We start from the raw sequence: 57,671 nt of genomic DNA on the forward strand, positions 1-57,671 counted from the left end.
TACCGGCTAAAGCGTCTGACCTGTCATTTGCATCACTGACAGTAGGTTCAGGGGCAACTGCAGTTGTTTATACGCCGGAGCAGCAGCAGGCCGCTTTCGATCAGTACATCGACAACAACGATTACCTGAAAACACGTCGCGGCAAATATGCGGAGCGTAACGGTGGTTATTTCCCATGGCTGACTCGTGTTGACCTGACAGTTACCCAGGAATTCTACATCCGTGTTGGCAAAGAAGGCAAGAAAAATACAATCCAGCTGCGTGCGGATATCCTGAACTTCGGCAACCTGCTGAACAACAAGTGGGGTGTAGGTTACCTGACAACGACAGCTACTCCGCTTACGAACGCAAGCATCAGCGCTGCCGGTGTTCCGACATACCGCCTGAACACACAGGTTATTACCGAAGGAACAACGAACAAAACAATCCTGTTGCGTGACTCATTCGTGAAGAACGTGTCAATCGACAACGTATGGCAAGCACAGATCGGTCTGCGTTATATCTTTAACTAAGCCGGTTTTACGCCTTAACAAAGCCCCCGCCCCAAAGCGGGGGCTTTTGTTTTTAACAGAATCACCCCTATGAAAAAGCTCATCATTACCTTACTGGGCTGCTCGCTGGCAGGGCATGTGTCGGCGCAGGAAAACCGCTTTCAGACTAATGCTGTCATCAGTACCTTTCTGATGCCTGAGCGGCGAACAAAACCGGTGATACTGGCCCACCGTGGCGGTCCGGATGCCGGTGATACAGAAAACAGCCTGGAGACCTTCAGGAAGGCCATCAATGACGTGCCGGATGCTATTCTTGAAATGGATGTGCGGATGACAAAGGACAGCGTGCTGACCTTGCTTCACGACGATGAACTGGAACGTACCACAACCGGTACCGGCTCCCTGAACGCACAGACATGGCCGGTTTTGTCCCGGCTGCAACTGCGTGACCTGACTGGTAAGCCAACTACGCAGAAAATGCCGTTATTCGAAGAGGTGCTCAGGTGGAACAGGAACCGGGCAGTGTTGGCTCTGGACATCAAACCCGGCGTTGACCTCCGGAAAGCCATGGCGATGGTGGAAAAACACAAGGCGCTGAACAGCGTATTGGTGATCTGCTATACTGTAGAAAGTGCCGTTGCATTGCGGCAGACGTATCCGGATCTCTGGCTGGCACTGGGGGTTACGACAGCCGATGATCCGGCAAAATTCAGCAAGGCCGGACTACCGCTGCATCATCTGGTGGCCTTAACGCCCCGGCAGCTACAACCCAAAGCCTTTTATGAGGCCATGCATGCCGTCGGGATACCCTGCTCAGTAGGAACCTATGGGAAGGACAATGTCGATGAACAGCCCATGGAGAAAGCCGGAAGTGCGTATCGGCGTATCGTTGAACAAGGCGGCGATATTCTGACAACCGACCGCCCTGCTGCCGTTGACCGGCTATTTCGGTGAATCCTGTTCTTTGCCTTCGGCCGCCTTATTGAGCCGCAGTTGTCGTAAGGTATCCGTGGCCGTCTGATAACCAAGGATCATCAACCGGCCGATGTCCTCTGAATCGAAACGCTGGAGGTCGAGGTGGAGCGGTTCATGGGGGCGGACAACCGTCAGGTTAAAATCCCGTTGGCGCAGCTTTTCGCGTTCGGCAAACCGCTCTGCCCAGGCGATGTCGTTGTTGACCAGCTGATTGACGGTAATGTCTTTCACGCGGTCAATCAGGTTCAGCAGGTTGCGGTAATTGAACTTTTCGGTAAATATTTTCTTCGCATGGCAGGCTACACACATGATGTCGGTCACGCCGTCTTCGATGGCCACCCGCAGCGGGGCTACTTCGCGCAGGCCACCGTCGAGGAACGCTTTCCGGTGGTCGCCGCCGATCTGAGTGGCCGGCATGATAAACGGCAGCGAGCTGCTGGCGACCACATAGTCCAGAAAGTGATCATCCTGCGGACTGGCATACACCATGTCGCCTTCGATAATATCAACTGCCCCGACTTTGAGCTTGATAGGTGCCCGTTTGAGCCGTTCTGCGTCGAGGTGGGAGGTGACCAGGTGACGTAAGGGTTGATTGTCCAAAAGCCCGTCAAACCGGCTGAAAAGCGTGTTATAGCCCATCATCAGTCTGGATCGTTCTTCGGCAATAGCCTGCGGGCCGGTGATGTTGCGTATCCAGAACTCAAGCAGCGCCCTCCCGGCTTTAGGCCAGTCAATTTTGCCGGTTTCTTCAAACTGCCGGGTGGCTTCGTGGGTTAGAAAGGTGGCATTCAGACTGCCAACGGATATGCCATAAATAGCATCCGGGGTAAAACCGGACTCCAGAATCGCCATAACAGCACCGGTCTGGAAAGCACCTTTCAGAGAACCGCCACCAAGCACCAAGGCGCTGTTTTGGGGGGAGTTATGCTGAATGTGCGACCGGTGGGGTACCGGCGGATTGGGATTATCGATCATAGGGTTACGAAAGTCAGTCCGGTAATTTGCCGGATTTTGGGCAATAATCAAATTTTTGGTGGTATACTTGCCAGAAAATTACCGGAAATGCCACTATCAGTTGCCGACATACAAGCCCCGATCGAACACGAAATGCGCGAGTTTGAGCGCAAATTCCGGGACTTGATGAAAAGCGAGGTAATGCTGCTTGACCAGATTATGAATTACATCGTCAAGCGCAAAGGCAAGCAGCTTCGTCCGATGTTTGTCTTTCTGTCTGCGGGTGTCTGTGGCCAGATTACCGAATCGACCTATCGGGGAGCCGCCCTCATCGAACTGCTCCATACGGCCTCTCTGGTACACGACGATGTGGTGGATGATTCCAACTATCGCCGTGGGTTCTTCTCCATCAATGCCCTCTGGAAAAATAAGATTGCGGTGCTTGTCGGCGACTACCTGTTGTCGCGGGGGCTGCTGCTGTCGGTCGATAACAACGAATACGACCTGCTGCAGATTGGCTCACGGGCTGTTCGTGAACTGAGTGAGGGGGAGTTGCTCCAGATTGAAAAGGCGCGCCGCCTCGACATTACTGAAGAGGTCTATTACGAGATTATCCGGCAGAAGACGGCCTCGCTGATTTCGGCCTGCTGCGCGATGGGCGCCCGGTCGGCCAACGCGGCAGCTGAACAAATTGAACAAGCCCGGCTATTCGGGGAGAAAGTGGGCATCGCCTTCCAGATCAAAGACGATCTGTTTGACTACGGGACGGCCGAAGTCGGCAAACCGCTGGGCATCGATATCAAAGAGAAAAAAATGACGCTTCCGCTGATCTATGCCCTCAACAAGGCCAGTTCAGGCGATAAGCGGCGGGTGATTAATATTGTGAAAAATAAGAGCGACGATCCTAAAAAGGTGAACGAGGTTATCGCGTTTGTGAAAGGATCCGGCGGCATTGAATACGCAACGGCCGCCATGCAGCGGTTTGTAGAAGAGGCCAAAGCCCTTCTGCACGCCTTTCCGGCATCGGCCTACCGGACGTCGCTGGAACAACTGGTTCAGTACACGATAGAACGGAGTAAATAAAAGATAGCGTTAAACAATGGCCTGCCCTGCCGGAAAGCTCAAAACTTTCCGGCAGGGCAGGCCATTGTTTAACGACTCAATCCATCCCGTTTGGCGCGGTCGCGGACCCGCTGCGCCCGGGCCTTGCTGTCGGGGTGAGTTGACAGAAACGTCGGAACGCCCGCACCGCCGCTTTGTTTGGCCAGCTTTTCGAACGACGTGGCCAGCGCCATCACACTATAGCCGTTCTTTTTCATAAACTGATAGCTGTAATCATCGGCCTCGGTCTCCTGCTTCCGGCTGAAGGAGGAACCGACAACGTAATCGGCAAATGAAGCCAGTTCAGACCGTGACAATTTTCCCACTGCCCCCGACCGGGATGCCAGCACATTCCGGACGGCAGACCGTTGCAGGGCTTTTTTCATCGCGTCGCGGGTGTCGTGGTTAATCACGTGACCGATTTCGTGGCCCATAATCGCCAGCAGTTCGTTGTCGGTCATCACATCCATCAACCCCTTAAAGACCCGGACACTGCCGTCGGCGGTAGCAAACGCGTTCACATCTTTCACCATGTAAACTTTGTAATTAATCGGAATACCACTTACGGTTTTATGGCGGCGCACAATCCGGTTGAGGCGCTGGGTATACGGATCATTGGGGCCGGCAACGGGGTTCTGACTATCCATCTGCTGCACGGCCTGCCGCGATAACTGAGCGACCTGCGCATCGGTTAACAGGGCCGAACTCAGCCCGTCCATAAGGGCTTGCATTAAGCCCGGTTGCTGAGCCTGTACGGTCACGGTTAACCCGGTCAGCAAAAAGAAAAGCATTTTTATCGTTTTCATACGTTTCTCCGCGTTTTTACTTACCTGGCAAAAGCACCGGCGGAGGGCGCCGGTTTCGCCGGTTTATTTATGGACTCATTAATTGAGGAAAAGGTTTAATGCATGAGGGAATGGAATGGTTTGGTTACCTTTGTCCGAAACGTCAATAAACCTGCGGTATGTTTTCCGTAAAAAAGCTACTTTTCTTCGCATGTCTGTCGACCGCTGCGATGGCTCAACCTGTTAAAAAAGGCACAGTTCCTGAAGCCCCCGTATTCCCGAAACGACCGAAACTTGTGGTTGGCATTGTGGTTGACCAGATGCGTTATGACTACCTGTACCGGTATTATGACCGGTTTTCGAAAGGCGGATTCCGGCGCATGATGGATCAGGGATTCAACTGCCGTAACAATCACTATCACTACGCGGCCACGTATACGGGCCCCGGTCATACCCACATCTACACAGGCTCGGCGCCTGCACTGAGTGGTATTGTCGGAAACGATTTTTATGATCGTACCGCCGGCCGGATTATGTACTGTGCCGAAGATACAACCGTACAGACCGTTGGTAATACAGGGTCGGCCGGTAAAATGTCTCCTAAAAACCTGCTGGTGACCACCATCTGCGATCAGCTGAAGCTGGCAACCGACGGCCGTTCCAAAGTGTTTGGCGTGGCCCTCAAAGACCGTGGTGCTATTTTGCCCGCCGGTCATGCTGCTAACGGGGCATTCTGGTTCGACTCTAAAGACGGTAACTGGATCAGCAGTACCTACTACATGAAAGAACTGCCGAAATGGGTGCAGGAGCACAACAGCAAACGATTGCCGGACCAGTTCCTGAGCAAAAAATGGGAACCGCTTTTGCCGCTTGACCAGTACCTGGAAAGTTCGGCTGATGACGAACCATACGAGGCGCTGATGCCCGGCGAGCAGAAGTCAGTGTTTCCGCATGAGTTTGTCACCATGTCAGGTGGCAGCAAGTATGAAGGCTTACGGACGAGCCCGTATGGCGATGCGCTGACGAAGGAGTTTGCTTTAGCGGCCGTTAAAGGCGAAGAACTGGGTAAGGATGCCATTACCGATTTTCTGTGTGTCAGTTTTTCATCACCGGATTACATCGGCCACGCCTTCGGGACACATGCCGTGGAGACAGAGGACAACTATATCCGGCTCGACGGCCAGTTGGCCGATTTGTTTAACCAGCTGGATGCCAGTGTGGGCAAGGGCGAATGGGTCGCCTTTCTGTCGGCCGACCACGGTGTTGCCGACATTCCGGGTTTCCTGAAGACATACCATATTCCGGCCGATGTCAAATCGGGTGGTGAGGTGAGCGACGCGGCAAAGGCGGCTTTGCAGGAAGCATACGGTCCTGGTCAGTGGGTATTGTCCTACATAAATCAGCAGGTGTATTTGAACCACGCGTTGTTACAGGAGAAAAAAATTGCTGTTAACGACGCCTGTGATGTCGTTAAGCGGGCTTTGCTGAAACAGCGCGGTGTGCTGAATGTGGTGAACCTGAACAATCCGGCGGGTCAGCTGATGCCGTCTATTCAGATGGAAATGATCCGGAATGTATACCAGCCTAACCGGAGCGGCGATGTGTACATTGTCTTTAACGCCGGTTGGTTTGAAGGCCGTACACGCGGGACGACACATGGCACCATGTATGCCTATGATACCCACGTACCGCTGTTGTTCTACGGCTGGGGCATTAAACCAGGCCAGACACTCCGCCGGACGGCGATTGCCGATATCGCGCCAACCGTAGCCGCCCTGCTCGGTATTCTGGAGCCAAGCGGAACCATTGGCGCACCGATTGAAGAAGTATTGAAGTAAGCAGACCCCATAGCAGAAGCCGGTCATTGGTCAGCATATTCGCTGGCCAGTGACCGGCTTTCGGCATTTCTGAAAACAGAAACAGGGGGAAAACCGGTTAAATAAGTAATCACCAATCCAATTTACCATGATCGATTTGAATCAGGCGCTGCGCCTTGTTTATCTAAGACTACAGACATGGACAAAGCTCGGCATCTCTCATTTGCCGGATCTGTTCGTAGCGATACTTGTTATTTTTCTGGCCTATACTATTGCAGGCTATATCCGTCAGATTCTGTCTAAAAGCCTGACCCGTGTCAGCCATAACCCGGCACTGGTTGACCTGACGGCGCTGGTTGCCAGCACGGCCATTAAGGCATTAGGTTTTTTTATTGCTCTCGGGACACTGGGCCTTGATAAAACCGTGACATCCTTACTGGCTGGTGCGGGAGTCGTGGCCCTGGCCATTGGTTTTGCTTTTCAGGACCTCACCGCCAACTTTATTTCCGGAACAATGATTGCGATTCAGCGGCCGATCCAGGTAGGGGATGTGGTCGAAACCAACGGCTTTCAGGGGCGGGTAGTGGCCGTAAAGCTGCGGTCGGTCGTACTCGATAATTTTGCCGGTCAGAAGATTGAAATTCCCAGCAAGGATGTTTTTCAGAAACCGATTGTGAATTATACCCGGACCGGGCAGCGGCGGCTGGAAGTGTCGGCGGGCATTTCTTATCTCGACGATCTCGATAAAGCGCAGCAGGTGGCTAAAGCTGCGATTAGCGCCTTGCCCTTTGTGCTGAAAGATAAACCGGTGGATTTGTTCTATAAAGCCTTTGCCGGCGATTCGATTCAGTTTAAGCTCTGGTTCTGGCTCGATCATTCAGACACGAATACGACATATGCCATGAGCGAAGCCATCAAAGCACTGAAACGGGCTTTCGATGAGGAGGGTATTCTGCTGATGTTCCCGATTGGGACCTATGACCTGAAGAAACGAATTGCCGACGACCGTAACCTGAGTTAAAGGGCGAAAGACTGAAAGAGCGAAAGAGTGATTACGATGCGCAATACACTTTTTCGCTCTTTCAGTCTTTCGCTCATTGATTAGATATTAACCGACACAGACCGCTTCACATCGATACTGGTCGTTTTTAAGGTAATGCTTTTAGCCGTTACCTCGTTATCGCTGATCACTTCAACATGATAGGTACCGTCTTCCAGTTGACTCAGGTCAAATTTTGCTGAGAACGTACCGGATTTTTTGGTGATATACTGAGACGCCAGTACATTGTTTTGCTTGTCTTTAATGTTGATAACAAGGGCTTTACCGGCTTGCTTTTCAACGTTCACCCGCAAGGTCGACGGGCTGTAAGGCGACGCGTAAATGGCTGTACGATAAGAGTTTGATGTTGCTGTCGTGGCAGCTGAACGGTTGTCGTCAGCAGACGCAACTGTTGCAAAGCCCAGGCTCAGGGCGATCATCAGGGAAGTGGCAAACGTTTTCATGATTGTTCGTATTTGTTGTTGTTCTTTGTTGTTGTTGTCGTTCGACATGACAAAGGTGCACCCCGATTACGATACATGAATCCTCATTCTACACAAGCGGTCAGGATGGCCGGATGAAGCGGTTAAAATAGCCGATGAGCCGTGGCAGTGAGTGGGTGAGTGATTGGGTAATTGAGTGTGTAGCGCAGGGTAAAGGCTACACGGAGCGTCACTAAACCACTCATTCACCCAATCACTCACTCAATCAAATAACGAAGCTTACTTCCTTGAAACCAAAATAGTGAATCCGGTTGTCGGTGGCGATGGCGAGGCGGCCGGTTTCGTCGATGCCGACGATGTAGCCTCTAAAACGCTGCCAATAGCCCTGCTCATCTTCGCGCTCAAACCAGTGCTCTTCCTGATAGCGGAACAAACGTTGCAGATATGCCGTTTTAAGGTCAGCACGCTTCCCGGCCCGCAATTGCAGGTACCGTTGCTCAAGGCGTTCGGCAATGGTCGTCAGCAGGGAAGGCAGCGAATACCCATCCGGCATCGGAAACCGTTTTTGCAGCGAAGTAGCGCTCGGGTAAATAAATTGTACCTGGTTTACGTTAAGGCCAATACCGATTACCGAGCATGCAATACCGGCTCCCTGCAAGGTGTTTTCAATGAGAATACCCCCTGTTTTGGTATTTTCAACGTAGATATCATTCGGCCATTTGATGCGGAGAAGCCCTTCTGTGAAGGACTCGAGCGCATCGGTAATGCCGAGAGAAACGGCCATATTGAGCCAGAACTGTTCCGTTGCCGACAGAAAAGACGGGCGCAGAATAACCGACATTGTCAGGTTTTGTCCGCTTTCGGCCTGCCAGACATTCCCGCGCTGCCCCCGACCGGCCAATTGGGCGTCTGTAATGACAATCAGTCCTTCGGCCGGTTCGTCGCTGGCAATGATTTGGGCCGCCTCATCGTTGGTAGACTGACAGCTTGGCAGGTAATGAATTTTTTGGCCGACAAATAGCGTTTTGGGATGGATTTTGTACAAAATTTGTTTAGTTTAGTAAAGGTTCTGATATTAGGGTGAATCAGAGAGGACTCATCAGAAACTGCTGATCTCACCATCCGAACAAGGCCCGGCCACACCTGACTTGACCTTGCTGTCGGATTCATTGCAATTTTAACCGGATTACATGAGAATTAATAAAATCATTAAGACAACGGAAGAACAACAAGTAAGTTCAGAGACTCTTCGGGATTTAGTCGTGAAGGGTATGCAGGAGAAAAAAGCGATGGACATCGTCGTGATGGACCTGCGCCAGGTAAAAAACGCCATATGCGACTACTTCGTCATTTGTTCGGGTAACTCAGACACGCAGATCGACGCGATTGCCTCGTCGGTTGATGAAGAAGTTCATAAAAATACAGGCCAGAATCCGTGGCACCAGGAAGGCCGGACAAACCGGGAATGGATCCTGATCGATTATGTCGATGTAATTGCCCACGTTTTCCGGAAAGACCGCCGGACATTCTACGATCTGGAACAGCTGTGGGGCGATGCCGAAATTCACCACATCGAAGAACCGTTGTCCTTGCCGTCAATGGCCTGATCCAACCGTTTATCAGGGCGGCTTTCCACTAGTCAAATGGTAAATATAGCGGAAACATTAGCCTGATAATCGGTGTTACCAAGTGAAACCTCTTTGTACAACCTGTCGAAATGCCAGAAAATAACAATAGAAACCCGTTGTCATCTCGGGGGCCTCGCCGGCCGAATATTCAGGGATGGATTGTCGCGTTCTTGATTGCCGCTATCCTCGGTATTACCTTCATGAGCCGTTCCGGTTCTGTTCGCGAGACTACGTTCAAGCGATTTGAACGAATGGTTAAAGAACATGAAGTTGCCGAAGTAGTGCTGGTCAATGACAAGATAGCCGAAGTAACGCTAACCGACCAGGCATTACAAAGTCCTAAGTACAAAAATCTCTCTTCTGATAAACCGTACTTCGGAACAGGTTCTGGTCCTCACTATGTATTTCAGGTAGCCTCGGCTGAGTCGTTCAAGCAAGATCTGGACCGCATTCAGCAAGGCATTCCTGACAATGAAAAAGTTGAACTGAAATTTGAAACCCGCAGCGACTGGAGTGCTTTCTTCGGCTCGTGGGGAATCCTGATCGTTATGATTCTGGCCATGTATTTTCTGCTGGGCCGGATGTCGGGCGCAGGTGGACCGGGTGGTCAGATTTTTAATATCGGAAAATCAAAAGCAGCTCTTTTTGATGCTGAAAACCGGGTAAAGATCACATTTAACGATGTGGCTGGTCTGGACGAAGCGAAAGAAGAGATTAAAGAGATTGTTGATTACCTGAAAAATCCGTCGAAGTTTACCAAACTGGGGGCCAAAATTCCGAAAGGCGCCTTGTTGGTTGGCCCTCCGGGTACAGGTAAAACGTTACTGGCGAAAGCCGTAGCCGGTGAAGCCGGGGTGCCTTTCTTCTCTCTGTCTGGTTCTGACTTTGTGGAAATGTTTGTCGGGGTAGGTGCCGCACGGGTACGTGACCTCTTTAAACAGGCAAAAGAAAAAGCGCCTTGTATCATCTTTATTGATGAGATTGATGCCGTAGGGCGTTCACGGGGCCGTGGTTCTATGCCGGGAGCCAATGATGAACGCGAAAATACGCTGAACTCACTCCTCGTTGAGATGGATGGTTTTGCCACCGACTCGGGAATTATTATCCTGGCGGCTACCAACCGCCCTGATGTACTGGACTCCGCCTTGCTTCGCCCGGGTCGTTTCGACCGTCAGGTAAGCATTGACAAGCCGGATATCGTGGGACGTGAAGCCATTTTTAAAGTGCACCTGAAGCCGCTGAAACTGTCGGCTGATGTTGATCCGAAAGAACTGGCGGCGCAGACACCTGGTTTTGCGGGGGCTGAAATCGCTAACGTTTGTAACGAAGCTGCCCTGATTGCTGCCCGCCGTGACCGTGAGTCAATCGGGATGCAGGATTTTCAGGATGCGATGGACCGGGTAATCGGTGGTCTGGAGAAAAAGAACAAAATCATTTCTCCGGAAGAAAAAGAAATCGTGGCTTATCACGAAGCAGGTCACGCGGTGGCCGGCTGGTATCTGGAGCACGCTGATCCCCTCGTGAAGGTAACCATCGTACCACGCGGTGTAGCCGCGCTGGGTTACGCCCAGTATCTGCCACGGGAACAGTATCTGTACCGTACCGAGCAGTTGATGGACGAAATGTGTATGGCCCTCGGTGGTCGTGCTGCCGAAGATATTGTGTTTGGTAAAGTATCAACCGGCGCACTGAGTGATCTGGAGCGCATCACGAAACTGGCCTATAGCATGGTAACAATGTATGGCATGAACGATAAGATCGGCAACGTGTCTTTCTATGATTCGAAACAGTCGGATTACTCGTTCAATAAGCCATACTCGGAAGAAACAGCGAAGCACATCGACGAAGAAGTACGTAAGATTGTTGACGAGGCTTATCAGCGGACGATCAAACTGTTGTCCGACAAACGTGAAGCTCTGGAAACAATTGCCCAAAAGCTGCTGGAAAAAGAAATCCTGTATCAGAACGATCTGGAACGGCTGATTGGCAAGCGCCCGTTTGAGCGCGACACCGCTTATCAGGCGTATAAAAAACGCGGCGAAGAAGTAGCTGGCTCCGAAACAACGCCATCTCCAACTGAACCGGAAACGCTCCCTCAGGTTTAATCCGGACGGAACGAAAACGAAAAAGGCTTTGGACAACCGTCTAAAGCCTTTTTTTTTCTGTTTAACCTAGGGTGAACTCTATGCTTATCGATCTCAAACTTTTGTGCCGGTAGTTCCTCCTTTAGTCATAGAGATATCGACCGGCTTATTTTGTTGCCAGGCGCCACCGGTAAAGTCCGGCACGTCGATGGAATTCGATTTATGGCCGATCGACCAGGCGCTGAGCGGGCCGACTGAACTCCAGAGGGCGGCATCGTACACGTCCTGATCGAGGGGCAAACCATTTCGGAGACAATCGATTGTCCGCCAGTCCATCAGAAAATCCATTCCGCCGTGACCGCCCACCTTTTTGGCGATTTCGCCCATTCGTTTCACAATCGGCGGCATGTATTTTTCTTCCAGCGCTTTTACTTCTTTCTCACTCATCCATTCATGGCCGGTCGAATAGCGGGCAGGCTCAGGGTATTTCAGCGCCACGGCTTTGGTACCACTCACCAGCTGTATCCGCGAATAGGGCCGTGGCGACGATACATCGTACTGCACCATGATGGTTTTGCCTTTCTTCGTTTTAATGACCGACGTACTCATGTTGCCGTTAAAGTTGCGGCCGGCATAGGGCTTGTAAAAGTCGTCTTTCGCCGCGAGCTCCTTAGCCATATTGCCCAGCACAAAGTCATTACTTGACATGGAGTTGAGGTAGTCGAACTGATCGCCCCGGTTGATGTTCAGTACCTGGCAAACCGGTCCGAGGCCGTGAGTCGGGTAGAGGTTACCGGCCCGCTTCGACATTTCTTCGAGCTCCCACATCTGATAGAAGTGGTTTTTAGAGAACATGTAATCCTGCAGGTTATGAATGTAGGCTGCTTCGCAGTGTACTACTTCGCCGAAAAATCCCTGACGGGCCAGATTCAGGTTCAGCAGTTCGGTGAAGTCATAGCAGCAGTTTTCCACCATCATGCAGTGTTTTTTCGTTTTCTCCGAGGTTTCGACCAGCAGCCAGGCTTCTTCAATGGTTTTGGCAGCCGGGACCTCCACACACACGTGCTTGCCATGCGTCATCGAGAAAACGGCCATGGGTGTATGATACGCCCATGGGGTCAGAATATAGACCAGATCAAGGTCAGTCCGTTCGGCCAGTTTTTTCCAGATGTCGGTACTGCCAAAGTAAATGTCCGGCTTATGCCCGGAGGCTTCCACCAGTTTTTTTGCCTTGTTGACCTGTGTTTCGCGCAGATCACACAGGGCTTTTATTTCGACGCCTTCAATTTTGTTAAGCCGTTCTACGGCACCCATCCCGCGGTTACCGACGCCGATAAAACCGACACGGACGACGTCTAGCTTCGGGGCTGCATAACCACTCATATTAAAAAGACGGGGGGCTGACCGCCGGGCCTGCTCACCGATGGCATCCAGTTCATCCTGGTTACGGGCGAAGGCCGCAAACGGACTTGCCGCAACCAATCCCAGGCCGCTTAAGCCCGCCGTTTTTAAAAAGTTTCTCCGGTTGTTTTCCATATTGATTTACGTTGGAGGTAAGTAAGCTCAGAAAATACATTCGCTCAGAAACGCAGGCGTGTAACCCTTGTCAGTTGCCCAGGCAACGGCTTTCAGGATCCGGTCCCGGAAATCGGGCTGGTAAGCTTCGTAGAACGGGTAAAAATACTGCTCGTGGACCAGCAGATCCACAAAGGGCGGCAAGCCGGAGGGCAGGTCCGCGTAGCGGTCAAGGGCCGGGACAATATCCGCCAGCTCGGTTTTGTCAATGACAATACTGCTGCGGATAAAGGTGATGCCTTCCGCATTATCGTGCCAGACAAACCGCTTTTTCATGTGCCGGCGCTGGTCGGCCGTCAGATAGTACGACACCGCAGGCAGCTCGTCATCCACGTTGAAGTAGCCGAGCTGACCGGTATAGCCCGCATCCCGCAGCGCCCGTGAGCCGTCGACCGTCGATTCGCCCCAGTGTAATGTCGTTACCGGTCCCATCAGCGCGTCACCGGCAAACCGGCGTATTTCTGCCTGAACCAGGGCGCAATCACGGGCAACCTGCTCGTAGCCGGCCGTCCGGTATGGCATGTCGGGAAACTCGCCACGGGCATGAAAACTAAGCCGGAGCCAGTCGGCGTTGGCCTGCCACTCGGCCTTGAAACGGTCGGGAAACTGAGTCAGGTTAAACTGGTCGGTCTCGTAAAACAGGTTGAGGTGAATTTTTGTCTGGTAGTTATCGTGTACCTGTTTCAGAAAGCCCAGATACGGGTTATCGAACAACGACTGATAGCGGTCACCTTGCTGGTAAATGTCGCGCAGAAACCAGATGTTATCATCAATCGACAGCCGGTAGTGGCCCGCAAAGTTAGGTAGCCGGTAAACGGTAATGGCTTGTTCCTGACCGGTTGTATAGTCATGGAGGACCAGTTTATTAGCATAGTTGGTCAGCGGTATATTGGCCGAAAACGTACCCGCTTCATAGGTAGCGCTGATGCCATTGACGGTCAGGTAATGCGAAGCGGGGGCGGTTACCCGCACGTTGATGTGCAGCGATTCGTCCGTCAGAATGCCATCGCGGGCATGCAGCATATCACCGTCTATCGGAAAAATAAAGGCTAATTCGGCAGACATAAGGTTAAAAGTCAGGGGTAAACATAACGTCAAACGGCTTGATCGGGTCGGTTTTCTTCTGAATTTTGAAGTCGAGTACGTTCAGGTGCAGTTTGCGCCAGAGACTAAAATCAAGGTCGAACCGGCCCAGCATGGTGTTGAGCCGGTAAGGCATGTTTTCAGAAAGCCAGGCTTTCGCATACAGGCTTTTCAGTTCACCGGTTTCGTCCATGGCATCCACCAGCAGACTATGACACGGGTACGTCAGATCGTAAAATACATAATCTTCTTTCTTTTTGGTCACCATGGCATCATTCCACCGGTCACAGATAGCTTTGGCCCACAGAAAACGCATGGCCGAATAGTTGATAAGCCGTGCGGTTACGAGCATCGAAAACACAAAGCTGCTGTCTTTCCGGGTTGCTTTTGACAGGGCGTTAATCAGGGCTCCCTGCGCTTCTTCGGTATGTTGCCGGACGGCTTCGAAGTCGGCCAGATGGGCGGTGGTATTCGCCAGGTAATAAGGCTGAAACGGATTCGACCAGCTTTCGACCAGTGTTCCGCGGGGCAGGCTACCGGTATTCTTCCCTAGGCACTTTTCCAGAAAGGTGCCGGCCACTGCAAGATGATCAAAGGCAGACCGTAGTTCGGTGGCGATTGACGGATAAACGACCTGTGTATACTGTTGGGTAAAGGTCTGTTTGTCAGGGGGAGTGCCCTGCCATGCGCCGATGCAGCCATAGGCCATAAAAAGCCATGACGCGCTGACAAACGGTTCGACAGAATCGGTCCATACCGAGGTGATAAACCCACGGGTGTTGTGTTTGAGGCCGGTTTTCAGGCAGAGGTCAATGTTGGTATACGTGTAGTCTGACGACGGATAGATATGCCCCCAGCCCGATACGGCCGGCTGGATAAAAAAAGGCTTCTTAGCCTGTAAAACGGGGTTCAGGTAGGTATAAATGGCCGTTGTATCCGGCGTATACTCCCAGATGACCGGAATGACACCGGCCGGAAATTTGGGCAGTATATTGGGGTAGAACAGGTTCATGTCGGTCCAGGCCATGAGCGTTTTGCCGTAGGGCTTAAACGCCTCGCTGACAAACGTCAGCTGATCGACATAGTACGTTTCCGGATCAATTTTGTTGGCCGGGTCACCGGCGAGCCGCTTGGTTTCCCAGGTCTCGTCAAAACCTACGTGAATAAACGGGCTGCTGAACAAAGCCGTGTATTGCCTGATCCAGTTCGTAAGCAGTTCCTTAACGGCCGGGTCACGCGGGTCAAGCTCGTGGCCGTAGTGCCCGATGGCCATGGACGCAAACTTTTCGTTGCGGATAAGCTCGTGCAGGTGGCCGTAAAAATTCACAAACGGGATAACATCCATGTGCCGCTGGCGGGCGTAGGCGATGATGTCCCGGATCTGGGCTTTCGTGTAGGCGGCGCCGTAGTTGAGAGTCGGAAAGCCGTCAAGCTCAATGCTGACTTCGTTGTAAAAATAATACTGGTTTGTTTTGAAGCGGGCCAGAAAGTCGATCTGGCGCTTGATTTCATCGACGGTCAGCAAACCGCCGTGGGCAAAGTCCATCATTACGCCCCGATAGGCCAGTTTGGGACTGTCCTGAATCGAAACGAAAGGGAGCGAAGCCGAAGCGCCTTGCCCCTGGATCAACTGCCGGATGGTCTGAACGGCATAATAAAGGCCGGCCGACGTTTGTGCGTCAATGGTAATGCCTTTGGCGTTGATGGTCAGGCTGTATTTTTCGCGGGCGTTGCCGTTGGTCGCTTCGTCGGTCCCCGGCAGCTCCTGTCCGGCCGACCGGACTTTGTACCGTATAGCTGACGTTGTCGCGGTTGCCGCCTGTTTTACGGCAGCACCACTTTGGTTAGCGAGGAACTGTTTTAGCTCATTCAGGGCAAACAGTATGTCTTTCGTGGCATTGGGTGGTGTGTAGACCGTCAGTTGGCGGACCGGTACACTGCCCTGGCCATACTGAACGGTCTGCGGCTTCGGCAGCAAAACGGGTTGCTGTGCCCGGACCCCGAGCCAGCACAAGCAAAATGCTATCAAAAAAAGACCCTTTGTCATTGGAAAAAAAAGCTGTTTTACCACATAAGACACATAGGGCACATTAGAAAAATGTACACTATGCGTCTGTGAGGTAGCTGTTTGAACTGGTAAACTATTGCCTTCGCTATACAGAGCACCGCAATAATTCTATGTTTACTATGTGTCTATGTGGTTAACCAATTATTAATACGTGGCGCGGCCGCCCGACAGGTCGAAGGTAAAGCCGGTGGTAAAGCTGTTCTGAGGCGATACAATATAGGCAACCAGATTTGCCGCCTCATCGAGAGTACCACACCGCTTCATCGGAATTTTGTCGGTCATATACGTCACCTGTTGTTCGGGCATGGCATCGACGAGCGGTGTCCGGATCACAGCAGGGGCAAGAGCGTTGACCGTAATGCCGAATTCGGCGTATTCCTTACCCTGCACTTTGGCCATACCAATCACGGCGGCCTTCGACGCTGAGTAGGCCAGCATACCGGCATTACCTTCCTTACCGGCAATAGAGGCGATGTGCAGAATCCGGCCGTAGCGGCGTTCGATCATAAATGGCAGCACCGCTTTTGAGGTATAAAAACTGCTCATGAAGTTGACTTCGAATACCTTATGCAGATTTTCGCTCGTTACTTCATGGCTTTTTATGTTTGTGACGCCCGTAATCCCGACGCAGTTGACCAGGCTGTCGATCTGGCCGAAGTGCGCGTGAACCGCCTGAATGGCTTCAGCTACCCGTGCCTCATCGGTGATGTCGATAGCTACCAGATGTGCCTGCACCCCGTAACTGCCAAAGTGCTCGTTGAGGGCCTCGCCGTTGAAGTCGAGCAGGGCCACCTGTGCGCCGTCGGCCAGTAATTTCTTCGCTACGGCCAAACCGATCCCCGACGCTGCCCCGGTAATCAGCGCAACCTGTCCGCTAAAATCTCCCATTGAAAAGTGATGTTTTCTTGAATGAATAATGTAAAATGTAGAATGGATAATGTGGAGCTGTGACTGGCTGATACATTTATATAGTCAGTAACGTACCGGCTGGCGGATGCTCATTACACATTGTTCATTAATAATTATACATTTATTAATCAGTAAACCGCTTTTTCTACTGCACGGATACCGTATTTTTCGTCGTTAACGATATCGAGTACACGCTGGTTTAGTTCACGGATATAACTGATGGACGACGGATCAGGGATGTAGGCAGCTTTACGGGCAATACTGTTCCGCAGCACCCCGCGCGCCATCAGCAACTCCTTCTCGGCATAGTGGAACAGCTCCATGTTTTGCAGCGAGAAGAAAATCTGTGGCATGACGCGTTCAAACAGTTCAAAGGCTTTCGCATCTTCGCCCGATGTGCGGAGGGTAAAGATTTTTTGCAGGATATCCGCCACCGCAAGTCCGGGCATTACCCCACGGATCCCTACCGGTACGAGTTCGAGCATATACAGTCCGCCCCAGCCTTCAAAAAGCCCGATCCGGTCACCGGTTGCCTGGATGATGCTTTCAAACTTCGGTGCACAAAGCGGCTCTTCGAGTTTCAGGTATTTGAAGTTCGGGTTTTCGTCCATCAGCTCTTTAATGAACCCGACACTGATCGACGAGCCTCCCGGATTGAAATCCTGAATCAGCACCGGCGTATCCGGAATGGATTGTAAAAACTCCGACAGATACACCTTCAGCGACGCTTCCGGCAGGCTGAAAATACGCGGAACGGCCAGCGAGACGACATCGGCACCGGCAGCTACGTTGGCCTGCGCCAGCTTGATCGCTACCTTGAGCGACGGATGGTTGGACTGGGCAACGATTTTAAGCCGGCCGGCGGCGTGTTCGACGGCCACCCGCACTACCTGAAGCTTTTCTTCGTCAGTCAGCTTATAAAACTCACTGGCATACGCTGGCAGGCAAACGGCCTTGATGCCGCCTTCGATGGCAAAGTCGATCAGATCGCGAAGGGCGGCTTCATCAATTTCTTCGTTTTCAGTAAAGGGCGTCGGAACGATAGGCACTACGCCGAAAAGTTCGTTTTCTACAGTTGTCATAACCTGGCTGGTTCTTGATTTTTGGTAACCACTTTCTTTTGTTGTACTTTATTGTCGACGATCGACAGAATCAACGTCGAGGCTAAGACCAGAATGCCACCGATAATGGCTTGCTGGTTCAGGGTTTCGCCCAGCCAGATGGCTGCAATAGGTAACCCCATGAACGTAATCAGATAATTTGAGATCGCGACCTGCGTAGCATCCAGATTTTTCAAGGCTTTGAAAAACAGGAGCATCGACAGGAAATTGTGAAAGAGCGTGAGGGAAATCATGCCAATCCATGTATTGGTCGTAAACTCAGGAATACGGCCAAACATATAGGGTTCGTAATAAAGCACTAAGGGGGTCAGCAGAATCGACATTACCAGATAGGTGTAAAACACCATTTCCATTTCGGTAAACCGGTCGGCCACTTTTTTGCACCCCACATTGTAATAGGCATTGCCGAGAATAGCCAGAAAAATAAGCACGTTGCCGAGGGCGTAACGCGAGCTCAGGTCAACGCGTTTGATGTCGTCGGTAGAGCAGAGCGCCACACCGGCAATGGCAATCACAAAGCTGATCCAGCGGGCGGTGTTCATCTTTTCGTTGAGGAGCAGAAAGGCAAACACGGCCGTTACTACCGGCAGAATCATGACCATGATGGCGGCATTACTCGCCAGCGAAAACTGCGTTCCCCAGGTCATCAGCACCTGCGAGGGAAAGGCTCCCAGCGCGGCCAGCTGCACAAAAATCAGGGCATCGCTTAGCTTTTTACCCCCCTTCCGGAAGTCACGGACAACAAACGGCCCCAGAAAAATGGTGGCCAGCAGCATAGGTGCCCAGACCGTGAAATAGGGCCCGACCTGGTCCTGTGTCAGCTTGATGCTGGTAAAGTGAAAGGCCCAGATCAGGTTGCAGAAGAACAGGATCGACCACGAGACGATTGACTTTTTCATAATTGGCTGAGTAAGGTCTGACCGGTTGAGAATCGGGCAAGTGCCTCGACATCCAGTTCAATACCGAGGCCGTGCCCCTGCGGAACCAGTGCGGCTCCGTCCACGAATTCGATGGGCTGCACAATCAGATCGTCGGTCCGGACGAGTTCGCCGAACAGATCCGACGGGATGGTGCAGTTGATGCTGGCGGCGGCAATATGCAGCCCCATGGTTTCAGCAATGCCGAGGTCGACTTCGGAGCCCCGCCAGCAGGATTTACCTTCCAGATGGGCGATTTCGGCCAGCAGTACGCAGTTATAGGCCGAACCGTTGAAGTTATACCCATCGACTGCGTCGGCCCGGACAAAGGCAATCATGTCGCGGATATCCTGGGTATAGGGCAGCGAAATATGCCGGAACATGGGGATGCCGAGGGTTTCGCGCAGGTACTTGAAGCCGGCCACATCGGCATGCAGGATCGGGTCTTCGAGACCGAGCATGATATCCTGTTCAACGCCTTCCATGAGCCGGAGCGTGGTGGCTACGTCGGTCCAGCGCTGGTTCGGATCGAGGAGGATTTTAATGCCGTCGCCGCACTTTTTCTTGATTTCTTCGGTCCACAGACGCACCGGATCTTCATCCGAGCACTTGAATTTGAAGGCCTTGTGGCCTTTCTGCATGGCTTCGAAGGCTTTCTGTGCTGCATCTTCCGGCGTCCGGCGACCGGTCCAGCCAAAGCAGTCGATGCGGTCGCGGCAGGCTCCGCCCAGCAACTGGGAAACGGGGGCCTGTAACAGTTTCCCGACGACATCCAGGACCGCCGTTTCAAAGGCTTCGTATATCCGCTGATCTGCCACGGGCAGGCGGCGCCAGTTCAGTTTCAGTACATCCTGCCCGACAAACGGCTGCATGGCCTCATGGAGCAGTTCGCCCGAGGCGCTCCGGTAGGTTTCGCCGATCCCGGTCAGCCCGTTCTGAAGCGTCAGCTCAATGATCCATTTGGGTTGATTGGCAAATTCTGTCCAGCGCTCACCGGTCAGGAACTTTTGGGCAAAGGCCGCGTCCTTGTCGATTACCTCCTCTGAGTTGAGGCTGTTCGGTTTGGCGGGCACAATCACCTGCGTGGCTTTGATGGATTGAATGCGTGTCATGATTGCGGTTCGATAGCGTCTGACGAATATTTACGGGCCAGTTTGCGGATGTCATAGCTGAAGGCAATGAACTGTTCCTCCCAGTGTGCGGCCGATTCGGTGGAATAGGGATAAAAGCCCTGTGCATTCTGAACGCCCTTTGCCCCGGCCGCCACCAGTTTTTCCATCATCGCCGGTGTTTCCCGGGCATTGCTGAGATCAGGAAACAGGTCTTTCATAACGGTCAGGTAAGCCGGAATGCCGGTCAGATCCATAAACCGGAACGGGCCGGCAAAGGTGATCCAGTAGCCAAGATCGTTCCGGAGGGAGCGGTCGACGTCTTCAATGGTTGCATAACCGTTTTCGACGAGGTGGAAGGCTTCGCGCAGCATGGCATACATGATGCGGTTGGTAATAAACCCGCGGATGTCTTTCCGGAGTACCGACGGCTCTTTGCCCCAGCTTTCGGCAATCGCTGCCATTTTATAAGCATATTGCTCGTCGGAGTCGTTGCCGCAGATAATTTCCATGAAGCGGGTTATGTGTGCCGGTTCGGCCCAGTGGATGCCCAGGACACGTTCCGGATGCGTCAACCCCTGCTGGAGTATGGTCACCGGGATGGCTGAGGTATTGCTGCCGATGATGGCCGTGGGCGAAAGTACGGTCTCCAGACGCTGGTAGACCGATTTTTTCTCGTCCACATGTTCAATGATCGATTCAATAACTACCTCAATACCCGCTAACCGGGTAACATCGTCTGTGATGGTCAGCCGGTCCAGGATCGTTTCGGGTGCATCGGTCAGCAAGCCTTCCCCCCGGAGCTGTGTCAGAAAGCCGCGGATTCGTTCGCGGGCTTCTCCGGCGGTGCTCATGTCTTTAATCAGCGACGTAACCTCATGACCGGCAGCCAGAATACAGGTGGCAATGCTGCTACCCATAAGGCCGAGTCCGACGGTACCGATGCGTGTGTGAGAAATCATAACGTTGAGTAAATTAAGCCTGGTCAGGAAGTACGGCGATGGCGTCGATTTCGATCTTGATGCCATCCGAAAGGACCGACTGTACCGTCGTCCGTGCGGGCAACACACCGCTGAAAAAAGAGGCGTAAGCCGCATTGTAGCGATCAAACTCCTGTATGTTTTCGAGGTGTACCGTACATTTCACAATGTTGTCAATTGTTCCGCCCGCCGCTTCCACAATCTTCTGTACGTGCGAGAGCGTAAGCAACGTTTCTTCTTCAATTGTACCGTGCAGCACCTCACCGGTCTCAAGATCCAGCGGACCCTGACCACTGACGAACAGTAAATTGCCCACCTGTACGCCTGAGGAGTAGGCACCGGTGTTAACGGCTTTAGCGGGATGTTTTATTTCGATCTTCTGCATGCTTATTCAGCCAGTTTATCAGACAATGGCCATGTACTGAATGACGACAGGAAGTTAACTAAATTGTTTACAGCCTGCTCAAATAAATGTTTACCTTTTTCGGCGGTGCCTAGCCGGGGCTCACCACTGCTGCCGTTGCTTGAGATAAAGGCAGTTTGTTTAAATACAGTTACCCCGCGATATGCTTCATCGTCTTCCCAGGGGATATACCCGTTGCTGGCCGGCCGTTTAGCGCGTTCGGCCCGATCCATCCATACCTTTTCGGGATACAGGTGCAGCATCAGGCTGGTTTCGTATTCACAGGCATGGCTCAGGGCGGGGCTTTCCATGGGGACGTCTCCGGCAAAAGCCTTTCCCGCCAGCTCCCAGTACGTAGCCAGGGCAATCGTAGGCTGATGGCTCTCGTCGAAACGCTTGCTCAGGATCGCCAGCGCCTGCTTGACCGGCGTGATATTTCCCCCATGCCCGTTCAGCAGAACAATGCGTTTGGCTCCGGAAAGGACCAGTGACTGCACCAGGTCAATAATCACTTTTGTATACAAATCCGGAGCAATGCTTAATGTGCCCCCAAAGTACAGGTGATGATCACTCGAACCGAAGGGCAGGGTAGGGCAAAGCAGGATTTTGTCCGGTAATACAGCCTCCGCTTTCTGCGCAATTTTTGTGACAATATCTGTATCTGTCGACACCGATAAATGGGGCCCGTGCTGTTCAATTGCTCCCAACGGAAGCAATACAACATGGTCCTTAGAATACCGGTTATTATCAGAATAGGTAGACGCAAAAAATAACATAATTTATTTGACTTGTAGAGACGCAAAATTTTGCGCCTCATTTTTGATATAGTTAAATGAACATCAACAATTCATTTGTAAGATAAACCGAAAAATATACGCTGAAAATAAGTACATACTAGTTAGCTGTATTTTATAGAAAGTATGCTGTAAGGAATATTTGGCAAAGAGCCGTGATTACAGGTTTTGGAAAAATGAGCCGCAAAATATTGCGGCTCTACGACGACGGCGTCAATCATCAATACCCTGTGTTTTGTTTCAGTACTGACGTACCGTTTACGACGCTCAGGTCAATCTGTGCCTGTGGAATAGGGTAAATTTCGTTTTTGCCTTTCTTGAACGTAGCTCCTTTCATATACGTAAAGTCGTAGCCCGGAATCGAGGTTTCGTGTTTTACGTAAGCATTCAGGGTATTGGCCATGTAGCCGGTGCCGTTGTCCCAGCGGCGGAGGTCAAAGAAGCGGTGGCCTTCCATCGCCAGCTCCAGCTTGCGCTCAAACCGGACAGCTTCGCGGGCAAAATCCTTGCCTTTGGTCGTGAACTCGGTTGTATACAGACCAACCTTGTAATTTGCTGCCGGTTCGTTGGTAAAGCCTTTCAGCGGGGCCGTGTTGTCCACGTACTTTTTAACCCAGCCAGCCTGATTAGCGGCCCGTGCCCGTACCATATTCACGTACGTCTGTGCCTGTGCCAGACTCCCGATTTCAACCTCACACTCCGCAGCCCACAACAAGACATCAGCAAACCGGATCATGGTGTAATTGTTGGACGTCCAGCGTGAAAAAGCCGATGTGGTAGCGGCTTGCGCCTGATAGTAGATGGTTTTTATCGGGCTATACGGACCGGCTACCGCCTGTACACGGATCCATGCCTTCCCCGGGTGAACGCCCCAGTCGAGATACGGGATGCCACGGCGGCCAACAGTCCAGTCGAGCCGGGCGTCGAGCGTACCCTGATAGGGGGTAAACGGGGCGCTGCTTTCAATATTCTGGTCGTTGGCAATGTCCGAATCGTTGAAGGTGTCGATGAGCGGCAGACCAGTCGCCGGGTCTGTTTTGTACGAGTTCACGAGGCTGAACGACGGCTGATAGGCACCGCAGCAGGTAGCAGGTCCACCCATCGGGAAGTTCAGCGCATCGCCGTAGTTGCCGTTCTGGTAAGAGTCTGCAACCGACATCTGCACCGCAAATACCGATTCGGGTCCGTTTTTCTTCGACGGGTTGAAGTTGTCGGCGTAGTTGACCAGCGCATATTTTGCCCCCGAAGCCGTTACACCGTTGGCAATAATGTCGGTCAGTATGGCTTTGGCTTCCGTGTATTTGTCCTGGAACATATACGTCTTGGCAAGGAATGCCTTGGCGGCCCAGCTGTTTGCCCGGCCAACTTCCGTCTTCGTCGCGCTGAGGTTATCGGCCGCAAATTTGAAATCAGCTTCCAGCTTAGGCCACGGCGACGTTGTATTGGCGACGTTGTAATTGCTGTTGGCATAGCTCACAGTCTCGTCCAGATACGGGATATTTTCCCATAGTTTTGCGGCTTCAAAGTGATAAACTGCCCGCAGGAACGTCGCTTCGGCCTTGATTTGTTTGGCTTCTTCGGCCGTTAGTGACGGGTCGGTCGTCTGGGCCAGGACACGCAGCACGTCGTTAGCCCGCTGCACACCGGCATACAGCACCATCCATTTGTTGTTGAACGGAGCCATCGACGCATCGTAGTTATAGCTTTCTACGGCTTCCATCGGGGGCAGCGCCGAAGCCTGCGTGCCGGTATGGGCGTCATCTGACGTAACACCGCCGAAAATCCAGTTACTGACACCGACAAAGTAATACGTAGTGTTGGGTACACCCCAGCCGTCGAGCAGGGAGTAGGCACCGGTCAGTAAGCCTTTTACCCCCGCCTTGTTGGCCAGCGTTGTTTCACTGGTCGAGCCAAGAGCGCCGATTTCGAGGTATTCTTTGTTACAGGCGTTGGTTGCCGAGATTAATACCAGGCAACTTGCCAGGAGTCGAAGAGAAAGTCTTTTCATGATTGGCAATGTGTTAGGTATTGTTAGAAAGAAAGATTTAAGCCGAGAATGAAGTTTTTCTGGTTGTTGGGATAGTTGGCATAGTCAACACCAAAGGCCGAGCTGTTGCCGCTGATTTCAGGGTCGAGGCCGCTGTATTTGGTCAGGGTGAACAGGTTAGCCCCCTGTGCATAAATCCGGAGCTTATTCATCCCGAACCGTTTCAGGGTCGAAGGACTGACAGTATAGCCGATGATCAGCGACCGCATTTTCAGGAATGAGCCGTCTTCGACATAGAAGGAGTTCGATACCCCCGACGAACTGAATGAACCGGTTGACTCAATTTTCGGGATCGACGAACCGGTGTTGGTCGGGCTCCAGGCATTCAGCAGGTCGTTGCTTTTGGCGCCCACATACGTGCTGAAAAAGTGCGTAAACGACTTGATGGTATTATAGATTTCGTTGCCCTGCGAACCGAAGAGCGTGGTCGAGAAATCGAAGTTTTTGTAGGTTACGCCAAGGTTCAGGCCGTACGTGAAATCAGGGTTCGGGTTGCCGAGGAATGTCCGGTCAGCAGCCGTGATCTGACCGTCGCCGTTCACGTCCTGATATTTAAAGCGCCCCGGGGCTGCCCCGCTCTGCGTTGGTGACGACGACACATCGGCATCACTCTGGAACAGGCCAAGCACTTTGTAGCCAAAGAATGAACTCACCGGCTGACCCACCTGGTTGCGGATAACCGTACCGAGGTTCTGCGTATTGGCCGCATCGAAATAACCAGGGTTCGGAATGTTTACCACTTCATTTTTGTACGTCGTAATGTTCGCACCGATCGTAAACTTCAGGTCGTTGTTAACGGTGCCTCTATACGTAGCGGCCAGGTCAACCCCTTTGTTCTGAATATCGCCGATGTTCACGGTTGGTGCCGTGGCTCCGCCCGCCGACGCCGGCAGCGGTTGGGTAAAGAGCAGACCGTTGATCGACTTTTTGTAATATTCCAGGGAGATGTCGAGTTTGTTATTCAGGATACTGGCGTCGAAACCAACGTTGGTGACGATGTTCTCTTCCCAGCCCGTATTCGGGTTGCCGATGCTGATCTGGGCGAAGCCCTGCGACAGTTTGGCCGCACCGGTGATGTCATAGTAAGCGTTGGCAAAGTTACCGCCGAAGAGGGTAAACGCGTTGGCCGGGCTAACGTTATTCTGCGAACCCAGTACCCCGTAGCTGCCCCGGATTTTCAGGTCGTTGAGCCACGTTACGTTCTTCATAAACTCCTCGCCTGTTACGCGCCAGCCTGCTGAGAACGAAGGGAAAACACCGTACCGGCGATTGGCACCGAAGCGCGAAGAGCCATCGCGGCGAACCGTAACGCCCAGCAGGTATTTGTCGTCGAACGAGTAGTCGGCCCGGCCAAACACCGAAAAGAGGGTGTTGTTATAGGCACTGCTGGCGTTGGTGATGTTGGTCGTTCCGTTGGAAAGGCTCAGGTAGTCGAAACTGGTTGAGAACAAGCCACTTGACGAACCGGTCAGGTAACGGCCGTAGTTGCGGATGGCTTCCGAACCGGCAATGACTTTCAGGTTGTGTTTCCCGAATGCGTTCAGATACGTCAGTGTATTCGTCCACATGGTGGTGCTGTTATACAGGGCTGTTTCGGCAAACGAATTCGGGTTAGTGTTGCCTTCCGAGTTGTTATACGGCGTGAACGTGAAATTGGTATAATACTGGTTGTCAATGGTTCCGCCAATGCTGGTCCGAGCCGTAAAGTGTTTCAGGAAGTCAACTTCGGCGAAGATATTCCCCACGATGTCCCACGTATTGCTCTTATTGTTTACCGTGCTTTTCTGGACCGCAACGGGGTTTGACGAACTGCCCAGTTCCGGACCCGTGAATGTCCCGCCGTAGTTGCCTTTGATGTCATACACCGGAATGATTGGCATATTGCGGTAGGTCCATGCAATCGGGTTGCCGCTGCTGAGGTTATCGAAACCCGGATTCTGCTTGTAGAAAACGTACATGTTTTCGCCTACCCGGACATTGTTTTTCACCTTGAACTGGGTATTTACGCGGGCCGAGTAACGTTTTAGATACGATTCGATCATGGTGCCCTGCTGATTGAAATAACCCAGCGAAACCAGATAGTTCGACTTGTCGGTACCACCGCTGGCAGTCAGGTTATGGTTGGTCATGGGAGCAGTTTTGAAGAGCTCATGAAACCAGTCCGTTCCGGTTTTATTCAATCTCTGGATCAGGTAGTTGCTGGCCGGGTTCGCAGCGTCGAAATTGTATTTTGACGGGTCAACTGCCGCATCGCCGGTATTACCGACCCCGGTAGCGCCCGGACCCCGGTAGGAGAAATCAGGGATGCCGTTTTTGAACAGACTGGTATTCGGATAGGCCAGTTTGGTCAGCGTGGCAAAGTCCTGCGAATTCAGGAGGTTAAATACGTTGCCTTTCAGTGGCTGCTGACTGCCGTAATAGGCGTCGTATGAAATAACCGGAGCGCCTGATTTGCCTTTCTTAGTGGTAACGATGATCACACCGTTTGACCCCCGTACCCCGTAAATTGAGGCGGCACCGGCATCTTTCAGTACCTGCATTGATTCGATGTCGTCGGCGCTGACATCGTTCAGTTCGGCCTGCACACCGTCAACCAATACCAGCGGCTGGGCGTTACCAAACGAGCTGATCCCACGGATAAAGATGTTGCTCGGGCTGCCCGGTGCCCCTGAACTGATCACGTTTACACCCGCAGCCTGGCCTTGTAGTGCCTGAACCGCCGAGCCGGCCGGTATCGATTTAAGGGCTTTCATGTCCACAATGGATACGGAGCCGGTAATGTCTTTTTTACGCTCCGACGAATAGCCCGTGATGACCACTTCGCTGAGTGAGGTTACGGACGGAGTCAGAACGATGGACAGATTCGTCTGATTACCAATCGGAAATTCCTGAGTGACGTAGCCGATGTAGGAAACGATCAGCGTGGCACCGGGAGAGGCATTGATCGTGAAGGTACCATCGGCGCCGGTTGTGGTGCCGTTGGTGGTGTTGCCTTTGAGGAGGATCGCTGCTCCGGCAATCGGTTGCTGATCGTCGGAAGCAATGACTTTACCTTTAATGGGTGTCTGCGCCCATACCATGACGGACGTGAGCATGCATAGAAGCAGCATGCAGACCTTTTCTTTTGGAAGGAGTAAAGAGCGAATCATGATCTATTTAAGTTGAAAAAACAGTTACGCTTTGTGTGTACTGGTACTGAACACCTACCTCCTCAATCAGCCGGAAAAACAGCCTTATGCCGGTTTGCTGCAATCGCAGATCATCCGGAAACCGGCATAAAAATGTGTCGCGAAAAATCAGGGAATAAATCCCCGGAAAGCAAAAAAAAAGTACGCAGGAAACCCGGTCTGCCGGCCGGTTACCGGCAAATCATGTGAACGCTAAACAGCGCGCCGGTTACGGAATGGATTGTCGCCGGAATCGCTGTGAACGGACTGCATAAGGTCTTTCATAAAGTATTGAGATTTTTACGGGGTGGCGAATAATCGCCGTAGAATATGTTTACAAAGAAAAGCTTATTTTGTAAACAAAGTCAACTGAAGGGCAAAGTTTTTTTTGATAAACCCGAAAAAACGCAAATACTGCACAAAATGGAGCCTATATGTATAAAGTATACTTAATTACGTGTACTATAGGCTAGCGGGCACAGAGGGTATTCTGACTCTGGCCAGCGATGAACGGCCAGAGTAGCATTCAGATATTGTTTACATTTTTCGGATTACCGGCATAGAAATGCCTGCTAAGGGAGATACCCATAAAAAAGCCCTGACACGAAGTAAGACTAAGGTGCCGGGGCCGGTAACGTACTATAGTAATAATGCGTTTGATTATCAGGTCTTTGTAGGAAGGAGAACTATTGATCTTCCAGTTCAAGTACGGCGACTTCCCCACGAATCAGGTGCCGGGAAAGGGTTTCTTCGGCTAGTTTGAGATCGCGTTCGCGAAGCGCCTTCAGCAACTGCCGATGTTCCTGGTCTGTTAATTCGTAATCATCCATGTGGATCTGTGTTTTACCCAGCTTCTGATGAAACAGCGGGATATTGCTCAGTTCGTACAGATCTTTAAGCTTATCATTCTGAGCGCAATCGATAATGGTCTCATGGAATTTAACATCGGCCTCACAGGCTCCGCCAAAATAACCACGTTCGACCATCGACGAAAAATCATTACATATCTCCTCAAGGCGGCCGAGCCCTTTTTCGTCAATTTTCTGGATAGCTAGCCTGATCGCGCCTAATTCCAGTACTTCCCGTAGCTCCCTGATCTGACGGATATCGTCGGCCGACATGGATTTTACGAAATAGCCCCCTTTCTCGCCGGTAACAATCAGTTGTTCGCCGAGCAGGCGGGTAAGGGCTTCACGGACCGCCATGCGGTTCACTTCCAGTCGTTTAGCCCAGATGTCTTCTTTCAGGCGGGTACCGGCCCCAAGCTGGTTTGAGAGTATTTTACGGCGGAGTTCTATATAAACTTTATTTGCCAGCGAATCAACCTTCATTTTGTAGTCAAAAAATGTGTGAAAATGTAAACAATTTTTAGCTATCTTTGTAAAGGTAAAATTAATTACATAAAAAAACACATCATTGCTGCTTATACTACCATAATTTCTCAAGTTTTTATCAACGTTCAAGCTAATTAGTCAGAATGACGCATTCACTCTACAGCCGACGGAAATTTGTTAAGCATGCAACCATGAGTAGCCTGGTACTGGGAGCTGCCCTTCCGGCACTGGCCAATAAAAAAGCGGTAGCCACCGGTAAGCGGGTCGGCATCATCGGCCTCGATACCTCACACAGTACGGCCTTTACCAAAGCCCTGAACAGTCCTGACGCCAGCCCCGATTTTCTGGGGTATACCATTGTGGCCGCTTACCCATATGGCAGCAAAGACATTGAAAGCAGTACTAAACGGATTCCCGGCTATACAGACGAAGTAAAAAAACTGAATGTTGAGATCGTTGACTCCATCAGCGATCTGCTCAGGAAAGTGGACGTGGTCTTGCTCGAAACCAACGACGGGCGGCTACACCTCGAACAGGCGTTGCAGGTGCTGAAAGCCGGAAAGCGGTTATTTATTGATAAGCCCATTGCTGCCTCGTTGCCGGATGCCATTGCCATCTTTGAGGCATCGCGTAAATACAACATCCCGATCTTTTCGGCTTCGTCGCTGCGACATATAAAAGGGATTGAAAAAGTAGATAAGAAAACGGTTGTCGGGGCGGATACATTTAGTCCGGCGGTGCTGGAGAAAACGCATCCTGATTTGTTCTGGTACGGTATTCATGGCGTCGAAACGCTGTATACGGTCATGGGTACCGGCTGCCGGCAGGTTGTCCGGGTGCATAACGACGGGACAGACATTGTTGTCGGGACGTGGGCAGACGGCCGCGTCGGAACCTTCCGCGGGACCCGGACCGGCAAACACGATTACGGCGGGACAGTCTACACGCAGAACGGCAATATTGTACTCGGCCCGTACGGCGGCTACGAACCGCTGCTGAAAGACATTGTCCATTACTTCGAAACCGGTGAAGTGCCGGTCACACCCGAAGAAACCCTTGAAATTTTTGCCTTCATGGAGGCCGCCGACGAAAGCAAACGCCGCGGCGGCATTCCGGTTACGCTTGCCAGTGTCATCAAAAAATAATGAGTGAATGAGTGATTGAGCGAAAGAGCGAAATATCCTGTCACTCTTTCACTCAATCACTCATTCACTCAATCACTCATTAAAATAAATGCCTGCTCAACATGTTTCTCGCCGTGAGTTCATTAAACGGAACTCCCTATCCGGGCTGGGGGCTGTGCTTGCCCCGTCCCTGCTGACGCATGCCGCAACCGCGGCGACTGACCGGCCCGCCATAGCCACGTCGCATTCGGTGGCAGAACCGCCTGCACTACTGGGCGGAAAACCAATCCGCAGTAAAGAATGGCCTGCATGGCCCGTCTGGAAGCCGGAAACCGACGAAAAGCGGTTGCTGGAGGTCATTCGCAGCGGGGTCTGGTCGCGGGCCGGTGTGGTAACTGAGTTTGAAAATGAATGGGCCAGAACCGTTGGGGCGAAGCGGTCACTGGCGGTAGTGAACGGTACCAACGCCCTGATTACGGCCCTGGCCCAGCTCGATATCCGGGGGGGCGATGAGGTATTGGTGCCGCCCTACACGTTCATCGGTACGGTAGCCCCGATTCTCGCCAACGGAGCCATGCCGGTGTTCGTCGATATTGACCCGGCCACGTTTCAGATCGATCCGGCTAAAATAGAGGCGAAAATAACGCCGAGAACCAGGGCGATTATTCCGGTGCATATTCTCGGCTTACCCGCCGACATGCCGGCCATTCTGGCCATTGCGAAAAAGCACAAACTGGCCGTTATTGAAGACGCCTGTCAGGCGCACATGGCCGAAATCAACCACCAGAAGGTCGGTACGTTCGGGGATGCGGGGTGTTTCAGCTTCCAGAACTCGAAAAATCTGGCCATCGGGGAGGCCGGTGCCATTGTCAGTAACAACGACCTGTTTATGGACCGCTGCTTTTCGTACCATAACTACGGCAACCCCTATGGTATGGCCTCGGGGGTAATCGGTGCCGGAACGATTATGCAGGGCAATAAACAGCGGATTACCGAATATCAGGCGGCCATCGGGCTGGCGCAGCTGAAGCGCCTGGATGCCGAAACAACCCTGCGCAATGAGAATGCGGCCTACCTGAAAGCAAAAATTGAAACGATTCCGGGGGTCGTGCCTTACAAACTCTACGATCATGTGACGCGGGCAGCGTTTCACCTCTTCCCGTTCCGCTACAAAAAGGACGCCTTTAAGGGGCTGTCGCGGGATATTTTCCTGAAAGCGCTGAGCGCCGAAGGTATTCCCTGCTCAAAAGGGTACGCTACCCTGAACAACATGCCGTACCTCAATGATGCGTTCCAGTCGAAGAATTACCGGAAAATGTACCCGAAAAAACAGCTGGATTTTAACCAGTATGTTACCCAAAATCATTGTCCGGAAAATGACCGCATCTGCAACGAAGAGGCGGTCTGGTTTACCCAGAATATGCTGTTGGGCACCCGCGCCGACATGGACGAAATCGCCGATGCTATTGAAAAAATCTACCGGCACGCCGATAAACTCGTGAGCCTTAAATGAAAAAACTGCTTTGGATAGCCGTGTTGCTGGTTTGTTCGCCGGTGGCAGGCAAGGGCTGGAAGGCCGGCGTGGCGAAGGTAGTTATTACACCGGAGGGCCCCCTCTGGCAGGCAGGCTACGCGTCGCGGACCCATGCTTCGGATGGAAAACTGCACGACTTATGGGCCAAGGCCCTGGCGCTGGAAGACGAAAACGGCAAACGGCTGGTGCTGGTCACGACCGATATGCTGGGCTTTCCCAAAGCCATGTCGGACCGTATTCGGGAACAGCTGAAAAAGACGCTCGGCCTCGACAAAAGCCAGATTATCCTGAATAGCTCACATACGCATTCGGGACCGGTTTTGTACGACGCCCTGCAGGATATTTACCCGCTTAATGCAACCGAACAGGCCAGAATTGACGCGTACTCCCGGAAACTTGAAACGCAGATCACGGCACTGGTGGCTACAGCCATGGCAGACCTCGAACCCGCCGAACTCTTTGCCCGGAACGGTGTCACGCGGTTTCAGGTAAACCGGCGGAATAATAAGGAAGGCGCATTGCGGGAACAAACCGAACTGAAAGGCCCGAACGATTATGCGGTGCCGGTCATCAAGGTTGTAACGGCTACGGGTAAGCTGAAGGCCATTACGTTTGGCTACGCCTGTCACCCGACGGTACTGGACCTGTATCAGTTTTCGGGCGATTACCCGGGCTTTGCCCAGATTGAACTGGAAAAAACATTTCCGGGCACAACTGCCCTGTTTTTTCAGGGTGGGGCCGGCGACCAGAATCCCCTGCCGCGCCGGACAATTCCGCTGGCAAAACAATACGGCCGGGAGCTGGCAGCGGCCGTCGAATGTGTGCTCGAAGAGCCCATGCGGCCGTTAGCGGCACAGGCGAAAACGGCTTATTCCGAGATCGAACTGCCACTGTCGCCCCCTCCAACCGAAGCCGACCTGAAAAAGACGCAGCAGGACGAGGCTCCCTACATGAGGAAGTGGGCTACCCGCCTGCTGACCGAGAAGCAGCAGGGCAAGTCCTTCCGGTCGTCGTATCCCTACCCGATGCAGCTCTGGCAACTGGGCGATCAGCCGATCTTCAGCTTTGGCGGGGAACTGGTCATTGCCTATACCATTGCCTGCAAACAGCGCTTCGGGCAGGATGTCTTTGTCATGGGCTATTCCAATGATGTGATGGGCTACATTCCATCGGCCACCATCCTGACCGAAGGCGGCTACGAAGGGGCTTCGTCACAGATGGTTTATGGCCTGCCATCTACCTGGGATGCCCGCGTACCTGACCTGATTCAGCAGGAAATTACCCGTTTGGCGGCGCAGGTTGGTCTGGCGGGGAAGTGATGCTGGATGCTGGATTTTAGATGCTGGATTTTGGATGCTGGAGAATAAAACCCTTGAACGAAAATGACCCTGATCAACGCGACTGACGTACTTTCTTCTTCATTGATTGCCACACCCTTTTATTCGGGGTTTCCGCTGGCACACGATACCTACAATGCCATTACGGCGGCCAGCGACGGCAACATTTATTACGTACTCTGCTCGGAATCGTATGATACCGGCGGGCAGATGTATGCCTACAATCCGGTGACCGGCCAAACAGAATGGATTGCCGGCCTGACCGACATCTGCGGGGAAAAAGAAGCCAATGCCATTCCGCAGGGGAAAAGCCATGTGCGTTTCTATGAACATGCCGGTAAACTTTATTTCGCGACCCATATCGGGGTGTACGAAATGATCGACGGCATGGAACGCCTGCCGGTGACGGCGCCGGATGGAAAACAGCTGTATCCGGGCGGGCATTTCCTGGCCTATGATCTGGCTACAAAAACAGTGGAAGATCTCGCCATTGCACCGGACGGAGAAGGGATTCTGACCATGACCATCGACCGGGAGCGGGGCCATCTCTACGGCATTACCTGGCCACTCGGCTACTTTATTCATCTGGATCTGAACACGCGTGTGTTAAAAAACGTGGGGCTGGTTTCGGCCAGAGGGGAAGCGGGTATACCGGGAGACGATTACCGGGTATTATGCCGCTCCATGCTCGTTGATCCCCGCGACGGTTCGGTTTATCTTTCCACGGCGGAGGGGGATATTTATACGTATCATCCGGATCAGGAGGGGTTGCATAAACTCACAAACGTTGATTTACGGCTTGATTATTTCGGCAAATACGACCCAACACATCCGGGCAGTATGGGCTATAACTGGCGGAAAATCTTCTGGTACGCCCCCGAAGAGGTGGCCTATGGAATACACGGTAATTCCGGGTATCTGTTCCGGTTCGATCCCCGGCACCAGACGATTGAACTGGTCGAACGGCTGACATCAGAGCCGTCGCGGAAAAGCGGGATGTTTGACCAGTTCAGTTATGGCTACCTTGGTTTTCAGCCGGGGCCGGACGGCGAAACCATTTATTACCTGACCGGCGGACCCGTTTATATTGACGGCAAGCGCCTGAAAGGGGCGGATCAGATTGCCAAAGGAGCAGCGAAAGGGCTGGAAAATCTGCATCTGGTTACGTTTCATATCCCGACCCGGCACTATACCGATCACGGGCCCATTTTCTATCCCGATGGTAGCCGGCCAACGTACGTGAATTCGATTGCCATTGGCGCAGACGGAGCCGTCTATACCCTCGCCCGGTTCGATCACGACGGGCATGAAATCCAGGATCTTGTCCGGATTGACCGGCCGATGGTTTGAGTCAATAAAGAGTGGTGGCACGACGCCAAGTCGTGTCACCACTCTCACCCACAAGAACATTCGTACTTCGTTCAGTCTGAAACTAATACAACATCGTAGCGTACAACCTGAATCGCAAATGAAAAAAAGCCTGCTATTGTCTTTGCTGACGGGAGTTAGCTTGTCATGCGCAAACTATACCGACCCGCTGACACCCGACGAAGCCCTGAAAAGCTTCACCCTGCGTGATGACCGGCTGACGGTTGATATTTTTGCGACGGAGCCGCAGGTGCTCGACCCTGTCGACATGGTGTTTGATGAAAACGGCGATGCCTATGTCGTGGAAATGCCGGACTACCCGTCGAAGCCCGAAGACGGTACGCTGAACGGAGCCATCCGCCTGTTGCAGGACACGGACAATGACGGCCGGATCGACTCGGTGACTGTCTTTGCCGATAAACTTTCTGAAGCCACCAGTATTCTGCCCTGGCAGGGCGGTTTACTCGTAGCGGCGGCTCCGCACATTTATTTCATGAAGGATACCACCGGCGACCATCGGGCCGACGTGCGGGAAGTGCTCTTTTCGGGCTTTTTTGCCAGTAACTCCGAAGCTCAGATCACCAACCTGCACTACGGGATCGATAACTGGATTTATGCTTCCAACTGCGGGCAGGCGGGCGAGATTACCTACACACGCGACCCCAACGCAAAGCCGGTCTCAATCAAAGGCGGAGATTTCCGCTTCCGGCTGGATCGCGGGCAGTTCGAAATTGAATCCAGTTCAGGACAGTTCGGCATGGCCATAGACGATTGGGGTAACCGGTTTTTCACCGAAAACTCCCTGCATGCCCAGCACACGCCGATCCCCGCCCGTTACCTGTTCCGGCATCCGTTTCTGGCCTCGTATGATGTCGCGCTGAATATATCGGACCATGATCCGGAAATGTTTCAGGAAACGCCCCCGCCATACTGGCGCAAGGAGCGGACGATACGCCGGAATCAGCAATTCGAAGACGCCGGCCTCGACCGGCACGAATATGCTGAAGATCACTTTACCGGCGCCTCGGGTGGGACTTACTACGGCGGTACCCTGTTGCCGAAGGAGTATCAGGGAGCGCTTTTTACCGGTGAAGTGGCCGGAAACCTGATTCACCGCGATGTGCTGGTACCGGCAAAAGACAGTCCGACATTTGTGGCCAGGCGTGGTGAAACCGAAAAAACACAGGAGTTTCTGTATTCGACAGACCCGTGGTTCAGGCCTGCTCAGCTGAGTGTAGGTCCCGACGGCGTTCTGTATGTGATAGACATGTACCGCCAGCACATCGAAACGCCGACGGCCATTCCGGAAGACCTGAAAAAAGACATGGACTTTTTTAACGGCAGCAAGCTCGGCCGGATCTACCGGATCATTCCGAAAGATACCCGGATCGGGACCACGCGGCCGGCTCTTCGGGCTAAAACACCGGCCGGACTGGTGGCTCTGCTGGGTCATCCGCAGCAATGGTGGCGGTTACAGGCCCAGCGCTTACTGCTTGAAAAAGGGGATAAAACAATCATTCCGGCGGTTAAATCCGTATTTCTGACCCATACCGATGCCCGTGCCCGGTTGCATGCTTTTTTTGTGCTGGAGGGCCTGAATGCGTTAGATGACCGTATAATCAGCAAAGCGATGCAGGACAGGCAGCCTGATATACGTCGCTACGGTATCCGGCAGGCCGAAAAGAAACCGGCGTTTTTGCCGCAGATCATTGCCTTAACCAATGACCCGTCGGTACAGGTCGCCTATCAGGCCTGCCTGAGTCTGGGTGAATTTCCGGCTACGGTAACCAGCCGGCCTCTGGCGCGTGTGCTGGCGAAAACGGTGGATGATAAGTGGTTCCGGATGGGGGTGCTAAGTGCGCCGGCCGGGTCGTCGGTAGCCTTTATCGGACAGTTGCAGCAGGATGGGTTTCTGACACAACTGAGTGACGGCAAACGAACGTTTCTGGAAGAATACGGCCATGTCATCGGAGCCCGGAACCGGAACGGGGAGCCTGGCCGGTTGCTGACGCAATGGGAGGGCAACAAGCCGGTGTATGCCGCTTTGCTGAAAGGCATCACGGCAGGTCTGAAAAAAGCGGAACTCATGCCGGATGTTGCCCTGAAAGCCCGCTTGGATGAACTGATGCAACAGGCAGATTCAGTAACGAGAGAAAACATCAAGGCTGTGCTGACAAAGGATTCGGCAGGCAGACACTAAAACGGAACAGACCATCGCACGGTGTATTTATTCAGATGTCCGTAACATGAAACGAAGAAAATTTTTCATAACCGCCATTTCGTTGCCGCTGGCAGGTGTTTTGGTGAGTAGCTGTCAGTCAAAAACGACTTCTGAGGCAAGCGGTGCACAGACAACTACAGATTACTGCTCCGACTTCTCGGAAGTGCCGGAAAACGACCTGAAGACCCGTAAAAAGCTGGGGTATGTCGATCAATCGCCTATGGCGGAGTCTAAATGCGGGAACTGCAATCTGTGGTTACCACCCAAAGACGGTAAGCCGTGCGGCGGATGCATGCTCTTCAAAGGCCCGGTCCGGACAGAAGGATATTGTACCTACTGGGCACCGCAGCAAACATAAACGATACCAATAAACCGGTTAATTCTCAACTGTTACATGTCAAACAACCCTATCCGGTCAACAGACCCATCCCGTCGCGATTTTCTGAAAAAAACACTGACCGGCTCTGCTGCCCTGGCCATTGGCGGAGTACTGCCCGGATTTACGCCTAAAAGTTATGCCCGTATCCTGGGTGCCAACGAAAAAGTGCGGCTGGGCTTTATGGGGGTAAACAGCCGTGGCCTGGCCCTGGCCGGTAATTTTGCCCTGCAACCCAATTGCGATGTCGTTACCATTTCGGATGTCGATACGCGGGCGGCGGAAAAGTGTATCCATGCGGTGGCAAAAATTTCGGGGACCAAACCGAAAAATACGCCTGACTTCCGCAAGGCGCTGGAAGACAAGGATATGGATGGCTTAGTGGTGGCCGCACCGGATCACTGGCATGCCCCGGCTGCCATTCTGGCTTCAAAAGCCGGGAAGCATGTGTACCTCGAAAAACCGTGTTCGCATAACCCGAATGAAGGCGAATTGCTGGTGGCTGTCCAGAAAAAATACAAAAATGTCATCCAGATGGGGAATCAGCGCCGGTCGTGGCCGAATGTAAAACAAGCCATCAAGGAGATTCACGACGGCGTAATCGGACGACCCTATTTCGCCAAGGGCTGGTATACCAACAACCGCGCATCCATCGGCGTTGGCAAGGCCGTAGCGGTGCCGTCGTGGCTGAACTACGAGTTGTGGCAGGGACCGGCCCCGCGCCGGAGTTACAAAGACAATGTCATTCACTACAACTGGCACTGGTTCTGGCATTGGGGTACGGGCGAAGCGCTGAACAACGGTACGCATATGCTCGACCTGATGCGCTGGGGGATGCAGGCCGAATACCCGACCCGCGTGAGTTCGTCCGGCGGCCGCTACCGGTACCAGGACGACTGGGAAGCGCCGGATACGCAGGTAATCAATCTCGAATTTCCGGACAACAGGTTTATGACCTGGGAGGGGCGGAGCTGCAATAGCCGCAACGTGGAAGGCAGCAGCGTCGGCGTGTCGTTCTACGGCGAGAAAGGAACGCTGGAATACGGCGGAGGGAACGCCTATAAAATTTACGACCTTGATAACAAGCTTATTAAGGATGTGAAAAATGACCTGCCCATCGACCCGCGCAACAAAATGGACCCGTCGCAGGCACTGGATGCTACCCATTTTCAGAACTTTATTTCGGCCATCAAAAGCGGTACTCCGTTGGCTTCGGATATCCTGAGCGGACACCAGAGTACGCTGCTTTGCCAGCTGGGAAATATCGCTCTGCGCTCCGAAAGTATACTGGACATTGACCCGAAAACCGGCCGGATTAAAAACAACAAGGCGGCACAGAAATTCTGGACCCGCGACTACGAAAAAGGCTGGGAGCCGACGGTGTAAGTAAGTGGTAGACAGATTTATTTCTGTAACTTTTTAGCGATAGGTTTCACTATGTTTCCTGGCCTCCCTCTGGTCCGGCATACCGGGCCAAAGGGAGGATTGGGGCCGGTTTCCCCGCCGGAGGGGTTACCGGAAAGGGGTTTTTGAGTTTTAGCCAGTAAATCAACGCAATGAAAACGAGTGCAGTCGCAATTGACGTGAGCAGCCTGTCGAGGCGCGAAACCAACGTGTCGATCTTCCTGATCGGGGTAATGTTTTTTATCTTCGGCTTCATCTCATGGGTCAACTCCATCCTGATTCCGTACTTCAAAATTGCCTGTGAGCTGACCAGCTTTCAGGCCTATCTGGTCGCATTCGCCTTTTATATTGCCTATTTCATTATGTCGGTGCCGGCGTCCTACCTGCTGAAGACGCAGGGGTTTAAAAAAGGGATGATGTTCGGCTTCTGGTTCATGGCGATGGGGGCGTTTATATTTGTGCCGGCTGCCATGACCCGGACCTACGGCATTTTTCTGGCCGGCTTATTCACAATCGGCATCGGGCTGGCCATTCTGCAAACGGCTGCCAATCCGTATATCACGATTCTGGGCCCGAAAGAACGTGGTGCACAGCGGATCAGTATGATGGGGATCTGCAACAAGGCCGCCGGTATCCTGTCGCCCCTGATTTTTGCGGCCGTTATCCTGCGGCCGACCGACACCGACCTGTTTGCGCAGCTGGGAACGATGAATACCACCGAAAAAGCCGCCGCGCTGGATGAACTCGTCCGCCGGGTGATTCCGCCGTATACGGTGCTCGGGACGTTTTTGTTCGTGCTGGGGTATCTGGTATACCGCTCGCCGCTGCCGGAGATCAATACCGAACAGGAGACGCCGGAAGTGGCGTCGGCCAATGCCGGTAAAAAGAGCATTTTTGATTTCCCCCACCTGATACTGGGAGCCGTAGCGATTTTCCTGCATGTTGGTACGCAGGTGATTGCCATTGACACGGTGATCGGCTATGCCAATTCGATGGGCATTGACCTGCTGAAGGCCAAAACCTTCCCGTCGTATACGCTGGCCTGTACGATTTGCGGCTACCTGATCGGTATCATTATTATTCCGCGGTATGTCAGCCAGGTAAATGCCCTGCGGTTCTGTACCCTGCTTGGCACCCTGTTTACCCTGCTGATTATCCATACCGAGGGGACCGTAACCTTCCTTGGGCACTCCGCCGACATATCGATCTGGTTTGTGGTGTTACTCGGGCTGGCCAACTCGCTGGTATGGGCCGGTATCTGGCCGCTTGCCCTCGACGGATTGGGGCGTTATACCAAAATCGGTGCGTCGATTCTGATCATGGGCTTGTGCGGAAATGCCATAATGCCGCTGTTCTACGGTTATTTTGCCGATGCCTACGATGTCCGGACGGCATACTGGGTCCTGTTTCCATGTTATCTGTATCTGGTGTATTATGCCGTTTACGGCCATAAAGTAAAACGGTGGCGTCTCGCATGAAAACAGTCATTACCAACGGGACCGTCCTGACCCCGTTCCGGACCATTCAAAACGGTTCAGTGGTGATCGAAGCGGGTAAAATTATCGGTATACAGGCCGGAAAAGCCGAGGTGCCGGATGCCGGCGTAATTGATGCCGGAGGACAATACATCGCTCCCGGCTTTATTGACCTGCATGTCCATGGCGGTGGCGGCCACGACTTTATGGATGGGACGGAAGAGGCGTTCCTGTCTATTGCCCGGACCCATGCCCGGTATGGCACTACGGCAATGGTACCCACAACGCTGACGGCCGAAAAGGAGGATTTGCTGCATACGCTGGATGTGTATGAACGGGCGCACCGGCAAAACACGGACGGGGCCGCTTTTTTGGGGATGCACCTCGAAGGGCCCTATTTTGCCTTGTCGCAGCGGGGGGCGCAGGATCCGCGCTACATCCGTAACCCCGATCCGGCGGAATATGAGGAAATTCTGGACCATTCGCCGTCGATTGCCCGCTGGAGTGCGGCTCCGGAGTTGCCGGGAGCGATTCCGTTTGGCCGGCGCTTGCGCGAAAAGGGTATTCTGGCGGCCATCGCCCATACCGATGCGTTCTACGATGATGTGGTGCAGGCATATGAAACGGGCTATTCGCTGGTGACGCATCTGTACTCGGCCATGTCGGGGGTGACGCGGAAAAATGCGTTCCGGTATGCAGGGGTGATCGAAAGCGCTTACCTGCTCGACCTTGATGTCGAAATTATCGGCGATGGCATTCATTTACCCGTCCCTTTGCTCAAACTGGTTTACAAACTCAAAGGACCTGACCGCACGGCGCTCATTACGGATGCGATGCGTGGGGCCGCCATGCCCGAAGGCGAAAGCATACTCGGGTCACTGAAGAACGGTCTGAGCGTGATCATTGAAGACGGGGTCGCCAAATTGCCCGACCGCACCTCATTTGCCGGCAGCGTGGCCACCTTCGACCGGCTGGTGCGCAACATGGTGACGATGGCCGGTGTACCGTTGCCGGATGCCGTACGCATGGGCAGCACCACACCGGCCCGCATCATGGGTGTCGGCGGGCAGAAAGGAGCCCTGACGGTTGGCAGGGATGCCGACGTGATTCTGTTCGATGACAACATAAACGTCAGCCTGACGATGGTCGGCGGCAGGGTGGTCTATCAGGAAAATACGAACGCTTTATGCTAAAAATAGTCAGAAAATATGCCATTAACGTTTGAAACAACCGTAGATACATTACAGGTAAGAGAGTTTGCTACGCGGCAGGAGCTTGGGGCAGATGCCGCACAGAAAGCAGGCGATAAAATTCGTGAATTGCTTGGTCGTCAGGAGGTAGTAAATGTCATTTTTGCCGCAGCACCGTCACAGAATGAGTTTCTGGACGCGCTGGCCGAACAACCCGGTATTGACTGGCAGCGGGTAAATGCGTTTCACATGGACGAATACATCGGTTTACCGGACGAAGCGCCCCAGCGGTTCGGGAATTTCCTGAAAGACCGCTTTTTTGCCAGAGTACCGCTGCGGAATGTCTTCTATATCAACGGCAACGTCACTGACCCCGACGCCGAATGTGCCCGTTACGAAGCCTTGCTGGAGGCGTATCCGACAGACATTGTCTGCATGGGTATCGGGGAGAACTGCCACATCGCCTTTAATGATCCGCATGTGGCCCTGTTCAATGATCCGGTGCTGGTAAAAAAGGTCGGTCTTGACCTGACCAGTCGGTGGCAGCAGGTACACGACGGCTGTTTCGCGGCCCTCGACGACGTACCGGAGTATGCCCTGACGCTGACCATTCCGGCGCTCGTGAAGGCACCTGCCGTGTTTTGTATGGTTCCTGCTGCGCATAAAGCCGAAGCCATTGCCCATACCCTGCAGGACGATATTACTGAAACATACCCCTCTACCATTCTGCGGCAACACCCCGACGCGACTCTGTTCATTGATGCCGACAGCGGGAAGCGTTTACACTGATGCTTAATTGGCGGATGGTTTCTACGTTCCGGGTTCTGATAGGTCTGCGTTAAGCCCTGCGAACCCGGAACAAAAAAAATACCGTTTTAGCAGAAAATGCCGGTTTTCTGGATTTTTTTAGCAAAAACCATATTTTTACTAAAAAAAGAGCAGACACCGACACCCATGAGTCTCGTCAGCGAAAATATTAAGTATCTCCGCAAACTAAACGGACTGACCCAGGAGCAATTCTCCCGGCGCATCGGCATCAAACGGTCGTTGCTCGGAGCCTATGAGGAAGCGCGGGCCAACCCGAACCCGAATAACCTGATTGCCATCGCTAAAGCGTTTAATGTCAGCGTCGAAAACCTGCAGCGCCACGATTTACGGAAGCTGCGGGAGACGCCAAGCCTGACCATGTCTTTTGACCGGCAGGCCGCTCCGTCGCGGGTAGACACAACAGCCCCGTCCCGGTCGATGTTTGCCGATGACGATCCGTTTGGCGATCCACCGCAGACTAACCGTCCGGATCTGGCAGATGTCCCCAAACCATTAGCATCGGTGCTTGAAAAATATTACCGCAATCCAACGGCAGTTCCGCCGCCGGCGGGTCCGCACATTGCCGGACAAAATCAGGTGCCGAATCCATACCATACGCCCGTACCTGAACCGCCGGTCATCCGTGACCCGGTCATCCGCGACCCGGTCTCACGTGACCCGGTCTCACGTGACGCGGTCATCCGTGATCAGCCAATGGGAGGGGGGATGCCGCGGATGGAGCCGATGCCGGCACCGAAGGCATCGGGAAGCCATGAGATGCCGCTGGTCTTTAACAACAGTTATGAGCAGGCAACGGGTGTGCCGGTGGTCAGCGAGCAGCCCGCCGCGCAGCCGGTGCCGCTGGTTATGCAGTACCAGTTTGCGGAATACCAGCAGCGCCATCAGCAGGCTGATTTTATCAGCCGTCTGCCAACCATGCGGTTGCCGACCTTACCCGTGGGTAATTACCGGGCCTTTGAAGCCGATGCCGATTTTGTGATGCCGGGTGCCTTGCTGGTCGGCCAGTTTATCCGTAACTGGTTCGATATTGTGGATGGCCGCCTGTATGTGTTGATGCTCCACCATCAGGGGCTGGTCTGCCGACGTATATTCAATCAGGTGAAAGTAAAAGGCACCTTATTACTGACGGCTGATAAGGCCACGGTAGCCAGCCGCGAAGTGCCCCTCAAGGATGTACTGGAAGTCTGGGAAATCAGAGCGTTTTTCAGCCAGCAGCTCCCCGAACCACCCCCCAATCAGGAGCGCCTGCGCCAGCTGGTCGAAGAGCTACGATTTGAGGTAAACAGGATGTAGAAGGGGATTGCTAACGGAAATGCCCCAATTGTCGGGAAACAGTTGGGGCATTTTTATGCCGGTACCGCTTACCTTCATACAATACAAATCATGAGAATAGCGATCTGATTATCAGAAAACCCCCGCATCTTTGCGCTTCGACAAACATACACGCATATATGAAAACACTAGTCAGGCTACTACTCTTCTGCGGTACGGTTCAGGTTGCTATGGGGCAGCAAACGGTTGATTTCAGAGAGCTTAACCGGTATGTAAACGTGGTGCCGGGTGGCACAGAGCGCGCTTTGAAGCGGGTTGAAATACAATCGGATATCGATACAAGCTGGTCACGCTGGCAAGAACGGGGTTATAGTTTCGGATTTAATCCATCCTTAACACCCATGTACACAACAATAAACGGAATTTTGTCCACGCCGTACATGATTCAGGTGCGGGGAAATGCAGAGGAGCGTAATAAAAAACGCTGGGGCTATCACGTTTTTGAAGGCTATGCCCGTGATGATAAATCGCGCATAACCATGCTGGTCAATAAACATACTGAGCTGGAACGTCCTGTTGCTGAACTGTATTACTACGGAACTACTTACAACCATACTGAGCAGGCCTATAACTGGTTTAGAATCGGGTCAGATGTCCGGCAGCATTCATTTCTGTTTGGCCGTGATCAGGCGGTTTTTTATGGGTCGCTGAAACTGACCAATGTGCTCACCCTCGGAGCACTCGGTAAAGAGGATCTTTCCAGTGAAAAACCGCAGGGCGATGATGAACGGAATTACAAGGAAGACGCCAGATATGTCAATTATAAAGAGCTGAAAAACAGCGGCGACGGAACCATATTTTACGATAAAGATAACAAAATCGTGGTTATCAAGGTCGACGGTAAATGGATGAAGCTTAAGGTTGAAGAGTTGCCTGCCGGCATAAACTATACGTTTTGACCGGACTTCCAATCCGCTTCCGTAGGTGTTTTTTAATACTCCACGCAGCGCGTGGTAATGGGTTGATGATGATAACGGGCAGACCTCGCTGTTGGATAAACGCAACGACAAGGTCTGCTGACAAAAACTTAAACCGGAACCACTTTAGGCTGATCGGTGAGGTAAACGAGCCGACCCTCAACTTCGTTGTAGCCCATTTCGCGGTACAGATTCGTAAAATAACGCAGGTTTTGCGAGTCCTGATCGGCTATGTTCGGGGCGCTCTGAAATTGTACCAATACCAGACTGCCGTCGGGGCGGTGGACCACGCGGTGGGGGGCATTGTGTAACCGCTTGCGGTTCAGGATACTCCGGTCGGTGTCTACCCGCAGGGCAGGATCGAACAGCGAGGCGAGGTCAGGGTGGTTCACAATGGCGGTGAGCCGTTGACGGATATCGTTAGATTCCGCCGTCCGGATGAGTCCTTCGCTGATCAGCTGCCGTAGAATCGGGTCGATACCGGCCGCGCTTTTTAGCAAACTCAGAGCCGCTACTAACTTCCGGTCACGGTCGTGGGTACGCTCAAACGTACGGGTATCAAACAGCCGTTCTGCCTGCCGGCGCAACTGCATGTTCTGTGCCCGGTCACCACTCGTGACCGCTTCAATCCAGATAACAGACTCATCTTTAGGGATTTGCTTTTTCGGGAACGAGTCCGGACAAGCCGATAAGATGTACGTTGACCTCCCTTCGGACCAGCCGCAGCCACAGGCTTTGGCTTCGTCACTTAGTAAAAAAGCATGAAGCCAGTAACTTACCGACTTCTGAGCCATCTGTTTACTAAAATCCTTTTGCTGGGCAATAACATACAACCGGTCTGTAGGGCGGGTAAAGGCCACGTATAACAGGTTCATGTTTTCCAGAAATACGCGGGTTGTCTCCTCTTCGTGCTGAGAACGAATGGATTGCGGCAACCGGGCCACGGCCTCACTACGCAGCCGCGCAGGGGCGTGTCTGAGCCGGATCACTTCGCCCGTTGGCAGGCTATGCCGCAGCGGGTCAGCCTTTAACGAGCTGAGTGCCAGCCACAAGTCCCCGCGCGGGGCAACTTCCCAGTTAGCAAACGGGATAATGACTACCGGATATTCCAGCCCTTTCGATTTGTGAATGGTCTGAATACTAACGGCATTGGTCTGCGCCCCTTCGCCCACCGAAACCTTGTGCTGAACCGATTCCCAGTAGAGCAGAAAGTCTGCCAGGTGGCCGCTTTGCTTATGGCCGAACGTCAGTACCTCATCCAGAAAGCGGAAAAGGAACGGCGACTCCGACTCGCGGTCGTACAAACCGAAGAAATAAATCAGCTTTTCGGCCAGTTCATAGGCATTCAACTGCCGGAGTGCGTGTGGGTTAAGGGAATGCCCATGCTCGCGGAAATACTGGTATACCATGGTATCATCATGCGATTCGGCGAGGGTGCGCAGTTCCGCCGTCTGGGTGTCGTCGGGCTGAATGCCCCGCACCACCCGGCAATACAGGTACAGCAGCTCGTACCGGAGCAGCTTCAGATCGGGCCGGATCAGTACCTGCATCAGCGTGACAATCATCCGGACACTGTCGGCATACTGTAGGGAGAGCGAATCGGCCGACACCAGCGGAATCTTCAGGGCATTCAGTTCGTTTGCCAGCGCTTTTGCCTGGTCTTTTTTGCGGCATAGAATGGCAATGTCGCCGTACTGATAGCCGTCTGCCAGGGCCTGATTCAGGTGTTCGAGTGTTTTCGCCAGCATGACACTTGTCAGGTCGGCCGACTCGTCGCCGTCTTCCTTACTCACAAAATCGATCTGCACATGGCCTTCCTCGCGGGCTTTGGGCGAATGCAGCTGGTGGAACAACTGCTCGCGGTCGAACACATCGGTAATTTTCTGATGATCCCCCTCAAAGCGGCGTGCCACAAACTCAAAGAGCTGGTTATTAAAGGTAACGATCGGTTTGGCACTGCGCCAGTTTGTTCCCAGAATCTCGCTGTGGAGGTTACCGTACAGGCTGTCAATGCGTTCGGCCGTGAAGGAGGCAGGGGAGTGGGCCTGTTTCAGCGAAGCGAGGTCATTGCGGTGCAGCGCCACAATCTGATCCATATCCCCCCCGCGAAAGCGATAAATGGCCTGTTTCCCGTCGCCCACCGCCAGATTGAAATGACCGAAGCCAAGCGCGTTGTCGATAAGCGGGAGCAGGTTAGCAAACTGCAGTTTCGAGGTGTCCTGAAACTCATCGATCAGGATATGGTTGTATTTTGCCCCCAGCCGTTCGTACAGAAAGGGGACGGGCTCGGTGGCGACAATGTTGAGAATCTTTTTGTTGAATTCCGAAATATGCACCCGTCCGTCTTTCCGGAGCAGGTCGTCGAATTCGGTACGGAGTTGTTTTAGCAAGGCAATCTTATACAGATGCGGCATAATGCCGTCGTAGAGCATGGCTAGGCTCAGGCGCTCCCCGCGGATGGTTTCAATGGCTTCAAAGCAGCGGCACAGCGCATCAGCCATGCCGTCGATCATCGACTGCACGTGCTTCGGGGCTTTTTTGGTATACCAGGCCCCTTCTTTCACCGCTTTTTCGTGATAAGAGTTCACCGGTTTGTAGGCATCTCCCTCGGCAATGGCCCTGAAATAGCCGCCAATGCCTTTACTCCCCTGCGAAAAATCGCCTTCCGACAGATGCTGTCCGGTAATGAGGGTCCAGGCCTGCCGGCCATGCGCCACAATATCGTCTTCCATTTGCTGCCGGAAGTCCAGCATTTTCCGGCGCATGGCTTTGATGGCTGACGGGGTCAGTTCCTGAATGGCCAGAATGGCTTCGTAGAGCTGATCGGAGGTTAAATGGCGGCCAAACTCCCGCAGCAGTACGGGCAACTGATTCCAGTTTTCACCTTCGGCGGCCGTTTCGCGGTAGTATTGTGTCAGAATGTCGGTTACCTCCGACATCTCATCGGCGCCGGCCTTTTCGATCAGATTGTCGACCGCGAGGGCCAGTACCTCGTCAGTATCCATTTCTACCTCAAACGAATAGGGCAAACCCAGCTCATCGGTAAATGCGGTAACAATCCGCTGGGTAAAGCTATCAATGGTGGTTACCGAAAAATTGGAGTAATCATGCAGGATGGTCCGGTAAACGCCATGGGCCCGGGTACGCAGCCGCTTTTTGGCTACCTCAAACGCATCGGTCCCCGCCTCAACACCATAAAGCTCGGTGGTCAGATCGTCGATCAGGGGAAGCTCTATGCCTTCTGCCATGTCCTGAAGCCGTTCGAGAATCCGGTTTTTCATCTCGTTGGCGGCGGCATTGGTAAACGTAATGGCCAGAATCTGGCTGAAATAGCGTTCACTACTTTCCGGTTTAAGGGCTAATTTCAGATACTCCCGGGTAAGGGTGTACGTTTTTCCCGAACCGGCCGATGAACTATATATTTTAAACATAGGGTTACAATACTTCGGCGGATTGTTGGCCAGTAAACAGGTGTTGAGCCGTATAAAGTTCGTATATTTCCCGCTCTTATTGATAAACGTTTATGAGACTTGCATCGTCTAACTGGCTCCATCTGGGGTCGGCCCTGATCATTGGTGTGGGGGTGATACTGGGAACTATGTTCTTCCGGACGATTAACCGCCAGATTGATGAAGCCGCATGGGTCCGGGAAAAGCACCAGACCATCAATCAGTTGCTGATAATCGAAAAACTGCTGGTGGATATGGAGACCGGTCAGCGGGCCTTTCGCCTGACTAATCAGAAACGGTTTCTGCTGCCTTATAATCAGGCCTTGCCTCAGGTGGAAATTTCCCTTAAAAAAGCCGCCGATCTGACCAAAGACGATACGCAGCAGATTGATCGCTTTGAGCGGGTCCGGTTACAGATCGGCCATCTGATCCAGTTCTGGAGTGAACAGAGTGAGCATAATCAGAGTGAGGTGGCCGGAAATCCGGTACAGCTTACCCTGCAGGAAAAAAAGCAGATGGATGAGGTCCGGCTTGGGCTGTCGCAACTGCTTCGGGTGGAGCAGCAGGCGCTGGATGACAACGAAAAACAAACCGCCGAATGGGTCGATTCCATGACCTTTAACAGCGTGCTGGGGACGGCATTGCTGTTTCTGGTGGCCGCCGTCATCACCTACTTCTACTTCCTTGAATTCAAAAAACAGAAAGAGATCGAAGATAAATTGCAGCACTCGGTCGATGAGCTGGAAACGTTTAATCAGGAAACCCGCGAACGCAACTGGTATCTGACCGGTGTGGCTACCCTGAATGATGCGCTTCAGAATCTGAACGAACTCGAATCGGTCAGTAAGGAAGCCCTCAATGTGCTGGTACAGTATCTGAAGGTACCGGTCGCCGCCTTCTATTGTTTCGATGAAGATCATCAGTTGCTGGAATTAAATGCGGCGGTAGCGCTGCCGGCATCGGCGCCGGGCGCCTTTAGGTTAGGGGAAGGCCTGGTCGGACAAGCCGCAAAAAGCAAACAGATTCAGATTACAGACCAGGTGCCGGGCGGGTTCTGGACCATCCGGTCGGCGAGCGGACAACATGTGCCTAAGCAGGTGGTCTGTATTCCGCTCTGGAACGGTAAGGAACTGAAAGGCGTGATTGAGTTCGGTACATTTGACCCCTTAACGCCGCAGGCGATGACGCTCCTGAAAGGAATTGCCAAAGACATTGCCGTCGCGATCAGCGCCGTACAGTCGCGCCGGAAAATCATGAGCCTTCTGGAACAGGTACAGCTCCAGAAGGAGGTGCTCGAAAACCAGCAGGATGAACTCCGGCAGACCAACGAAGAACTGACCCGGCAGACCGAAAGTCTGCAGGCGTCTGAAGAAGAACTGCGGGTACAGGAAGAGGAACTGCGGCAGATCAATACCGAACTGGAAGAACGGAACGCGGCCATGGAACTGACACGGCAGGCACTTGCGGTGAAGGCTAAAGAGCTGGAAATCACGGGTAAATATAAATCGGAGTTTCTGGCTAATATGTCGCATGAACTCCGGACGCCGCTCAACAGCGTACTGATACTGGCTGGTTTGTTGTCAGAGAACAAAAACAAAAATCTGACCGACAAACAGGTCGAATACGCGCATGTGATTCAGAAATCAGGGTCCGATCTGTTGAAACTCATCAACGATATTCTCGACCTGTCGAAGATCGAAGCCGGTAAAATCGACTTCCAGTTTGAGGACGTTGCTACCGACAGCATACTGCGGGATCTGAACCAGCTTTTCAAAGTAGTGGCAGACGAAAAAGGGGTTTCGCTGCTGATGGATGTAAAAAAATCGGTTCCTGCCACCCTGCATACCGACAAGCAGCGTCTGGAGCAGGTTATTCAGAACCTGCTGTCGAATGCCCTGAAGTTTACCCCGAAAGGCGGGACGGTGAGCCTGACGTTTGATGTGAGCGATCAGCTGAGCGGCTTTACCAATGAATCCCTGTCGATGGCCAGCCAGGTGCTCCGGATCGCCGTGACGGATACGGGCATTGGTATTCCGCCGGAAAAACAGCAGCTTATCTTTGAAGCCTTCCAGCAGGCCGACGGTTCGACCAACCGCAAATTTGGCGGAACCGGCCTTGGCCTCTCCATTGTAAAAGAGCTGGTCCGGCGTCTGGGCGGAGAGGTTAGTCTGCAAAGTGAAGCAGGTAAAGGAAGTACGTTTACAATATATTTACCACAATCAGCGGGAGAGCCAACAGAACCGGCAACCGTAACCGAAAAGCCGGCCACGTTTACCATAATTAATCCGCCGAAAAGCATCGCCAGAGGCAGCGAAGACGGAGTAGAAGACGACCGGAATACCGTTCATGAAGGCGATCGGCTTGTGCTGATCATCGAAGATGATCCGGTATTTGCCCGTATCGTACGGGATGTTGCCAGGGCCCGGCAGTACAAGGCACTGGTGGCGTTGCAGGGGGATGAGGGCATGGAACTGGCCCGGCATTATAAGCCCTCAGCCATCATTCTCGACATGAAACTGCCTGTGGTCGACGGCTGGAGCATTCTGAGCTGGCTGAAAAGTGACCCCCGGCTGAAATCCATTCCGGTTCATGTTATTTCCGGAGCGGATGAAGTGCGGTTGTCTGAGAACGGTTTACAGGCTTACCTACAGAAGCCGGTTACCAAGCAGGATCTGGACAATGTATTTGCGCTGCTGGATACCCAGCTGGATGGTAAACCCAAAAAGGTACTCGTCTGGTCATCGCAGGAAATCGTACCGGGAGCCCTGTCTGCCTTTATCCGGCAGCGGTATGGCGAACTCGTATGCGATTACACAACAACGCTGGCCAATACCTTGCAGCAACTGGATGAAAAACAGTATGATTGTCTGCTGGTTGATATCCGTGGGAATCTCCGGACCGGAATAAGTGAACTTGAGCAGATAAATCTGCGGGTGAAAGCTACCAATCTGCCCGTAATCTGCTATATTAATGAGGATCTTGCATCGACAGACGAGCGCCAGCTGAAGCGGTTAACCAGTGCGGTGATACGGGAATCGGCGCAGTCGGCCGAACGGCTTATGGATGAGCTGGAACTGTTTCTGTTTAAGGTCCGTGAAGAAAAACACGAACCATTACCACAGGCCGGACCTCTGGCGGGTGCCGGTACGCTGAAGGGCAGGAAAGTATTACTGGTTGACGATGATATGCGTAATGTGTTTGCCCTGAGCACGTTACTCGATGAACAGCAAATGGACGTTGTTACGGCTGATAATGGCCGGGAGGCACTGGATATGTTAGAGGAACATGCTGATGTAGACATTGTTCTTATGGATATTATGATGCCCGAAATGGACGGCTATGAGGCCACCCGCCGGATACGGCAGGATCTGGGCCGGGGTACCTTGCCGATCATAGCCCTGACGGCCAAGGCCATGCCCGGCGACCGTGAAAAAGTGATCGAGGCCGGCGCGTCAGATTATATTACTAAACCCGTAGATAGTACCAGGCTTTTCTCGCTGATGCGGATCTGGCTGTCCCGATGAGATATGTTACAACCACCCCATCCGCATATACAGTTAACAAACGACGAACTCGATGCGATAATTGATCTGATCTGGAAGCAGTACGGCTATGATTTCAGTCATTATGCGCGGGCATCCCTGATGCGGCGTGTCACACGTTGTATGCTGAATGCCGGTTTCCGGACCGGTTACGAGCTGAAATACCATCTGACCAACGACCGGAATTTCTTTTACTGGTTTTTGCAGACGCTGACTGTCAACGTAACCGAAATGTTCCGGGACCCGGTAGTGTATCGGGAATTGCGGGAGAAAGTGCTGCCTAAACTGGCCTCTTACCCCGTTATTAAAGTCTGGCATGCCGGCTGTGCTACCGGAGAAGAAGTCTTTTCGATGGCCATTCTGTTGCACGAGGCGGGATTACTGAACCGGGCACGCCTTTATGCCACCGACATCAATCCGGCTAATCTGGAGCAGGCCAGGAAAGGCATGGTACCGGTACACCCTATGAAAGAATATGCACATAACTACCAGCAGGCGGGCGGGCGACGGGACTTTACGGGATACTTTACCTTTTTTAACGAAGGGGCGGAGATAAAACCTGAATTGCGGAAAGACATTATTTTCGCCCAGCACAATCTGGTTAGTGATCAGGTTTTTAACGAGTTCCAGCTCATTATTTGCAGAAATGTGATGATTTATTTTGACAAAGTGCTGCAAAATCGTGTTACTACGTTGTTCTATGATAGTCTGTCCCCGCTGGGGTATCTGATGATCGGAATGAAAGAATCGCTTCTTTTCACGAATGTCAGTCCGCATTTTGAGGAAACAAGCGCTGGTTTACGCATTTATCGCCGGAAAAAATGAGCTTACTTACCGGAAAACAGATCAATGTGCTGGCTATCGGCGGTTCTGCCGGTAGCATTCCGGTATTAATCAGCCTGCTTAAATCTATATCTAAGCCGGTTCCGTATACAGTTATTATAGTTATTCATCGATTGAAAAACGTTCATAGCGAGCTTTCCTTATTACTTTCGGGTGGGTTAGGGTATCTACAGGTAATCGAACCGGATGATAAGATGCCGGTTGAACCGGATCGACTGTACCTGGCCCCTCAGAATTACCACCTGCTGATTGAAGCCGACCTTACGTTCAGCCTTGATTATTCTGAACCGGTTTTGTTTAGCCGGCCATCTATTGACGTTACCTTTGAGAGTGTGGCGCAGGTGTTTGGTCAGGGAGCCGTTGCCATTTTGCTGAGCGGTGCCAACGAAGACGGAGCCAGGGGAATCAGAAGCATTATCGAAGAAGGAGGAACGGCCATTATACAGGCCCCGCACACCGCCGCTTATCAATCCATGCCGCTAGCCGCTATCCGGCTAAATCAAGAAGCCAATGTATTGCAACCAGAAGAAATGATTGAGCAGTTACGACGCTCAACCGGGTAAAATTGCGTTTATGACATCAACGTTATTAAAAAGACCGTTCACCATTTTATTGGTCGACGATCGGGAAGAAAATTTGCTGGCTCTGGAAGAGATGCTGGAGCAGGACGGCCGTATATTTATCAAAGCCACTTCGGGTAACGAAGCGCTGCGCTATGCGCTTAAAAATGATCAGATCGGTCTGATTATGCTGGATGTACAGATGCCCGGTATGGATGGTTTTGAAGTAGCCCGGCTGCTGAAAACGAATCCGAAAACCAGGCACATCTCTATCATTTTCGTCACCGCCATCAGTAAGGAAGAGCAGTATATCCTGAAAGGATTTGATGAAGGGGCTGTTGATTACCTGCAGAAGCCGCTCGACATAAACGTCACAAAAGCCAAAGTGAATGTGTTTGAGCGGTTGTATCAATACCAGCGGGAGTTGAAGGAAACCATCGGTGAAGTTGAAAAAATCAATAAACAGCTCGAAAAGTTTGTCTATATCGTAGCTCATGATCTGAAATCGCCGCTTACGGGTATGATCGGCGCCCTTTCGCTGCTCGAACAACGGGAATCGTTCAAGCTTACTCCGGACGATGTAGACGAATACATCAGACATTCCAAAGACGCATCAACGTATTTGTCAGGCATGATTAATGCCCTGCTCGACTATTCCCGGAAAAGTATTACTCAGCAATCCATTGAAGAGGTAGATACTCAGGAACTTGTAGAGCAGATTGCCAGATTACTGTTTCCCCCGCGCCGGATTAAAATCCGTATTAACGGCCGGTTACCGGTCTTAAAAACAAACAAAATCAAACTTCAGCAGGTCTTTCAGAATTTGCTTAGCAATGCGGTAAAGTACCACGATAAACCGGATGGCTACGTCGATGTAAGTTGTCAGGATAACGGCGATTTCATTACTTTCTATGTAAAGGATAACGGGCCGGGTATCCCGATGGAAGATCAGCAGAATATTTTCCGGTTGTTTCAGACATCTGTGAACCATTCCGGTGCAGACACCAGTACGGGAGTCGGGTTGTCTATTCTGAAGCTGATTGTGGAAGAGCAGGGCGGTCAGATAAAGCTGGAATCAAGTCCGGAGAACGGTAGTTTGTTTTCTTTTGACTGGAGAAAATGACAGGCTGTTTTTTTCAGAATAAAACGTGAAATTTGCTAATACCATTTGGTAAGAATGGGAATATGATTGTTTTCTCTGAAATACGATCGTAAATTAAAGGGATAAATTATTCAAGTATCGGTTACTTTTGAGGTTTGCTGGTATAAATGTAATAATTAGCAGGTGTAGCGAGTGACTGTATATTAATTCTTGAATAAAGATACATATTTATTAAAATAATTATCCGAAACATGGAAAAAAGGTACAATGTGATGATTGTTGAAGACGATGCATTTATCCGGAAAGTACTCCGGCAAAGTTTGCATCAGGATTTTGAGGTGATTTCGCACATTAATGCATTTGAGGCGATGGACTGGCTGGAAAAAGGAAATCCGGTCGACATCATTCTGACGGATTTGAAAATGCCGTTTATGAATGGTCAGGAGTTTATCCGCACAATTCGTGCCAGCGCGTTGTTTCGTAAAACTCCGATTATCATTCTATCAACTTTTGATGACAGTGCGACACGGATTGCCTGTCTGGAAGAAGGGGCGGATGATTACATGATCAAGCCCTTTAACCCGATGGAAGTAAAAGCAAAGATCATGGCCGTACTGCGCCGGACCGAACACCGGGTGAAGCCTTCATCGGCCGGGGCGACCGAATAAGTGATACTTGATCAAAAAAATACTTGTACACAACCGGCATCAGACAACCGTCTCCGGACTATCCGCTATAAGTTTGATCATGGAACAAAAGGAAGACAAAAACAGTACATTCCGCCTTCTGTTGGTAGAGGCTGACCCCTCGCGTATTCAGAATTTCAAAAATAGCTTCGGAGACATGGTACAGGTGTCGGTCGAGCCAGACGGGGCCGACGCCTTGTTATACGTTGAATTAGGAAATCCGGTCGATCTGGTGGTATTCAATGATGAGCTCGGGTACCTGACTTTCCTGCGGGGGATCGCGGACAGCCATTTTTTTGACGATACGCGGGTGATTCTGCTGAGTGCTGATGCCGGTATTAAACCGGAAGCGGCCCCTTACCGGAAATACATTGTTGATGTCTTCCCGAAAACGTATTCTTCCGAAGCCCTTGGCCGCCGGATACAGTACTTCATTCAGAAAAAACAGTATCAGGAAGCCGATAAGCCATTGTACAAACCGGCACCTATCCGGATGCCGGTCGGGAAACGGGCGTTCGATATTTTCGTGTCTTCGGTGCTGCTGCTGCTATTGTCACCCCTGTTGATTGTGGTGGCCATTCTGATCCGGCTCGACTCAAAAGGACCGGTTTTTTATAAATCGAAGCGGGTCGGGACGGGTTACAAAATCTTTGACATGTACAAGTTCAGAACCATGAAAACCGGAGCCGACAAGCTCATTTCGGGCATGGCTTCGCAAAACATGTACAACAAAGTAGTTGAGGAGCCGGAGATGGATCTGTGCGAAGAGTGCCTGCTGGCCGGCACGTCGTGTCAGCGGCCCTTGTTTCTGGACAATGAGCAGGTTTGCGAAAAACTGTATCACCGGAAGCAGAAGGCAAAAGCCACGTTTATGAAGTTTAAGGAAGACCCCCGGATTACGGGACTCGGCAAATTTCTGCGTAATTCCAGTATCGATGAGCTTCCGCAACTGATTAACATCTTCAAGGGCGATATGTCGTTTGTCGGAAACCGGCCCCTGCCGCCTTATGAAGCCGAAAAGCTGACCGTGGCGGGGTATGCGCGCCGGTTTGCCGCACCCGCCGGGCTAACGGGGCTATGGCAGGTAACCAAACGCGGGAAAGCCGGTGTCTCCGATCTGGAGCGGATTCAGCTCGATGTGTTGTATGCCAAAAAATACTCCTTTAAAACGGACCTGATTATCATGATCAGAACCGTGAAGGCTTTATTCCAGAAAGAAAACGTCTGATGGAAACACCGCTCGTTTCGCTGATTACGATCAACTATAATCAGGCGCAGGTGACCTGTGATATGCTGGCCTCTACCCGCGTGTTAACCTACCCCAATGTGGAGATTATCGTGGTCGACAACGGTTCCCGCGACGATCCCAGACCGTTGATCAGTCAGGGCGGTTATCCGAACGTGACGGTCATCATGAGCCCTGAGAATCTTGGCTTTTCCGGAGGAAATAACCTGGGTATCAGACAGGCGAAGGGAGACTATTTGTTCCTGCTGAATAACGACACCATTGTTACACCGGATCTGGTTACTAACCTGCTCGGGCCCTTTCTGAAGAATCCGGCAGTAGGGGTAACCTGCCCCAAAATCCGTTTCTACGACCAGCCCAATGTGCTCCAGTATGCCGGTTACCATCCGTTAAGCCGTTTTACCGGCCGGACGTGGGCGGTGGGTCTGATGGAAGAAGATAAAGGACAATACGAAGCGGGCGGACCAACGTTTTTTGCGCATGGTGCTGCCATGATGGTTAGCCGGCGGGTGCTTGAAACGGCGGGATCGCTCGACGATAGTTTTTTTCTTTACTACGAAGAACTGGACTGGTCGGCCCGGATTCGTAAAGCGGGCTTTGTGATCTATTACGAGCCATCGGCCCTGATCTACCACCGGGAGTCGATGAGTGTCGGCAAGCAGAGCGCCCTGAAAGTGTATTACCACATCCGGAACCGGTTATGGTTTATGCGCCGCAATGTGGCGGGTCTGCCCTTGCTGGTATTTTGTGTGTATTACTTTCTGTTAGCGGTACCTAAAGCGGTTTTGGGGTACCTGATTCGCGGGGAGTGGGCATCCCTGAAAGCCGTCGGGCGGGCCATCGGCTGGAATTTGCGGCACAAACCCGCCCGGACTATACCGTAATTACTGAAAATACGAACGTTTATGCTTGAAACACTACTGGTTATTGCCATACTGCTGGTGCTGTATACCTACGTGGGATATGGGCTGGTTGTCTGGCTGCTCATCAAAATCCGTGGCCCCTATAGAGCTACTGAGCGTATAACAGGTACGTTTGATCCGGAGGTTACCCTGATCATACCGGCTTATAACGAAATGGCCTGCCTGCCGGATAAGGTCGCCAACTCACTCGCTCAGGAATACCCGGCCGATAAACTCCGGATTTTATTTGTCACAGAAGGCTCCACGGACGGTTCGGAAGAATACCTCAAAGCAACTTATGGCGACAGGATTGCCGTACTTGGCGGTAGCCGGCGACGGGGAAAGGTCGCTGCCATGAACGAAGCCATGTTGCTGGTCAGGACACCGGTTGCCATTTTTACCGATGCCAACACCCAACTGAACAAACAGGCTGTTCGGTTGATTGTCGAGCAGTTCCGCGATCCTAAAACCGGCGCAGTAGCGGGCGAAAAACGAATTATGACGGCTGATAGTGAATCGGCGGCGGGAGCCGGCGAGGGCCTTTACTGGAAATACGAATCGCAGCTGAAAAAATGGGATGCCGAACTGTACAGTATTGTCGGAGCGGCCGGTGAATTGTTTGCCGTCCGGACGGAGTTGTATGAGCCGGTAGAAACCGATACCATCCTCGACGACTTTATCATCTCGCTGCGCATTGCCGGTCGTGGTTTCCGGGTTGGCTACGAACCGGATGCCTACGCCCTCGAACATCCGTCGTTCTCAATCATTGATGAAGAAAAGCGGAAAGTCCGGATCTCGGCGGGTGGTTTTCAGTCGATTGTGCGGCTGGCCTATCTGCTGAACCCCTTCCGGTATGGTATACTGACGTTTGAATACGTGTCGCACCGGGTGTCGCGGTGGGCCGTTGCCCCCGTATGTCTGGTGCTGATCCTGCTGCTGAATCTGTTGATTCTTCTGCAGCCGGAGGCCGGCCGGTCTGCGCTATACCCGGTCTGGACAGGGCTGATGGCGGGGCAGATGCTGTTTTATGCGGTAGCCTGGCTGGGCTATTTACTCGAAAAACGGCAGCTACGCTGGAAAGCGGCCTTTGTTCCCTTCTATTTTACCTTCATGAATGTATCGGCCCTGAAAGGTCTGGTCCGATACTTGCGGGGGAATCAGTCAGGGGCCTGGGAGAAAGTTCGCCGGGCAAACGAGGCTGTCATTCAAAAGTAGCAGGTGGCACTTCGTCAAAAGGCTTCCCTTGCCAACGAATAGCCCATGCAAATCAATCGCGTGTTGAGTCGTTCACATCTGGAAAATAAAAGCTGGCCCTACAGTGTGCTGGGCACGGCGGGTGCGCTGGTGTGTGGTGTGCTGATTGCTAAACTGGGCATTGTCGGGCTGGGCGTCTGCATAGCGGCACCCATCG

Annotated in this window: 46 protein-coding genes (2 of these 46 only partly in view); 28 read left to right on the top strand and 18 right to left on the bottom strand. The window is 52.4% G+C overall.

Features of this window, described 5'->3' with window-relative positions; genetic code table 11:
• Nucleotides 1–512: the 3' end of a TonB-dependent receptor gene (locus BLX24_RS01700; protein ID WP_071501339.1), read on the top strand. It extends 2,899 nt beyond the left edge of the window; the window shows 512 of its 3,411 coding nt (coding positions 2,900–3,411); its start codon lies beyond the left edge, outside the window; its stop codon occupies nt 510–512.
• Between the two features lie 69 nt (nt 513–581).
• On the top strand, nt 582–1,445 hold the full coding sequence (locus BLX24_RS01705; RefSeq protein ID WP_071501340.1) for a glycerophosphodiester phosphodiesterase family protein: 864 nt from the start codon (nt 582–584) through the stop codon (nt 1,443–1,445).
• Here BLX24_RS01705 and BLX24_RS01710 read toward each other — a convergent pair.
• A complete protein-coding gene (locus BLX24_RS01710; protein WP_071501341.1) occupies nt 1,434–2,441 on the bottom strand; it encodes a patatin-like phospholipase family protein in 1,008 nt (335 codons plus the stop codon). The two genes, BLX24_RS01705 and BLX24_RS01710, sit on opposite strands and share 12 nt — an antisense overlap.
• 87 nt (nt 2,442–2,528) lie before the next feature.
• On the opposite strand from BLX24_RS01710, the gene BLX24_RS01715 reads away from it, so the two are divergent.
• Entirely contained in the window at nt 2,529–3,503 is a 975-nt protein-coding gene (locus BLX24_RS01715) for a polyprenyl synthetase family protein (RefSeq protein WP_071501342.1), read from the top strand.
• A 68-nt stretch (nt 3,504–3,571) separates the two neighbouring features.
• Here the strand turns inward: BLX24_RS01715 and BLX24_RS01720 are convergent, their stop codons facing one another.
• Entirely contained in the window at nt 3,572–4,327 is a 756-nt protein-coding gene (locus tag BLX24_RS01720; protein ID WP_071501343.1) for a M48 family metallopeptidase, read from the bottom strand.
• A 158-nt stretch (nt 4,328–4,485) separates the two neighbouring features.
• Here BLX24_RS01720 and pafA point away from each other — a divergent pair, with 158 nt between their 5' ends.
• Nucleotides 4,486–6,144: an alkaline phosphatase PafA gene (pafA, locus tag BLX24_RS01725; protein ID WP_071501344.1), complete on the top strand. Its 1,659-nt coding sequence runs from the start codon at nt 4,486–4,488 to the stop codon at nt 6,142–6,144.
• A 127-nt stretch (nt 6,145–6,271) separates the two neighbouring features.
• The gene (locus tag BLX24_RS01730) at nt 6,272–7,144 is read left to right on the top strand and encodes a mechanosensitive ion channel family protein (protein WP_071501345.1); all 873 of its coding nucleotides are present in this window, start codon (nt 6,272–6,274) and stop codon (nt 7,142–7,144) included.
• A gap of 80 nt (nt 7,145–7,224) precedes the next feature.
• On the opposite strand, the gene BLX24_RS01735 is transcribed toward BLX24_RS01730, so the two are convergent.
• Both BLX24_RS01735 and BLX24_RS01740 read right to left on the bottom strand, forming a co-directional pair.
• A complete protein-coding gene (locus BLX24_RS01735) occupies nt 7,225–7,626 on the bottom strand; it encodes a T9SS type A sorting domain-containing protein (RefSeq protein WP_071501346.1) in 402 nt (133 codons plus the stop codon).
• Between the two features lie 244 nt (nt 7,627–7,870).
• On the bottom strand, nt 7,871–8,650 hold the full coding sequence (locus BLX24_RS01740; RefSeq protein ID WP_071501347.1) for a biotin--[acetyl-CoA-carboxylase] ligase: 780 nt from the start codon (nt 8,648–8,650) through the stop codon (nt 7,871–7,873).
• 145 nt (nt 8,651–8,795) lie between these two features.
• Here BLX24_RS01740 and rsfS point away from each other — a divergent pair, with 145 nt between their 5' ends.
• Both rsfS and ftsH read left to right on the top strand, forming a co-directional pair.
• Nucleotides 8,796–9,212: a ribosome silencing factor gene (rsfS, locus tag BLX24_RS01745; RefSeq protein WP_071501348.1), complete on the top strand. Its 417-nt coding sequence runs from the start codon at nt 8,796–8,798 to the stop codon at nt 9,210–9,212.
• A gap of 110 nt (nt 9,213–9,322) precedes the next feature.
• On the top strand, nt 9,323–11,338 hold the full coding sequence (gene ftsH / locus BLX24_RS01750) for an ATP-dependent zinc metalloprotease FtsH (protein WP_071501349.1): 2,016 nt from the start codon (nt 9,323–9,325) through the stop codon (nt 11,336–11,338).
• Between the two features lie 93 nt (nt 11,339–11,431).
• Here ftsH and BLX24_RS01755 read toward each other — a convergent pair whose 3' ends face one another.
• The 13 genes from BLX24_RS01755 to BLX24_RS01815 all read right to left on the bottom strand — a co-directional run bounded on the left by BLX24_RS01755 (nt 11,432) and on the right by BLX24_RS01815 (nt 28,821).
• Nucleotides 11,432–12,853: a Gfo/Idh/MocA family protein gene (locus BLX24_RS01755; RefSeq protein WP_071501350.1), complete on the bottom strand. Its 1,422-nt coding sequence runs from the start codon at nt 12,851–12,853 to the stop codon at nt 11,432–11,434.
• 27 nt (nt 12,854–12,880) lie between these two features.
• A complete protein-coding gene (locus tag BLX24_RS01760; RefSeq protein WP_071501351.1) occupies nt 12,881–13,957 on the bottom strand; it encodes a hypothetical protein in 1,077 nt (358 codons plus the stop codon).
• A gap of 4 nt (nt 13,958–13,961) precedes the next feature.
• The gene (locus tag BLX24_RS01765; protein WP_071501352.1) at nt 13,962–16,022 is read right to left on the bottom strand and encodes a beta-N-acetylhexosaminidase; all 2,061 of its coding nucleotides are present in this window, start codon (nt 16,020–16,022) and stop codon (nt 13,962–13,964) included.
• Between the two features lie 165 nt (nt 16,023–16,187).
• Nucleotides 16,188–16,931: an SDR family NAD(P)-dependent oxidoreductase gene (locus tag BLX24_RS01770; RefSeq protein ID WP_071501353.1), complete on the bottom strand. Its 744-nt coding sequence runs from the start codon at nt 16,929–16,931 to the stop codon at nt 16,188–16,190.
• Between the two features lie 149 nt (nt 16,932–17,080).
• Complete coding sequence (locus BLX24_RS01775) at nt 17,081–18,034, bottom strand: dihydrodipicolinate synthase family protein (RefSeq protein WP_071501354.1); 954 nt, start codon at nt 18,032–18,034, stop codon at nt 17,081–17,083.
• The gene (locus BLX24_RS01780) at nt 18,031–18,972 is read right to left on the bottom strand and encodes a DMT family transporter (protein WP_071501355.1); all 942 of its coding nucleotides are present in this window, start codon (nt 18,970–18,972) and stop codon (nt 18,031–18,033) included. The genes BLX24_RS01775 and BLX24_RS01780 overlap by 4 nt, the downstream gene beginning before the upstream one ends.
• Complete coding sequence (locus BLX24_RS01785; RefSeq protein ID WP_071501356.1) at nt 18,969–20,102, bottom strand: mandelate racemase/muconate lactonizing enzyme family protein; 1,134 nt, start codon at nt 20,100–20,102, stop codon at nt 18,969–18,971. The genes BLX24_RS01780 and BLX24_RS01785 overlap by 4 nt, the downstream gene beginning before the upstream one ends.
• Nucleotides 20,099–21,061 carry a 3-hydroxyacyl-CoA dehydrogenase family protein gene (locus BLX24_RS01790; protein WP_071501357.1) on the bottom strand — a complete coding sequence of 321 codons (963 nt, stop codon included), beginning with the start codon at nt 21,059–21,061 and terminating at the stop codon, nt 20,099–20,101. The genes BLX24_RS01785 and BLX24_RS01790 overlap by 4 nt, the downstream gene beginning before the upstream one ends.
• A 13-nt stretch (nt 21,062–21,074) precedes the next feature.
• Complete coding sequence (locus tag BLX24_RS01795) at nt 21,075–21,464, bottom strand: RidA family protein (RefSeq protein ID WP_071501358.1); 390 nt, start codon at nt 21,462–21,464, stop codon at nt 21,075–21,077.
• A gap of 2 nt (nt 21,465–21,466) precedes the next feature.
• A complete protein-coding gene (locus BLX24_RS01800; RefSeq protein ID WP_071501359.1) occupies nt 21,467–22,258 on the bottom strand; it encodes a creatininase family protein in 792 nt (263 codons plus the stop codon).
• A gap of 238 nt (nt 22,259–22,496) precedes the next feature.
• Nucleotides 22,497–24,284 (bottom strand): RagB/SusD family nutrient uptake outer membrane protein, encoded by a 1,788-nt coding sequence (locus BLX24_RS01805; RefSeq protein ID WP_071501360.1) that lies wholly within the window; start codon nt 24,282–24,284, stop codon nt 22,497–22,499.
• A 23-nt stretch (nt 24,285–24,307) separates the two neighbouring features.
• Complete coding sequence (locus tag BLX24_RS01810; protein ID WP_083421748.1) at nt 24,308–27,418, bottom strand: SusC/RagA family TonB-linked outer membrane protein; 3,111 nt, start codon at nt 27,416–27,418, stop codon at nt 24,308–24,310.
• 758 nt (nt 27,419–28,176) lie between these two features.
• Nucleotides 28,177–28,821 carry a GntR family transcriptional regulator gene (locus tag BLX24_RS01815; protein ID WP_071501777.1) on the bottom strand — a complete coding sequence of 215 codons (645 nt, stop codon included), beginning with the start codon at nt 28,819–28,821 and terminating at the stop codon, nt 28,177–28,179.
• A gap of 194 nt (nt 28,822–29,015) precedes the next feature.
• Between BLX24_RS01815 and BLX24_RS01820 the strand changes: the two genes are divergently transcribed.
• The 12 genes from BLX24_RS01820 to BLX24_RS01875 all read left to right on the top strand — a co-directional run bounded on the left by BLX24_RS01820 (nt 29,016) and on the right by BLX24_RS01875 (nt 43,912).
• Nucleotides 29,016–29,969, top strand: a complete 954-nt coding sequence (locus tag BLX24_RS01820; RefSeq protein WP_374754989.1) for a Gfo/Idh/MocA family protein — start codon at nt 29,016–29,018, stop codon at nt 29,967–29,969.
• A gap of 88 nt (nt 29,970–30,057) precedes the next feature.
• The gene (locus tag BLX24_RS01825; RefSeq protein ID WP_071501363.1) at nt 30,058–31,461 is read left to right on the top strand and encodes a DegT/DnrJ/EryC1/StrS family aminotransferase; all 1,404 of its coding nucleotides are present in this window, start codon (nt 30,058–30,060) and stop codon (nt 31,459–31,461) included.
• A complete protein-coding gene (locus BLX24_RS01830) occupies nt 31,458–32,801 on the top strand; it encodes a neutral/alkaline non-lysosomal ceramidase N-terminal domain-containing protein (protein ID WP_071501364.1) in 1,344 nt (447 codons plus the stop codon). The genes BLX24_RS01825 and BLX24_RS01830 overlap by 4 nt, the downstream gene beginning before the upstream one ends.
• 63 nt (nt 32,802–32,864) lie before the next feature.
• Nucleotides 32,865–34,169, top strand: coding sequence for a hypothetical protein (locus BLX24_RS01835; RefSeq protein WP_071501365.1), 1,305 nt, complete (start codon nt 32,865–32,867; stop codon nt 34,167–34,169).
• A 118-nt stretch (nt 34,170–34,287) separates the two neighbouring features.
• A complete protein-coding gene (locus BLX24_RS01840) occupies nt 34,288–36,387 on the top strand; it encodes a PVC-type heme-binding CxxCH protein (RefSeq protein WP_071501366.1) in 2,100 nt (699 codons plus the stop codon).
• Nucleotides 36,388–36,433: 46 nt separating this feature from the next.
• Nucleotides 36,434–36,766 (top strand): high-potential iron-sulfur protein, encoded by a 333-nt coding sequence (locus tag BLX24_RS01845; protein WP_071501367.1) that lies wholly within the window; start codon nt 36,434–36,436, stop codon nt 36,764–36,766.
• 36 nt (nt 36,767–36,802) lie between these two features.
• Nucleotides 36,803–38,170, top strand: coding sequence for a Gfo/Idh/MocA family oxidoreductase (locus tag BLX24_RS01850; protein ID WP_071501368.1), 1,368 nt, complete (start codon nt 36,803–36,805; stop codon nt 38,168–38,170).
• A gap of 170 nt (nt 38,171–38,340) precedes the next feature.
• Nucleotides 38,341–39,666, top strand: coding sequence for a sugar MFS transporter (locus tag BLX24_RS01855; RefSeq protein WP_071501369.1), 1,326 nt, complete (start codon nt 38,341–38,343; stop codon nt 39,664–39,666).
• Nucleotides 39,663–40,856, top strand: a complete 1,194-nt coding sequence (gene nagA / locus BLX24_RS01860) for an N-acetylglucosamine-6-phosphate deacetylase (protein WP_071501370.1) — start codon at nt 39,663–39,665, stop codon at nt 40,854–40,856. The genes BLX24_RS01855 and nagA overlap by 4 nt, the downstream gene beginning before the upstream one ends.
• A 15-nt stretch (nt 40,857–40,871) precedes the next feature.
• Nucleotides 40,872–41,642: a glucosamine-6-phosphate deaminase gene (locus BLX24_RS01865; protein ID WP_071501371.1), complete on the top strand. Its 771-nt coding sequence runs from the start codon at nt 40,872–40,874 to the stop codon at nt 41,640–41,642.
• 165 nt (nt 41,643–41,807) lie between these two features.
• The gene (locus BLX24_RS01870; RefSeq protein ID WP_071501778.1) at nt 41,808–42,974 is read left to right on the top strand and encodes an XRE family transcriptional regulator; all 1,167 of its coding nucleotides are present in this window, start codon (nt 41,808–41,810) and stop codon (nt 42,972–42,974) included.
• 158 nt (nt 42,975–43,132) lie between these two features.
• Nucleotides 43,133–43,912, top strand: a complete 780-nt coding sequence (locus tag BLX24_RS01875; protein ID WP_071501372.1) for a hypothetical protein — start codon at nt 43,133–43,135, stop codon at nt 43,910–43,912.
• Between the two features lie 128 nt (nt 43,913–44,040).
• Here the strand turns inward: BLX24_RS01875 and BLX24_RS01880 are convergent, their stop codons facing one another.
• Nucleotides 44,041–47,361 (bottom strand): UvrD-helicase domain-containing protein, encoded by a 3,321-nt coding sequence (locus tag BLX24_RS01880; RefSeq protein ID WP_071501373.1) that lies wholly within the window; start codon nt 47,359–47,361, stop codon nt 44,041–44,043.
• 92 nt (nt 47,362–47,453) lie between these two features.
• Here BLX24_RS01880 and BLX24_RS01885 point away from each other — a divergent pair, with 92 nt between their 5' ends.
• From BLX24_RS01885 to BLX24_RS01925, 9 genes are all read left to right on the top strand, one after another.
• Nucleotides 47,454–50,903: a response regulator gene (locus BLX24_RS01885; RefSeq protein WP_071501374.1), complete on the top strand. Its 3,450-nt coding sequence runs from the start codon at nt 47,454–47,456 to the stop codon at nt 50,901–50,903.
• Between the two features lie 3 nt (nt 50,904–50,906).
• Entirely contained in the window at nt 50,907–51,746 is an 840-nt protein-coding gene (locus tag BLX24_RS01890; protein ID WP_071501375.1) for a CheR family methyltransferase, read from the top strand.
• On the top strand, nt 51,743–52,327 hold the full coding sequence (locus BLX24_RS01895) for a chemotaxis protein CheB (RefSeq protein ID WP_071501376.1): 585 nt from the start codon (nt 51,743–51,745) through the stop codon (nt 52,325–52,327). The genes BLX24_RS01890 and BLX24_RS01895 overlap by 4 nt, the downstream gene beginning before the upstream one ends.
• Nucleotides 52,328–52,337: 10 nt before the next feature.
• Nucleotides 52,338–53,447, top strand: a complete 1,110-nt coding sequence (locus BLX24_RS01900) for a sensor histidine kinase (RefSeq protein ID WP_071501377.1) — start codon at nt 52,338–52,340, stop codon at nt 53,445–53,447.
• A gap of 230 nt (nt 53,448–53,677) precedes the next feature.
• The gene (locus tag BLX24_RS01905; RefSeq protein WP_071501378.1) at nt 53,678–54,094 is read left to right on the top strand and encodes a response regulator transcription factor; all 417 of its coding nucleotides are present in this window, start codon (nt 53,678–53,680) and stop codon (nt 54,092–54,094) included.
• Between the two features lie 79 nt (nt 54,095–54,173).
• Entirely contained in the window at nt 54,174–55,340 is a 1,167-nt protein-coding gene (locus BLX24_RS01910) for a sugar transferase (RefSeq protein ID WP_071501379.1), read from the top strand.
• Nucleotides 55,340–56,242, top strand: a complete 903-nt coding sequence (locus tag BLX24_RS01915) for a glycosyltransferase family 2 protein (protein WP_143092542.1) — start codon at nt 55,340–55,342, stop codon at nt 56,240–56,242. Before BLX24_RS01910 ends, BLX24_RS01915 begins: the two co-directional genes overlap by 1 nt.
• A 21-nt stretch (nt 56,243–56,263) precedes the next feature.
• Complete coding sequence (locus tag BLX24_RS01920; RefSeq protein WP_071501381.1) at nt 56,264–57,475, top strand: glycosyltransferase family 2 protein; 1,212 nt, start codon at nt 56,264–56,266, stop codon at nt 57,473–57,475.
• Between the two features lie 45 nt (nt 57,476–57,520).
• Nucleotides 57,521–57,671, top strand: the 5' portion of a protein-coding gene (locus BLX24_RS01925) for an O-antigen ligase family protein (protein ID WP_071501382.1). The gene runs 1,298 nt beyond the window's last position; 151 of the gene's 1,449 nt are visible here — the first part of the coding sequence; its start codon is at nt 57,521–57,523; its stop codon lies off the right edge, out of view.

Origin of the sequence: Arsenicibacter rosenii (genome assembly GCF_001870735.1) — a bacterium.
GTDB classification, from domain to species: domain Bacteria; phylum Bacteroidota; class Bacteroidia; order Cytophagales; family Spirosomataceae; genus Arsenicibacter; species Arsenicibacter rosenii.

Bases quoted from the DNA above. Each gene is read 5' to 3' on its own strand.
- BLX24_RS01705 (WP_071501340.1), top strand. From the start codon at position 582: ATGAAAAAGCTCATCATTACCTTACTGGGCTGCTCGCTGGCAGGGCAT.
- BLX24_RS01710 (WP_071501341.1), bottom strand. From the start codon at position 2,441: ATGATCGATAATCCCAATCCGCCGGTACCCCACCGGTCGCACATTCAG.
- BLX24_RS01715 (WP_071501342.1), top strand. From the start codon at position 2,529: ATGCCACTATCAGTTGCCGACATACAAGCCCCGATCGAACACGAAATG.
- BLX24_RS01720 (WP_071501343.1), bottom strand. From the start codon at position 4,327: ATGAAAACGATAAAAATGCTTTTCTTTTTGCTGACCGGGTTAACCGTG.
- pafA (WP_071501344.1), top strand. From the start codon at position 4,486: ATGTTTTCCGTAAAAAAGCTACTTTTCTTCGCATGTCTGTCGACCGCT.
- BLX24_RS01730 (WP_071501345.1), top strand. From the start codon at position 6,272: ATGATCGATTTGAATCAGGCGCTGCGCCTTGTTTATCTAAGACTACAG.
- BLX24_RS01735 (WP_071501346.1), bottom strand. From the start codon at position 7,626: ATGAAAACGTTTGCCACTTCCCTGATGATCGCCCTGAGCCTGGGCTTT.
- rsfS (WP_071501348.1), top strand. From the start codon at position 8,796: ATGAGAATTAATAAAATCATTAAGACAACGGAAGAACAACAAGTAAGT.
- ftsH (WP_071501349.1), top strand. From the start codon at position 9,323: ATGCCAGAAAATAACAATAGAAACCCGTTGTCATCTCGGGGGCCTCGC.
- BLX24_RS01755 (WP_071501350.1), bottom strand. From the start codon at position 12,853: ATGGAAAACAACCGGAGAAACTTTTTAAAAACGGCGGGCTTAAGCGGC.
- BLX24_RS01760 (WP_071501351.1), bottom strand. From the start codon at position 13,957: ATGTCTGCCGAATTAGCCTTTATTTTTCCGATAGACGGTGATATGCTG.
- BLX24_RS01765 (WP_071501352.1), bottom strand. From the start codon at position 16,022: ATGACAAAGGGTCTTTTTTTGATAGCATTTTGCTTGTGCTGGCTCGGG.
- BLX24_RS01770 (WP_071501353.1), bottom strand. From the start codon at position 16,931: ATGGGAGATTTTAGCGGACAGGTTGCGCTGATTACCGGGGCAGCGTCG.
- BLX24_RS01775 (WP_071501354.1), bottom strand. From the start codon at position 18,034: ATGACAACTGTAGAAAACGAACTTTTCGGCGTAGTGCCTATCGTTCCG.
- BLX24_RS01780 (WP_071501355.1), bottom strand. From the start codon at position 18,972: ATGAAAAAGTCAATCGTCTCGTGGTCGATCCTGTTCTTCTGCAACCTG.
- BLX24_RS01785 (WP_071501356.1), bottom strand. From the start codon at position 20,102: ATGACACGCATTCAATCCATCAAAGCCACGCAGGTGATTGTGCCCGCC.
- BLX24_RS01790 (WP_071501357.1), bottom strand. From the start codon at position 21,061: ATGATTTCTCACACACGCATCGGTACCGTCGGACTCGGCCTTATGGGT.
- BLX24_RS01795 (WP_071501358.1), bottom strand. From the start codon at position 21,464: ATGCAGAAGATCGAAATAAAACATCCCGCTAAAGCCGTTAACACCGGT.
- BLX24_RS01800 (WP_071501359.1), bottom strand. From the start codon at position 22,258: ATGTTATTTTTTGCGTCTACCTATTCTGATAATAACCGGTATTCTAAG.
- BLX24_RS01805 (WP_071501360.1), bottom strand. From the start codon at position 24,284: ATGAAAAGACTTTCTCTTCGACTCCTGGCAAGTTGCCTGGTATTAATC.
- BLX24_RS01810 (WP_083421748.1), bottom strand. From the start codon at position 27,418: ATGCTCACGTCCGTCATGGTATGGGCGCAGACACCCATTAAAGGTAAA.
- BLX24_RS01815 (WP_071501777.1), bottom strand. From the start codon at position 28,821: ATGAAGGTTGATTCGCTGGCAAATAAAGTTTATATAGAACTCCGCCGT.
- BLX24_RS01820 (WP_374754989.1), top strand. From the start codon at position 29,016: ATGAGTAGCCTGGTACTGGGAGCTGCCCTTCCGGCACTGGCCAATAAA.
- BLX24_RS01825 (WP_071501363.1), top strand. From the start codon at position 30,058: ATGCCTGCTCAACATGTTTCTCGCCGTGAGTTCATTAAACGGAACTCC.
- BLX24_RS01830 (WP_071501364.1), top strand. From the start codon at position 31,458: ATGAAAAAACTGCTTTGGATAGCCGTGTTGCTGGTTTGTTCGCCGGTG.
- BLX24_RS01835 (WP_071501365.1), top strand. From the start codon at position 32,865: ATGACCCTGATCAACGCGACTGACGTACTTTCTTCTTCATTGATTGCC.
- BLX24_RS01840 (WP_071501366.1), top strand. From the start codon at position 34,288: ATGAAAAAAAGCCTGCTATTGTCTTTGCTGACGGGAGTTAGCTTGTCA.
- BLX24_RS01845 (WP_071501367.1), top strand. From the start codon at position 36,434: ATGAAACGAAGAAAATTTTTCATAACCGCCATTTCGTTGCCGCTGGCA.
- BLX24_RS01850 (WP_071501368.1), top strand. From the start codon at position 36,803: ATGTCAAACAACCCTATCCGGTCAACAGACCCATCCCGTCGCGATTTT.
- BLX24_RS01855 (WP_071501369.1), top strand. From the start codon at position 38,341: ATGAAAACGAGTGCAGTCGCAATTGACGTGAGCAGCCTGTCGAGGCGC.
- nagA (WP_071501370.1), top strand. From the start codon at position 39,663: ATGAAAACAGTCATTACCAACGGGACCGTCCTGACCCCGTTCCGGACC.
- BLX24_RS01865 (WP_071501371.1), top strand. From the start codon at position 40,872: ATGCCATTAACGTTTGAAACAACCGTAGATACATTACAGGTAAGAGAG.
- BLX24_RS01870 (WP_071501778.1), top strand. From the start codon at position 41,808: ATGAGTCTCGTCAGCGAAAATATTAAGTATCTCCGCAAACTAAACGGA.
- BLX24_RS01875 (WP_071501372.1), top strand. From the start codon at position 43,133: ATGAAAACACTAGTCAGGCTACTACTCTTCTGCGGTACGGTTCAGGTT.
- BLX24_RS01880 (WP_071501373.1), bottom strand. From the start codon at position 47,361: ATGTTTAAAATATATAGTTCATCGGCCGGTTCGGGAAAAACGTACACC.
- BLX24_RS01885 (WP_071501374.1), top strand. From the start codon at position 47,454: ATGAGACTTGCATCGTCTAACTGGCTCCATCTGGGGTCGGCCCTGATC.
- BLX24_RS01890 (WP_071501375.1), top strand. From the start codon at position 50,907: ATGTTACAACCACCCCATCCGCATATACAGTTAACAAACGACGAACTC.
- BLX24_RS01895 (WP_071501376.1), top strand. From the start codon at position 51,743: ATGAGCTTACTTACCGGAAAACAGATCAATGTGCTGGCTATCGGCGGT.
- BLX24_RS01900 (WP_071501377.1), top strand. From the start codon at position 52,338: ATGACATCAACGTTATTAAAAAGACCGTTCACCATTTTATTGGTCGAC.
- BLX24_RS01905 (WP_071501378.1), top strand. From the start codon at position 53,678: ATGGAAAAAAGGTACAATGTGATGATTGTTGAAGACGATGCATTTATC.
- BLX24_RS01910 (WP_071501379.1), top strand. From the start codon at position 54,174: ATGGAACAAAAGGAAGACAAAAACAGTACATTCCGCCTTCTGTTGGTA.
- BLX24_RS01915 (WP_143092542.1), top strand. From the start codon at position 55,340: ATGGAAACACCGCTCGTTTCGCTGATTACGATCAACTATAATCAGGCG.
- BLX24_RS01920 (WP_071501381.1), top strand. From the start codon at position 56,264: ATGCTTGAAACACTACTGGTTATTGCCATACTGCTGGTGCTGTATACC.